The sequence below is a fragment of the Enterobacter sp. WCHEn090032 genome, from assembly GCF_003986875.1.
In the GTDB taxonomy this organism is placed as follows: Bacteria; Pseudomonadota; Gammaproteobacteria; order Enterobacterales; family Enterobacteriaceae; genus Enterobacter; species Enterobacter sichuanensis.
Map to the genome: position 1 here is coordinate 55679 of NZ_RXRN01000012.1, position 56520 is coordinate 112198.

The window sequence follows — 56520 nt, forward strand, 5'->3', positions numbered from 1 at the left end:
ACGGTGGAATGCTGGCGTCCATCAGACCGGACCACGGACTTGGGAAGAATGCGCGCGTGGCCTCGTCCTCGTCCGGCCAGACGTGACCGGTGGCGATCACCGCGAGATCGAAGCGTTCGGGAAACGCCTTATCGTTAACGCAAAGCGTGACGCCAGTCGTCGAGGGAATAACGTCGGTCACCTGGGAAGATTCATGGATATCCACCTGGAACCCCAGTTTTGTAGCCTCATTAACGATTGTTCGAAAGCTGTCGCGAAAGTACTCCCCCAGCAGGATCCGCGGCAGAAACTGCCGGTCATGCAACCGGGCTTTATCCACCTTAAAGCGCGCCAGATGGTCGTCGCGCTGCTCCTTAAGCCAGTCGAGGTAGGTCATAAACAGTGGGGGGATCTCAATGCTCGCGATGTTTGCCAGCATCAGACGCGAGTTATCGTCGTCGTTATAGGGCATCCCTACGCCCGCTTCATCAGCCTGTTCAAAGACCGAGACCGAAAGCGGCTGCGGGTTTTTAAGAAGTGCGTAAAAGGTATAAATCCCTGTAGGGCCGGAACCGATAATGGCGATTTTTTTCATCGACGGTTTTCCTCTTTTTTCCATAAGAAAAGCGTAGCAGGAGAACAGTGATGAAAATAAGGGATTAGGAAAATTCAGGGTATCAGAAGAGGATTTGCACCATTTCAGGACTGAAATGGTGCGTCCGAGTGGACTCGAACCACCGACCCCCACCATGTCAAGGTGGTGCTCTAACCAACTGAGCTACGGACGCAGAATGGTGCGTTCAATTGGACTCGAACCAACGACCCCCACCATGTCAAGGTGGTGCTCTAACCAACTGAGCTATGAACGCAACGTGTTGTCGGTGACAACGGGGACGAATATTAGCGGCACAGCACCAATGAGGCAAGAGGGAAAATGCATTTTTCTCTCTGATTTCACGCGATTGCTTCATTACCGCGCAAAGTGAAGAGAAAGTAGCCGCCAGCAGGCGGCTACTGCGTATTTAACGTGCAGCGCGTTGCAAAATGATGGTGGATGGCTGGCGCTGCAGGAAGCGCATCCGCATCATCATCATGACAGCCGCCGACGTCAGGCCGATGATAAAGCCCATCCAGAACCCTGCAGGCCCCATACGTTCCACAACCAGATCGGTCAGGGCCAGGATATATCCACATGGCAGACCTAACACCCAGTAGGCGATGAAGGTGATAAAGAAGATCGAACGCGTGTCTTTATACCCACGCAGCACGCCGCTGCCAATCACCTGGATGGAGTCAGAGATCTGGTATATCGCCGCCAGCAGCATCAGGTGTGATGCCAGAGCGACCACTTCCGGATTGTCGTTATAGAGCAGGGCAATCTGCTCCCGCAGTGCAACGGTGAAGAGCGCCGTACAGATCGCCATGCAGATACCGACACCAAGCCCGGTGCGCGCGGCCGTTTGCGCATCCAGCGTCGAGCCCTGACCCAGCCGGAAGCCCACGCGGATCGTCACGGCTGCCGCCAGCGACATCGGCAGAACGAACATCAGGGAACTGAAGTTCAGCGCAATCTGGTGCCCGGCCACGTTCACGATGCCCAGCGGGGAGACCAGCAGGGCGACCACGGCAAACAGGGTAACCTCAAAGAACAGTGCCAGGGCAATCGGTAACCCTAACTGCACCAGACGCGTCATGATGCCCCAGTCTGGGGTGCTAAACCGGTTCTCGTTACGAATATCGCGCATTGAGCGGGCGCGTTTTACAAAGGTGAGCATCGACAAGAACATCACCCAGTAAACGGCAGCTGTTGCCACGCCGCAGCCAACGCCGCCCAACTCCGGCATCCCGAAATGACCATAAATAAAGACATAGTTAACCGGAATATTGACCAGCAACCCAATAAAGCCCATCACCATGCCGGGTTTGGTTTTCGCCAGACCTTCACACTGGTTACGCGCTACCTGGAAAAAGAGGTAGCCTGGCGTGCCCCAGAGCAGGGCGCGCAGATAGCCTACGGCTTTATCAGCCAGTGCCGGGTCAATGTTATGCATCGCGCGGATGATATGGCCCGCGTTCCAGAGCACGACCATAATCAGCACCGAGACAAACCCTGCCAGCCAGAAGCCCTGGCGGACCTGATGTGCAATGCGTTCGCGACGGCCCGAGCCATTGAGCTGAGCGATAACCGGCGTGAGTGCGAGCAGCAGACCGTGGCCGAACAGGATGGCCGGGAGCCAGATTGACGTGCCGATGGCAACGGCCGCCATATCGGTGGCGCTGTAGCCACCTGCCATTACCGTATCCACAAATCCCATTGCGGTCTGGGCCACTTGCGCGATGATCACTGGTATAGCCAGTGCCAATAACTGGCGCGCTTCATTCATGTACTTCTGCACGTGAACACCTTTATTTTGTAGTTATTTGAGAGACTAAAAAAGCCGCCGAAACGGGCAGCAAGAAGAAAATGCAGGGGGGTGCCAGCTATTGTAGCGGGCTTTAGCTATTTATCTAGTGAAAAAATCGCCAGAAAATGCGCTCCGCTGGCAACCTGTTTTTCCAACTGTTATTGTGGTGGGATTAAAACGGTGTCACCACCGTCCGGAAAAAACAGGAGTTGTAAGCATGTTTACTGGTATTGTGCAGGGCATCGCCAAAGTGGTGTCCATTGATGAAAAACCGAATTTCCGTACTCATGTTGTTGAGCTGCCGGAATATATGCTTGAGGGCATCGAAACCGGCGCCTCGATTGCCCATAACGGCTGTTGTCTGACCGTTACCGAAATTAACGGCAACCAGATTAGCTTTGATTTAATGAAAGAGACGCTGCGCATCACCAACCTGGGCGAACTGGTGGTGGGAGATACCGTCAACGTTGAGCGGGCGGCGAAGTTCAGCGATGAGATTGGCGGCCATCTGATGTCGGGACACATCATGACCACCGCTGAAGTGGCGAAAATCGTGACCTCGGAAAATAACCGTCAAATCTGGTTTAAAATGCAGGATCCGTCATTAATGAAATACATCCTCTATAAAGGATTTATTGGCATTGATGGGATTAGTCTGACGGTGGGGGAAGTGACGCCAACGCGTTTTTGCGTGCATTTAATTCCTGAAACGCTGCAGCGCACCACGCTGGGGGCGAAAAAGCTGGGACAGCGCGTGAATATTGAAATCGATCCGCAAACCCAGGCGGTGGTCGATACGGTTGAGCGTGTACTGGCGGCAAAAGAAGCCGCAATAATAAAGGCGGCAGAAGAAGAATAAAAAATAACCCCGGCTGTCCGGGGTTATTTTTTTAGCGTGCGACACGTAATCCGTGTTCAATGCCACGGCTGAAAACAACCTGCCAGAGCTGAATATCCCGTGCGCGAAACGCGCCCGCGCAGGCATTCAGATAATAGCTAAACATCCGTTTGAATCGTTCAGAATAGTTGTCCGCAATCTCCGGCCACGCTTGCTGGAAACGTTCATGCCACGCCATCAACGTGGTGTCGTAATCCGCGCCAAAGTTGTGCCAGTCTTCCATCACGAAATGGGATTCACTGGCGTTGGCAATCTGGCGAACGGAGGGTAAACAGCCATTCGGAAAGATGTACTTGTTGATCCACGGGTCGACGTTATTGTCGGTCCGCTTAGAGCCGATGGTATGCAGCAGGAAGAGTCCGTCCGGTCGTAAATTACGGTCCACCACCTCAAAGTAGGTGTCGTAGTTTTTCGGTCCTACGTGCTCGAACATGCCCACGGAGACGATCCGGTCAAATTGTTCGTTCAGGTCACGGTAATCCTGCAGGCGGATATCCACATCGAGACCCTGACAGCGTTCCCGGGCCATTTTTTGCTGCTCGGCCGAAATCGTCACGCCCACCACGCTGACGCCATAGTGCTTCGCCATAAACCAGGCCAGCCCACCCCAGCCGCAGCCGATATCCAGTACACGCATACCGGGCTGTAACTGAAGCTTCTCGCTGATCAGACGCAGCTTGGCCTGCTGAGCCTCTTCAAGCGTCGTTGCCTCTTTCCAGTAGGCGCAGGAGTATTGCATGAAAGGGTCCAGCATACGGCTGAACAGATCGTTGCCCAGATCGTAATGCTCTTTGCCGACGATCCATGCGCGTTTTTTACTTTGCAGATTAAACAGTCGGGCAGAGGCAACACGCAGAGTGTCTTTGAGATTGCGGGGAAGTTGATTTTCCAGACCGGCGCGCAACACGCTGGCGAAAAAGATATCCAGCCGTTCACACTCCCACCAGCCGTCCATATAGCTTTCTCCCAGCCCTAACGATCCCTCGCGCAATACGCGTTTAAAAAAGTCGGGATGTTTGACCTGGGGATCGGATGGCGAAGATCCGTTAATAGTGATGCCTGCACGACCCAACAGTTCACTGACGATCCGGGACCAGTTGTCGTCCGGAACGCTGACTTCTTCTATACACGATGAACTCATAGCTTCTCCATCACCCTGATGTGATCAGAACCTTCAAACAGCGTAGACGCTTTTTTTGGTTTGTGAGAAATCTCACGGTAAATACCGCGAGGCTAGTATCCGACGTAGAACAGAGGAAGGGAGATAACCCTTGCCGAAATGCCTTCCATGGTAAAACGGGAGCACTCCGGCTCCCGTTAACGCATAATAATTATCGTATTTATCGAACCAAATTTAGTATAGGCCTCAAAATTTGGTGATTCAACAGAAAATTGTTAGCAACCTAATTACTGAAAATTAACATGATATCCGGCGCAATCAGGCATGTGAGGTTTCCACTCCAGCGCCGTTATCCTGCTCACGCTGGGCGGAGGCCTGCATGCGATAGCCCATCACCGCCAGCGCAACGGTTACCAGCATCACGCTGGTGGTCGTCAGCAGCGGCGTGGCAATCAGCGCAGAGACCACCAGGCTTGCCAGGAAGCACAGCCCCAGCTGCAGGGTGTTCTGCAGCGCGGCGGCGCGACCGGTCGCTTGTGGGAAGGGACGGAGCGCCTGCGCCACCACAATCGGGTAGATCGCCCCGTTTGCGACGGCCATGACACAGAAAGGAATCAAAATTTCTGCCAGGCCCGCACCCGGAATAAACCCAACGGCCCATGTGCCGATGACGCTCAACGCATACAGCACCAGCAGCCATGGCAGCATCTGCTGACCTTCCCATTTCTGCAGCGCTGCGCGGCAGCCGTACCCGCCCATCAGGAACGCGATGGTTTGCGGAACATAGCTCAGCCCGATAGCCGCCGGGCTGTAGCCCATATCGTGCAGAATAAACGGTGACCCGGTGAGCCACGCGAAGAAGCTGGCCGAGCAGGCGGCATAGATCAGGACATTACCGCGATACGCTTTGGCGCTCAGCAGGGTGGTGAAGGTGATCGGCTTTGCGTCAGTATGCACGTCTTTTTTGTGCGCAGGCTTGAGGGCGAACGCCGGCAACATCAGTACCAGCGTGATGGCAAACAGCGTGGCAAAAATGGCCTGCCAGTCAAAGTGCGCAAGGATCCAGCTGCCCAGCAGCGGCGCGAGGGCAGGTGAGAGACCCACCAGCGGCATAATAGTGGCGAAAATACGGTTTGTGCGGTTAGCCGGATAGTAGTCGGTGACCAGCGCCTGCCAGGTCACGGCCGCGGCACAGACGCCCACAGCCTGAATAAAGCGCAGCACCAGCAGCCAGGTGGCATCGCGGACCCAGATCATCCCCAGACAGCCCACGGCAAAAATCGCCAGGCCCAGCAGTAATACCGGTTTACGACCAAAGCGATCCGAGAGCGGTCCCCAGAGCAGCTGTGCGAAAGCAAAACCGGCGAGGAACAAACTCAGGCTGGCACTGATGGCCGCGGCAGGGGTTTGCAAATCTTCCTGCATCGCGGCGAAAGCCGGCAGGTACATATCGGTGGCCAAAAAGCCCAGCACGCTTAAGCCGCCAAGCCAGACTAAAAAACCTTTCCTGGGTTGCATTATTTTCTTCTCCTGAAGGAGGCAGGTGTACGTTGGCGCTGAGTGTATGTAGTGCAAAGCCGCTTGTGAAACGCTAATATTTGGCGGGTGCATTCAAATTTTTTGCAGGCAGAAAATGTGGTCAGATTATTCTCTTGAAGTTGTCGATGCTGTCGCGCGTAACGGCAGCTTTAGCAGTGCGGCGCAGGAGTTGCACCGCGTCCCGTCGGCTATCAGCTACACGGTGCGTCAGCTTGAGGAGTGGCTGGCGGTTCCACTGTTTGAACGGCGCCATCGCGATGTGGAATTAACGCCTGCAGGGGCGTGGTTTTTGAAGGAAGGGCGTTCTGTTATCAAAAAAATGCAGATCACCCGCGAACAGTGCCAGCAGATCGCAAACGGCTGGCGAGGTCATCTTTCCATTGCGGTGGACAATATCGTTAAGCCGGAACGCACCCGGCAAATGATCGTGGATTTCTATCGACATTTTTCCGATGTCGAACTGCGGGTCTCACAGGAGGTATTCAACGGCGTCTGGGATGCGCTGGCGGACGGCAGGGTGGAGATGGCGATTGGGGCCACACAGGCGATCCCGGTCGGGGGGCGTTATGCCTTCCGTGATATGGGGATGTTGAGCTGGAAATGCGTGGTGGCCAGCAATCACCCCCTGGCGGCGCTGGAAGGGCGGCTGAGCGACGATACGCTGCGCAACTGGCCATCGCTGGTGCTGGAGGATACCTCCCGTTCATTACCCAAGCGCATCACCTGGCTGCTGGATAACCAGCGGCGCGTGGTGGCACCTGACTGGGAATCGTCAGCAACGTGCCTCAGTGCCGGGCTGTGCGTCGCGATGGTGCCCGCTCATTTTGCGCGCCCCAGAATCGATACCGGAGAATGGGTAGAACTGACGCTGGAGAATCCCTTCCCGGATGCGGCCTGCTGCCTCACCTGGCAACAAAATGACGTCTCGCCCGCCATGGCCTGGCTGCTGGATTATCTGGGAGACAGCGAAACGCTAAACCGGGAATGGTTACGGGAGCCAGCATAGCTGGCCCCGTACAAAATTAACGACGGTAGTCGCGGAACGGACCATCCGCAACGGAACGGCGTTCGATAAGACGCGGATGAACTTCAATGGACTGCGACTCTTCGCGCTTGTTGACGATCCTGTCCAACAGCATATTGAAAGCCGTTTCACCCAGTGAATCTTTCGGCTGGTGAATGGTGGTCAGCGCAGGGGTAAAGAAGCGCGCGTTACGCACGTTGTCATACCCGATCACCGAAATATCCTGCGGTACGCGCAGACCCAGTTCATCGGCCGCGCAAAGCGCGCCCATCGCCATGATGTCACCCCCGCAGAAAACAGCGGTAGGGCGGTGCTGCTGGGAGACAATCTGCTGCATCGCGCGGTAGCCTGATTCCGGCTCAAAGTCTCCCTGTACGATCCAGTTTTCCGGTACGGTGATCAGCGCTTCTTCCATCGCTTTCATAAAACCGGCCAGACGGCCCGCGCCGGTATTGCGCTCCAGAGGGCCCGGGATCACGCCAATCTCACGGTGACCACGCTCGATCAGGTAACGACCGGCCATATAGCCGCCTTCAAAGGCGTTATCGATGACGGAATCGGTGAAATCCGCTCGCGCTTCACCCCAGTCCATCACCACCATGGGAATATGGCGATACTCTTCCAGCATCGACAGCACGGATTCCGGGTATTCGGAACACATTACCAGCAGGCCATCCACGCGCTTTTGCGCCATCATCGACAGGTAGGCGCGCTGTTTTTCAATGCTGTTCCATGCGTTGCCCAGAATCAGGGTATAGCCTTTCTGGAAGCAGTTTTTTTCTACCGCCTCGATGATCTCGGCAAAATAGGCCGCTTCACTGCTGGTGGCCAGCAAGCCAATGGACTTGGTGTGATTCACCTTGAGGCTACGCGCAACCGCACTTGGCGAGTAGTGCAGCTCTTTGATTGCCGCCCAGACGGCGTTACGCGTCTCTTCCGCCACAAAGCGGGTTTTGTTAATTACATGTGATACGGTTGTAGTGGAAACGTTTGCGCGTTTTGCTACGTCTTTAATTGTTGCCATTAAATGTCACTCCAGACCATATCCTAAGCTCCTGAAAAACTTGAAGGTAAACGTTTGCCTTCTCTCACCCTTATCACGCAATTTTGAATTGCGGCACGCCGGGAAAACGACACGGGACGTCAGGAGGGGGTCAATGGCCGGTACGCTAATAAATTTAGCGTGGAATTTTGTCCTATCTTGATGAAAAGGGGAAGAGGTAAAGTGGTTATCAGTTTAAATCCAGGAAGATTTTTGACGTAAACTGTGCAAAAATGAGCAGGCTCACTTTTCGTGGGGGGATTAAAAGGAGAAAAATTGATGAGTGCCGATCTGAAGTTTTCGCTGTTCACCACCCTTATTGTGCTGGCGCTGATTGTTGCCGCAGGCCTGACGGCGGCGCTGCACTGATTTACGCGCAGGGAGCGCACGCTCCCTGCGGCTGCGCCTGATTGTTACATCTACGGCAAAAATCTTTTGCCATTTTGTTAACTTCTCATTTTTTGTGATTGATGTCATGCTTTGCGCTTCTTTGTTCTGTGTCACCATATGACACGGCATCCGGAGTTGACGCATGAAAATCAATTTTCCCCTGCTGGCCCTGGCGATTGGCGCTTTTGGGATTGGCACCACTGAATTCTCCCCGATGGGGTTACTGCCTGTTATCGCCCGCGGCGTGGACGTCTCGATCCCTGCGGCAGGCATGTTAATCAGTGCCTACGCCATCGGCGTGATGGTAGGCGCCCCGCTGATGACGCTGCTGCTTTCACACCGCGCACGTCGCAATGCGCTGATTTTCCTGATGGCGATCTTTACCCTCGGTAACGTGCTTTCCGCCATTTCGCCGGACTACACCACCCTGATGCTGTCACGCATTCTGACCAGCCTTAACCACGGCGCCTTCTTTGGGCTGGGCTCAGTTGTAGCGGCAAGCGTGGTGCCAAAACATAAGCAGGCGAGCGCCGTAGCCACCATGTTTATGGGGCTAACGATTGCCAACATTGGCGGCGTTCCTGCGGCTACCTGGCTGGGTGAAGTGATTGGCTGGCGAATGTCGTTCCTGGCGACGGCCGGGCTGGGCGTGGTCGCGATGGTGGCGTTATTCTTCTCTCTGCCAAAAGGCAGTGCCGGTGAACGTCCTGACGTGCGCAGGGAGCTGTCGGTGCTGATGCGCCCGCAGGTGCTTTCCGCACTGTTGACCACCGTGCTGGGGGCAGGCGCGATGTTTACCCTCTACACCTATATTTCACCGGTGCTGCATGACATCACCCACGCGACGCCACTCTTTATTACCGCAATGCTGGTGCTGATTGGCGTGGGCTTCTCAATTGGCAACTATCTGGGTGGTAAATTTGCCGACCGTTCCGTGAGCGGGACGCTGAAGGGCTTCTTAACCCTGCTGATCGTCATCATGATTGCTATTCCGTGGCTGGCACGTAATGAGTTTGGGGCGGCCGTTGCGATGGTCGTCTGGGGCGCTGCCACCTTTGCCGTGGTACCACCGCTGCAGATGCGCGTGATGCGCGTCGCCCATGAAGCGCCGGGCCTTTCATCCTCAGTCAATATTGGTGCCTTCAACCTGGGCAATGCGCTGGGGGCGGCAGCAGGAGGGGCGGTGATTTCGGGTGGTCTGGGCTACAGCTTTGTGCCGGTGATGGGGGCGATTATTGCCGCGCTCGGCCTGCTGCTGGTGATGATGTCGGGTCGTAAACAGCCAGAAGCAGCCTGCGCTGCAGAGTAAATAAAAAACGCAGAAGGGGAGCCCCTTCTGCGTCTTGCTTACGCGGCGAAGTTCTTCGCCACAAACTCCCAGTTAACCAGTGCCCAGAAGTGCTCCAGGTAGTTCGGGCGCGCGTTACGGTAATCAATGTAGTAAGCGTGTTCCCAGACATCCACGGTCATCAGCGGTTTAGCGCTGGTGGTCAGCGGAGTACCCGCGTTAGAGGTGGAAACGATAGCCAGTTTGCCATCAGCCTCTTTGACCAGCCACGTCCAGCCAGAGCCGAAGTTCTTGATGGCGGCATCGGTGAACTTTGCTTTGAAATCTGCAAAGCTGCCGAAAGCGGCGTTAATGGCGGCAGCCAGTTCACCAGCCGGTTCGCCACCCGCATTCGGCGCCAGGCAATGCCAGTAGAAGGTGTGGTTCCACACCTGGGCCGCGTTGTTAAATACGCCGCCCTCTGAGCTGCGGACAATCTCTTCCAGCGTTTTGCCTTCGTAATCGGTGCCCTTGATCAGATTGTTCAGGTTGGTGACGTACGTCTGGTGATGTTTGCCGTAGTGATATTCCAGGGTTTCCGCAGAAATGTGCGGTGCCAGGGCGTCTTTTGCATACGGTAGTGCAGGTAATTCGAACGACATTGCTTCTCTCCTTATTGTATTTTGCGTTGTCAATAACCACACAGACAACAGGGACAGGATAGCAAATTGAAAGGCTATGCAAAAGAGGAACTTACCCTGCCACGGATGTGGCAGGGCAGGGGTTAGCGAATGGTTTTCGGCGTCATGACGCGACGGGCGCCGACGTAGTGGCGAACCCAGTAGTCTTCACTGAGCGAGGTGATCTGAATATCCTGGCCGCTACGCGGCGACTGGATGAATTTGCCGTTGCCAACATAAACGCCGACGTGGTCAGCGGTGCCGCGGCCCTGAGTGCGGAAGAACACCAGATCGCCGTTTTCCAGCTCACCACGGTTAACCGGGGAGGCATCGCGCAGGTGGTACATCTCATTGGCGGTACGGGGTATACGGAACTTGACCAGATCTTTATAGGCGTAATAGACGAGGCCGCTACAGTCAAAACCGGTACGGGGCGACGTGCCACCCCAGCGATAAGGTTTGCCAATTTGACCCATCAGTTTGTTCATTGCGGTTTTTTGCGCTTTCTGAACACGCACTTTATGCACTTCTGCTAATTTCGTGACCTTTGTACATTTCGCTTTGTGGCCTTTACGCGTGTTGCACTTTTCAGTAACGAGGTTAGCGGCGGTCTGTGAAGCTTTACTTTTGGCGGTGCGGGCAGTGCGGGAAGAGGTGGTTTTCGTCTTGCTGGAAGCGGTTTGTTTCGTGTTAGCCGGTGTTTTTTTCTTGTCGTTCTTAGCGGTGGTTTTTTTCTTACGTTCTGTGGTTTTCACCAGATGGTTTTTTTGTACAGCAGAATGCCGCGCCTGCTGAGAGGCGTTTGCCACTGGCGTGAAAGTGAGTGATGTAAACAGTAAAGCACAGAGCGTGATCGAGATTTTATTTATCCGCGCCACTGGGCAGTCCCCTGATATATGCAGGTCATCAATAATACCCGCGTGTGATTTACAAAGCCCGTCGATTCTAATCCATAAAAACAGAGAATGTTAATAGCATTTTTCACTCTCCAGGCCTGTTTCGTTAGCAAGTGCAAAAAAATTCATCGTTCTGTCGCACATTTGTCCGTCCCCTAAGCAAAACCCTGACGGCCGAAGGGGTAAACACCATTTGGAATGCAACTTTTCGTGACTCAGGGTACAATGTATAAACGTGACAAAAATGTTATTTTCCGATGCCAGTCTGACCCGCTACAATGTCAGACGAATGCCGTAACAGAAGTTTAAGGAAGCAAGACATGAGCACCACTATTGAAAAAATCCAGCGCCAGATCGCTGAAAACCCGATTCTGCTGTATATGAAAGGTTCTCCGAAGCTGCCAAGCTGCGGCTTCTCCGCGCAAGCGGTTCAGGCGCTGTCCGCCTGTGGTGAGCGTTTTGCTTACGTTGATATCCTGCAGAACCCGGACATCCGCGCTGAGCTGCCAAAATACGCTAACTGGCCGACTTTCCCGCAGCTGTGGGTAGACGGTGAACTGGTTGGCGGTTGCGATATCCTGATCGAAATGTATCAGCGCGGCGAACTGCAGCAGCTGATCAAAGAGACGGCGGCTAAGTACAAAACTGAAGAGCCTGACGCGGAGTAATTTTCTGCGTAAATAAAAAAGCGACCTTAAGAGGTCGCTTTTTTTATTCTTCGCTGTCGCCCATCGGCAGCGGCCAGCCGCCCAGACGCTTCCAGCGGTTGACGATCTCACAGAACAATTCTGCGGTGCGCTCCGTGTCATACAGAGCGGAATGGGCCTGCGTGCCGTCAAACTCAATACCTGCCGTGATACAGGCCTTTGATAACACCGTTTGTCCCAACGCCAGGCCGCTCAGTGCGGCGGTGTCGAAGGTCACAAAGGGATGGAAAGGGTTTCGTTTGAGCGAAGCACGCTCCGCGGCGGCCATGGTAAAGCTGTGATCGAAGGTGGCGTTGTGGGCCACCATGATGGCGCGGCTGCAGTTGCTCTCTTTCATGCCTTTACGCACCATTTTGAAAATCGCGTGCAGCGCATCATATTCACTGACGGCACCACGCAACGGGTTGTGCGGATCGATACCGTTAAACGCCAGTGCTTCCGGCTGTAAATTTGCCCCTTCGAAAGGCTCTACGTGGAAATGCAGCGTGGTGTCTGGTGTAAGCCAGCCCTGTTCATCCATCTTCAGCGTGATGGCGGCAATTTCGAGCAGCGCATCGGTTTTAGCGTTAAATCCGGCTGTTTCTACATCAATGACAACGGGATAAAAACCACGAAAACGGTCGCACAGACCGCTAAATTGAGCGTTATCGGACATCAGGGTCTCTTACATGGGGAAAAAGCAGTGCGCATTATGGCAAATTTTGGCGGGGGATGCAGTAAAACTACGGGCGCACGTTGCGCCCTGAGGGATCAGTTGCCCAGACCGCGGCCGGCGTCTTTGGCTTCAATCAGCTCGATTTTGTAACCGTCCGGATCTTCCACAAACGCAATCACGGTGGTGCCGCCTTTTACCGGGCCCGCTTCGCGCGTGACGTTACCGCCGTTGCTGCGAATGCGTTCACAGGCTTCGGCCGCGTTGTCCACTTCCAGTGCGATATGACCATAGGCCGTGCCCAGCTCATAGCTGTCTACGCCCCAGTTATAGGTCAGTTCGATAACCGCTTCATCCGTTTCCGGGCCGTAACCCACAAACGCCAGCGAGTATTTGTATTCCGGGTTTTCGCTGGTGCGCAGCAGTTTCATACCCAGTACGTTAGTGTAGAAATCAATAGAACGTTGCAGATCGCCAACGCGCAGCATGGTGTGAAGTAGGCGCATAATTTCCTCATTAACCTGTGGAATAGACTGTTATTTTTGAACAGAAACGATGTTTTAGTATAGCGGCGAAAGGTCGCCGCTATCAATCAACAATGGCGAGATTACAGGGAAGGGTAGTCGGTGTAGCCTTCCGCGCCGCCGCCGTAGAAGCTTTCCGGGCGCTGCGGGTTGAGTGCCGCTTTCTGCTGCAGACGGGCAACCAGATCCGGGTTGGCAATGTAATCGCGACCAAACGCGACGGCATCGATCAGCCCTTTATTGATCAGATCTTCGGCTTTCTCAGGCGTATAGGCTCCTGCACCGATGATCACACCGTGGAAGCGCTCGCGCACTTTCTGGCGGAAGGCTTCAGTGTAAGGTTTACCGCCGGCCCAATCCGGCTCGGACATGTGCAGGTAAGCAATACCGCGTTTCGCCAGCTCTTCAATCAGATAGAGCGCGTCGGCTTCTTCATTCGGGCCGTTATCGACGTTCTGGAAAGAACCGATTGGGGAGACACGGATCCCGATACGGTCCGGGCTCCACTCTTTGCATACCGCATCCACCACTTCCAGTACCAGACGGGCACGGTTTTCAACGCTGCCGCCGTACTGGTCGGTGCGGTGGTTAGAAGACGGTGACAGGAACTGGTGCAGCAGATAGCCATGGGCGGAGTGCAGCTCAATCAGGTCAAAACCCGCTTCACGCGCGTTGGCCACCGCCTGACGGAAGTCGTTCACGATGCCCGGGATCTCCTCCAGCTCAAGGGCGCGTGGCATCGAGGTATCCACACGGATAGCATTGCCGTTTTCATCACGCAGGGAGGTCCGGGTATTGGCGCTCAGGGCCGATGCGGAGACCGGCGCCTGACCGCCAGGCTGGATGCTGCTATGGGAGATACGGCCGGTATGCCACAACTGAACCGCAATGCGACCCTCTTCAGCGTGAACGCCCGCGGTGATTTTCTGCCATGCCGCGATCTGTTCCGGGCTATGAAGCCCCGGTGCACCGGCATAACCTTTGGCCTGAGCAGAAATCTGCGTGGCTTCGGTGATGATCAGGCCAGAGCTTGCGCGCTGACGATAGTATTCACCCATTAGTGGGGTGGGGATATCACCCGGCTCAATACTGCGCAGACGGGTAAGCGGAGCCATGAACACGCGGTTTGGCGCCGTGACAGCACCCACTTTTAAGGGGGTAAACAGTTTTTCAGCTGACATAGAGACTCCTGAGTAGACCAGTCGACTAGTAATAAGGTAAATAAAAAGCGCCTGTTATACGCCAGGCGCAGTAATGCTGCTTTTCACATGTGCCAGTGCGCTTTCCAGCGGCACGGCACTGCGCGAAATTTTTGCCTGCAGGTTAGCCCCTAACCAGAGCGCGTATAACACCTGCGCCTGGGTGAGAGGCTCGCCAGAAAAGGCCAGCGTTTTCTCATTACGGCCTTTTTCCAGCGCCTGGGCCAGCAGGGCGATCACGCCGCTGGCCCCTTTATCCATCGCCGCGCGCATATCTTCAGAGAGATCGCACACTTCGGCAGACAGTTTTACCGTCAGACATCCGCTGATAATGCCCTGCTGACAGAACTGGTTCAGCGTTTCCTGATAGTAGTTCAGAACACGATCGCGATAGTTACCTTCGCCCGAGGCAAAGTGGGTCGCCAGGCGCTGGTGGTAGCCCGCGTAATGACGCTCAAGCATCGCCACGCCAAAGGCCTCTTTGGACCGAAAGTAGTGATAAAACGACCCTTTCGGTACCTCAGCGGTTTTTAACAGCTCGCTCAACCCCATCCCGGTAAACCCGCGATGCATACAAAGTCGCTCGCCGGTGGCCAGTAAATGTTCGCGGGTATCGTGTTCAGTATGTCTGCTCATGAGCGCACTCTAATAGACCGTTCGGTCTAATGCAAGCGGGTTTACTGCCGACATGCGTTCAAAATATCCAGCTGCTGTTGATAAACCGTTGTTTTCACGTCCATCATACCCAGTACGGTTGAGAACAAATTGTCCTGGGAAACCGCATTTTTTGCTGCATGGTCACGTAAACACTGTTCGTTAATGCCAAAGTTCTTCGCATAGTCCGGGGAAAGCCAGAACATAAACGGAATGTGCGTTTGCTGCTCCGGTGCCAGCATATACGGTGTACCGTGCAGATAAATACCGCTTTCACCCAGGGATTCCCCGTGATCCGAGAGGTAGATCAGCGCGGTATTCATGCTCCCCTGGCGCGCTTTCAGCGCATCGATGGTTTTGCTGACCACGCTGTCGGTATACAGAATGGTGTTGTCATAGGTGTTCATCAGCGCCTGGTGATCGCAATCCTGAATTTCATTGGTGTCGCAGGTAGGGGTGAACTTACGGAAATTATCCGGGTAGCGGCGGTAGTACGCCGGGCCGTGGCTGCCCATCAGATGGATAACCAGCACCGTGTCCTGCTTCAGGCCGTCCAGCACGTTGTCCAGACGGTAGAAATTGACATCGTCGAGGCAGGATTTGTCTTTACAGAACTGATCCAGCTTCCATTGCGTCATGTCGGTATGGGGCACGCGATCGCAGGCACCTTTACAGCCGCCGTCGTTGTCGCGCCACAGCAGGTTAATACCCGCATGTTTAAGCACGTCGAGCAGCCCTTCCTGATGATGCGCGAGGTCGGCATCGTATTTGCTGCGCGTCATGCCCGAGAACATGCAGGGAACGGAAACGGCGGTTTCAGTGCCGCAGGAGGTGGCCTGCGGGAAGTTAATGATATCCTGCTTTTTCAGCTCCGGATTGGTTTCACGTCCGTAACCGTTCAGGGAGTAATTCGCCGCGCGAGAAGCCTCGCCGACGACCAGCACCAGAACCGTTTTCTTCTGTTGGCCTGCAATCAGTGGGCCCTTATGCGCATCTTCGCCAATCCGCACCAGCGTTTGATCGCCTGCAAACCAGCGCATTTTGCTGTACTTCACCATGGCGCTGACATAGTTCGCCGGGGTCACCATTTTGACGATGCTTTTGTTATTGCGAAACAGCGATGCGTAATCTTTATAAAACACCGCGGCAACCAGAATAATTACCAGCAGGGCGCCGAGCAGTGCGGCAACGCGTGTCAGCAGGGCATACCACCATTTCCCGGTATGAATGCGGGTCAACGCCAGCACCACGGAAGGAACGAGGCCGGCAATAACAATCCACAAAATCATTTGCGGCGTGATCAGCGCGGTGGCTTCCTGAGAGTTGGTTTCGAACACGTTCACAATCATGTTCTGATCGATCACCGCGCCGTAGGTGTACATGAAATAGGTCGCTGCCGCACAACCCATCGTTAACACGATCAGCAGCGGCTTACGGATAAACGGAATATTGAGCAGACTAAAGACAATCACCCAGCCGCAAAACAGCACCAGCGGTACGGACGCGGCAAAGAGAACGTCATGCAGATGAGCAGGGGCGATAATCGCCCAGCTGCGCTGGATAAACAGCCCATTAATCAGCGTAAAGAAGAGTGCACAGCCCAGAGTAAATTTTATGTCGTTACATTGTAACTTTTTCATTAACCACATCGAACGGGAAACCTGTCATTGTCATGATGGGGCGAGTATAGAGAGTGAAGATTAGTGAAACCTTAATGCCACAAATCTGTGGTAAAGCGCTTGCACGTGGCGTGTTTAACGTCTTCACTGTAGGTGAGAGCGGTATTACGGAGGTGAGAGTGGCAGAGCAACTGGAGTTTTTCCCTATCCAGAGCCCGTGCCGGGGGATTTGTCAGGTAGATGAACGCGGATATTGCCGCGGGTGCATGCGCACCCGTGATGAACGTTTTAACTGGCAAAACTTCAGCGACACGCAAAAGCAGGAGGTGCTGCGACTTTGTCGACAGCGTCTTCTGCGCAAAATACGCGCAAACAAAGCCGCTGAGACCGAAGAACCCCAGCAACCTTCACTTTTTTAACACGGTAATTGCGTATACTCATGACATTACATCCTTGAGGAAAATGTTATGGTTCAGCGAATTACCCTTGCCCCCCAGGGGCCAGAATTCTCCCGTTTTGTGATGGGCTACTGGCGTCTGATGGACTGGAATATGTCCCCCCTCCAGCTGGCGAGCTTTATTGAAGAGCATATCGATCTGGGCGTCACCACGGTCGATCATGCGGATATTTACGGTGGCTACCAGTGTGAAGCCGCGTTTGGCGAGGCGCTTAAGCTGGTACCTGCACTCCGGGATCGCATGGAGATCGTCACGAAGTGTGGGATTGCCACCACGGCGAAACCGGAACACGCCCTTGGGCATTACATCACCGACAGCGCGCACATTATCAAGAGCGCTGAGCAGTCGCTGGTCAACCTGGCAACCGATCGCATCGACCTGCTGCTCATTCACCGCCCGGACCCGCTTATGGATGCCGATGAGGTGGCAGAAGCCTTCCTGAACCTGCATCAGAGCGGCAAAGTGCGTCACTTCGGTGTCTCAAACTTTACCCCGGCGCAGTTTGCACTGCTTCAGTCTCGCCTGCCGTTTACCCTGGCCACCAACCAGGTTGAGATCTCCCCGGTACACCAGCCGCTGCTGCTGGACGGGACGCTCGATCAGCTCCAGCAGTTGCGCATTCGCCCGATGGCCTGGTCGTGCCTGGGGGGCGGGCGCCTGTTCAATGATGATGAATTCCAGCCGCTGCGCAACGAGCTGGAAACTGTCGCCCGCGAACTGAACGCCGGGAGCATCGAACAGGTGGTTTACGCGTGGATCCTGCGTCTGCCGTCAAAACCACTGCCAATCATTGGTTCCGGCAAAATCGAGCGCGTGCGTGCTGCGCTGGGGGCGGAAGCGCTGCAGATGACCCGTCAGCAGTGGTTCCGCATTCGCAAGGCCGCGCTGGGTTACGACGTGCCTTAAACCGTCAGAAGCTGACTTTCCGGTGATATCTTTGCCTCTGGTATACACTTAAGGGGCAAAAAATAACCAGCGGAGGTCATATGAAGCGTTTTGCTCTGGCACTGGTCACGCTGGTTGTTTGCGCAGGGGCGCAGGCAGCCAGCGACGAAGTGGAAATGAATCTCGTCACCTCTCAGGGTGTGGGTCAGTCCATCGGAACGGTGAAAATCACTGAAACCGATAAAGGACTGGAGTTCGCCCCGAACCTTAAAGCACTCCCTCCCGGCGAACATGGTTTCCATGTTCATGCCAAAGGCAGCTGTCAGCCCGCGTTAAAAGAGGGCAAACCGTCGGCGGCGGAAGCGGCAGGCGGCCACCTTGACCCGCAGCACTCCGGCAAGCATGAAGGCCCGGAAGGTATGGGACATCTGGGCGATTTGCCTGTGCTGGTGGTGAATAACGACGGTAAAGCCACAGATCCCGTTGTCGCCCCGCGTCTGAAAAAGCTGGATGAGGTGAAAGGCAAAGCGCTGATGATCCACGTCGGCGGCGACAATATGTCCGATCAGCCAAAACCGCTTGGCGGCGGTGGGGCACGCTATGCCTGCGGGGTGATCTGATCCCCAATTGTGCCCGGTGGCGGTGCCTGTTCCAGTTGTGACAGCGAGCAGTGCAGCCGCCAGATTATCGAGGCCAAATCACGGGCTGCGGGGAGGTGATGTCGCGCCAGGGTATCGCAGATCCGCTGCAGTTCATTCAGCGTGGCTTCCAGCGGCCGCTGCTGGACCCCGCGTTCACTCATGACATCGCGCAGCAGGGAGATGCACACATCACGAACCTGCGACAGAGGATCGGAACGCGTTTCCCATGCCCGAAGCTGCCAGACCACGTGTGAACAGTTCAATAGCACCACGCCCCAGCGCAACAGCCAGCGTCGGGAAAGCGCATCCTGGCTGTTATTCAGCTGGCTGACGTGGTGATAAACCAGCGATTCATACTCACTTTCACGCAGATGCGGTTTACGGCTGAGCTGGTCGACAAAGCCCCGGCGTAGCTCCCGGATGTGCCTGCGGCTCTTGCGCGCATCGGAGCCGGGACGCAACACGGCGAATGCCAGCCAGGCCAACCCCACGCCCAGGATCTTCGCCAGATTGTCATTAAGAAAGTCGGCGTAATCATACACCGGCGGATTCGTGACCGAGATAAACGATCCCATAAAGACAATCAGCTGTCCCCAGAGACCGGCCAGTTTTGGCATTTGCAGCTTCAGAAGCTGCATGGTCGTTAACAATGGGAACAGGAACAGCAGGAACTGCCACAGATCGCTTACCTGCACCATCAGGCCAAATTTCACCACAAAACTGAACAGGGACAGCAGCACCAGCGTGCGCAGCAGAAGCGTCAGGGAGTTGAATGGCGAGGCCGCGACGGAGTAGAGCACGCAGCTGATGGCGGCAAGCGTCAGGGCCGCCGTACCGGATTCCCACTGCGTGGTGATGCTCCACGCGCCGACCAGCATCAGCGCACAGAAGGTGCGAAAACCGCTCCACAGCGCTTCCAGATAGTCGGTATGCCTTGCGAGGGCCGGGCTGCCGGGGACGTTGAATTCTGTCAGTGGAGTCGCGGTCTCGACCGCCTTAATCCAGCGACTGCTGCGCAGGTAAAGCCGACAAAAGTAATTCAGACGCTGCCAGAAGGCGCGATGGCGGTAGTCGTACTCATCAACCGGGGCGAGCGGGGCGATGATCCGTGCGACCGTATAGATGTCTGCATCCGGTCGCGCAAGGGCCGCGAGTAGCGTTTCAATCACGGCCCGGGTGTTATCAGGTGGTGCTGGCCAGTTGAGCAGCATCCGGCGCAGGCTAGAGATCGCGCTGGTCATCCGTAACTGCTGGTGCAGTAAATAATTTAGCAGCGTGTTCTGACGGCGAAAGCGGTAGTGGCTCCAGAATGCCTGAATACGCAGCAGGTTCATCGTCAGGATCTGCCCGATAACCTTTTCATGGGCGAGACGAATATCATCGCTGGTTTCCGGTTGCCACAGCAGGCTCGCATGCTCCAGCAATCGGGTGTGCATGGTTTTCAGTGCGGTGATAAGCGCGGTGCCGTCGGAGGTGCTGGGCAGGATCATCATCATGAAGCCGCCGCTGAGGATCCCGACAATCACTTCGCAGACGCGTGCCTGAGCGATATCCCACAGCTCAGTGGTGTCGAGCACGTTTACCACCGGAAAGGCAATGATGGCAGCGGTATAGCCTGCCAGCTGAAACGCGTAGGCGACGTTGTTGGTAAAATGGGCGCAGGCCCAGGTGCAACATCCCAGCCACGCCGCCATGCTCAGTAAGAACAGCCAGGGATCGTTCAGCGTATGGCCGGCGATAATTAACGCCGCAGTGGCGCCCAGCAGGCTGCCTGCGATACGGCCAAGGCTTTTACTGATCACCCCGCCGACGGTGGGGAAACTGACCACCGCCGCAGAGGTCATTGCCCAGTAAGGTTCATCCAGATTCAGATAGTAGGCGACGGACAGCGCTAGACACATGGCAATGCCATTACGCAGCGCGTAGCGCCACTGGGAACGCGTCGCTTTCATCCACGGCGTGTTTTGCCAGGCGAAAACCGGCAGCTTCATCATCGGTTTCCGATAGAGACGGTGCAGGTCGTGCCGGATACCAGCGTGATGTCCTGCGGTAAACGGTCAAACTCCACGCGAACCGGTACGCGCTGGGCCAGGCGCACCCACGGCACGTTTGGCTTAATGTCTGGTACCAGCCCTGAATCCGTTTCCACGCTTTGATCGTAAATGGCCCGGCCAATGCTGGATACGTGACCCTGTAACTTCTGCGAGCTGCTATAAAGCGTTATCGTGGCAGGCGAACCCGCGCGGATATGGCGCAGTTTGGTCTCTTCAAAATAGCCCACAACGTAGAAGGAGTGGCTATCGACGAGGGCGAAAACGGGTTGTCCGGTGGTGGCATAATTGCCCACACGGGCGGAAAGATTGGTCACCCATCCATCAACGGGTGCGGTTATAACCGTTTGGGTCAGCGCCCACTGGGCCTGTTTAAGCGTGGCTTCGGCAACCCTGACGTTCGCCTGCATGGCCTTCACGTTGATATTCGCAGTGTCTAAGTCTTCCGCTGAGATGTAATTTTGCGATAAATGCCGGCGACGGGTAGCCTCGTTATTGGCTTTTGCCAGATCAGACTGGGCTTTTGCCAGCTGCGCTTCGGCATTCAGAATGGCAATGTGGTAAGGGGTATCGTCGATCCGGAATAACACCTCTCCCTTTTTCACGTACTGGTTATCCTTAACCCGCAGCGTCGTGATGCTCCCCGACACCTGAGGCGTGATGCTGACCTGCTCAGCGCGAATTTTTCCGTCTCGCGTCCAGGGCGACTGCATATAAAAATTCCACAACCACCAGCCCGCCACCAGCGCGAGGGCAAGAACAAACAGCGTGGAAAAGTATTTCAGCGTTTTCATAGGTATAGTCACCACACCAGCAAGACAGCAAGGCCCAGACATACGGAGAGGGCAAACAGGGAGAGATCCATCAACATGGGATGCCAGATTTCGCCGGAGTACATCCAGTCGCGAAGCAGACGATGTGCGATGAGCCAGAGCATAAAGCCCACCAGAACGGCTTTAAAGAGGGGAGGAAAGTAGACTGACGCACCGAAAATCAGGTCCTGAAGGGGTAAACCCTCCGAGCGATGAAAAAACGTCACGGGCAGAGATCCTTTGCAGTGAACAGAATGCCGCGTTGGCTTGTCTGAGTAAGAGGAAGCATCACAATTCAGTGTAAGTCATACTTTTAAGTTCGATGAATGCAGTATTGCATTTGTTTTGGCAATACAAATGCTGCACACTATTCTAAAATCAGTATAATAACTTAGCAAGCTAATTATAAGGAGATGAAATTGGAATCGCCATTAGGTTCTGATCTGGCAAGGTTGGTACGCGTCTGGCGTGCTCTGATTGACCATCGCCTGAAACCTCTGGAATTAACACAGACGCATTGGGTCACGCTGCACAATATTCATCAGCTGCCGCCCGATCAGTCACAAATTCAACTGGCAAAAGCGATCGGCATTGAGCAACCGTCGCTGGTGCGCACACTTGATCAGCTGGAAGAGAAGGGACTGATCTCCCGACAAACCTGCGCCAGCGATCGTCGCGCTAAGCGGATTAAACTCACAGAGAAAGCGGCGCCCATCATCACTGAGATGGAAGCCGTGATCACCAAAACCCGCGGTGAAATCCTCTCAGGCGTTTCACCGGCGGAGCTGGAAATGCTCATCAGCCTCATTGCACGCCTTGAGCAAAACATCCATGAACTGCAGTCACGCGACTGACATCCAACAAGGCCTTGCACGCGCAAGGCCTTTTTCTTACTTAAAAACCACCACCCGATTACGACCCGTCTCTTTCGCTTCATACATCGCTTTGTCGGCGCTTTCCACGCAGGTTTCTGCGGTTATCGCCGGTGACGTTGCCGTAAATACCCCCATACTGATGGTGATCGGTTCCGGTAGCTGACCGCCGCTGCTGGTTTTATCAAAGCTGCTGAGCTTTAACCGGATGCGTTCAGCCACCAGGTATGCCGCCTCTGATGAGGTGTTGGCCAGCATCAGAACAAACTCTTCCCCGCCGATACGAGCGGCAATGTCCTGTGGGCGCACGGAGTCCATCAGCAGGTTGGCGACGAACTGCAGAACTTTGTCGCCCTGAAGATGCCCGTAGGTGTCGTTGATACGCTTGAAGCGATCGAGATCGCTGACGATAACGGAAACAGGACGGCTGGCTTTGGCGATTTCCAGTGCCTGATTTAACGATTCGTAAAAATAACTGCGATTATAAAGACGGGTAAGCGGGTCGCGAATCGAGTTCTGATACGACTGTTGATACTTTACGTGCGAGTCACGATACAGCCTGAATACATCGTAAAGCAGAACAAAAATAATCAGCAGCGTGGCGACAGTTTCAAATAACCGGGCGCGATACCAGGAGATATCTTCGGCATGCCCACCCGCTAACAGCATTGCAAGCGTGACGATATAGCAGACACAAAGAAAATTACCTCCCACCCAGAATAAATTACGCACGCGGGTAACAAACATCAGTGTGGCTAATGTTACGACCCAAACGACAATTAATAAAATATTAATGCAGTGGCTCCAGAGCACCATAAACTGACGGGTTTCATTATCAACCAGGTCGATAGATAACAATGGTGAATGACTGGAATAGATCCATGCCAGCAGCACCATAACGGCGGTAAAGAGAAAGGCACCACTGACAATAGCGATATGCGCCATGCGTGAAAGGGGATGATTGCGCGTGGTATAGAGTATTGCCGCGACGATGATCAATACCGCCATTAAGAGATGACGGAACATGTAATAAATCATCGCATCGTTGTAGTTCACGACGTTGAACTGATAGAGATCCAGCCAGGCGGGAAAGCTGGTCAGCGTTCCGATCATCAACGATGCCGATCCGGCGAAAGCAAAAGCAATCGCGATCAGATATAAGCGTCGCCTGTCACACCAGTATTTCATCGCCATAAAACAGGCAATAAAAAGATGAAACACCAGCAAGAAAATGGTGAGGGTCGGGAACAACAGCGGTGAAAAGGAAGGCACCCATTCAACGAGTTTTGAAAATAGCGTTTGCAATATACCGGTGACAATAATGCAACCGAAACAGAACGAGATATAACGACCTTTTACAGAAAGACGATTCGCAACCATATAAGTTTTAACAAAATTATCATGAGTAAGGGAGAGGTAATTGCGAAGAGTCTAACTAATTAATGCGATAAATACTTTGCGCAGAAACAATTTACGTCAGATTAATTGATAGGGGGAATTAATGTAATTTGTAAATATATTCACGCAAATGATATATATTGTAAATAGATGTGGCCCAGGGCCACATCTATTTTTATTTAACGTGGGGAAACGGTCACCTGGCTACCGTTGCTGGCCAGTACAACACGCTGGCCTGCTGAGAAGCGGGTGTTGCCTTGTTTCTGCACAACCATGATCGTGCTGCCATCGTCTTTACGAATTTCCAGCTCTACGCCCTGAGATTTATTCATCGCACCCTGAACGCCCTGGCCTGCCACGCCACCTGCAACGGCGCCTGCGGCTGTCGCCAGAGAGCGGCCAGTACCGCCGCCGACGGTATTCCCCAGGAAACCACCCAGTACGGCACCACCGATTGCGCCCATCACGTTGTTTTCATCACCACCCTGAATCTGTACAGGACGTGCGTTAACAACGGTACCGTAAGTCACGTTCTGAACCTGTTTCGCTTCAGAAGCGCTGTAAACGTCGCCAGAAAGTGAACTGTCGTTCACACAGCCAGCCAGAGTTAAACCAATCAGCGAAACGCCCAGTACACGTAAAATCATTTGAATCTCCTGTTCACCAAAAACGCCCCATTCCGGGCATCCGTTATGGCTAAATTATATGGCATAAGGGGCCATCGTTCATATCTTTGCACTAACAATAGGAAAATTGTACTTGAATTTGACTTAACGAGACATAAACAGGATCCGCGCGTGTTAGTCGTCTGACATTGTTAAAAAATATTATCCCCGGATGGCAAAGCAACGCCGTTTATGGTTGAGTGGGTAACCTTAGCCCACGCAACGTAAGGAAAGCGCATGAAATCGGGTCGCTACATTGGTGTGATGTCTGGTACCAGTCTGGATGGGGTAGATGTCGTTCTGGCCGCCATTGATGAAAACATGGTGGCGCAGCAGGCGAGCCTGACCTGGCCAATCCCCCTTTCACTGAAAGAGGATATCCTGAGTATCTGTCAGGGCCAGCAACTGACCCTCTCCCAGCTTGGACAACTCGACGTCCGTCTGGGGGCGCTGTTTGCGGATGCGGTGCTGGCTTTGATGCAAAAAGAACATCTTCGTCCGCAGGATGTGGTAGCCATTGGGTGTCATGGACAAACGGTCTGGCACGAGCCGGGCGGAGACGCGCCGCACACCTTGCAAATCGGCGATAACAACCAGATTGTGGCGAAAACGGGTGTAACGGTGGTGGGGGATTTTCGCCGACGTGATATTGCGCTTGGCGGCCAGGGGGCTCCGCTGGTGCCCGCGTTCCACCAGGCGTTACTGGCCCATCCGTCAGAAAGACGTATGGTGCTCAACATTGGCGGGATTGCCAATCTCTCGATGCTGATCCCTGGGCAGCCTGTTCGCGGTTACGACACGGGTCCGGGCAACATGTTAATGGATGCCTGGATCTGGCGGCAGTGCGGACAACCGTATGATAAAAACGCAGAGTGGGCGAGCGAGGGGAAAGTGATTATCCCGCTGCTGCAATCCATGTTGAGCGATCCCTATTTTGCCTTACCGGCGCCGAAAAGCACCGGGCGAGAATACTTCAACTTCGGCTGGCTTGAGCGCCAGCTGGCCTCCTTCCCGGCGCTCGCACCACAGGATGTTCAGGCGACGCTCGCCGAGCTTACGGCCGTGTCGGTCTCCGAACAGGTGTTGCTCAGCGGCGGATGCGAACGCCTGCTGGTGTGCGGCGGTGGCAGCCGTAACCCGCTGGTGATGGCGCGTCTGGCCGGGCTGCTGCCGGGTACCGAAGTGACGACAACCGATGCGGCGGGCATCAGTGGCGATGATATGGAAGCGCTGGCCTTCGCCTGGCTTGCCTGGCGCACCGTTGCCGGACTGCCGGGTAATTTACCGTCGGTGACCGGGGCGCGCGAAGCCAGCGTGCTGGGGGCGATTTTCCCGGCGAATCCGCGTCATAATCAGAGTTAACTGAAATTCAGCGCCGCGTCCCGTCGTTACAATGGAATGAAACAGGAGGGCAGGCATGCCCTCCAGGACCAGGAAAGTCTTCGGAATACGCCCATGAAAAAACTTCTTCTTATTGCCGCGCCTTTATTGCTGTCAGGATGCAGCGTCTATAACCAGCTCCTTGAGCGCATGCAGACCGATACGCTGGAGTATCGCTGCGACGAAAAACCGCTGACCGTGAAGCTCAATAATCCCCGCCAGGAAGCCAGTTTTGTTTACGACAATAAATTGTTGACGCTGAAGCAGGGTATCTCGGCCTCCGGCGCGCGTTATACCGACGGTATCTATGTCTTCTGGTCGAAAGGTGACAGCGCCACGGTCTACAAACGCGACCGAATTGTGCTGAACAACTGCCAGCTCGAAAATCCGAAGCGTTGAGATTTTTACAGGGGCGGCGCACAATAGCGCCACCCAATCTCAATGTTAGCTAACGCCATGTCAGATAACGACGAACTGCAGCAAATTGCGCATCTGCGCCGTGAATACACCAAAGGCGGCCTGCGTCGCCAGGATCTTCCCGCTGAACCCCTTGTGCTTTTTGAACGCTGGCTGAAACAGGCCTGCGAAGCGAAACTTGCCGACCCAACGGCCATGGTTGTCGCGACGGTTGATGAAAACGGGCAACCGTATCAGCGCATCGTATTGCTCAAGCATTATGACGAGAAAGGGCTGGTGTTCTATACCAACCTGGGTAGCCGTAAAGCGCACCACTTAGAAAACAATCCGCGTATTAGTCTCCTGTTCCCCTGGCATATGCTGGAACGTCAGGTGATGGTGACCGGCAAAGCGGAACGCCTCTCCACGCTGGAAGTGGTGAAGTACTTCCACAGCCGTCCGCGTGACAGCCAGATTGGCGCCTGGGTATCAAAACAGTCCAGCCGCATCTCTGCCCGTGGGGTGCTGGAAAGCAAGTTCCTGGAGCTGAAACAGAAGTTCCAGCAGGGTGAAATCCCACTGCCCAGCTTCTGGGGCGGTTTCCGTATCCCCATTGAGCAGATTGAGTTCTGGCAAGGGGGCGAACATCGCCTTCACGACCGCTTTTTGTACCAGCGCGAAGAGGGCGGCTGGAAAATCGACAGACTGGCACCCTAATCCCCGAAATTTGTTGATTTAAGCGCTAGCGCACACCGCGCTTGCGCTTTATTCTATGTTCCTTTCGCATCAGGCGAAAAGTCGTGTACCGGCAAAGGTGCAGTCGTTTATACATGGAGAATTTGATGGCAAGCAGTAACTTGATTAAACAATTGCAAGAGCGGGGCCTCGTGGCCCAGGTGACGGACGAGGAAGCGTTAGCAGAGCGACTGGCGCAAGGCCCGATCGCGCTCTATTGCGGCTTTGATCCCACCGCTGACAGCTTGCATTTGGGGCATCTTGTTCCATTGTTATGCCTGAAACGCTTCCAGATGGCAGGCCATAAGCCTGTTGCCCTGGTGGGCGGCGCGACCGGTCTGATTGGCGACCCAAGCTTTAAAGCCGCTGAGCGTAAACTGAATACCGAAGATACCGTGCAGGAGTGGGTGGATAAGATCCGCAAACAGGTTGCACCGTTCCTCGACTTCGACTGTGGTGATAACGCCGCGATTGCCGCGAACAACTACGACTGGTTTGGCAGCATGAACGTGCTGACCTTCCTGCGTGACATCGGCAAACATTTCTCTGTTAACCAGATGATTAACAAAGAAGCCGTGAAGCAGCGTCTGAACCGTGACGACCAGGGTATCTCCTTTACTGAGTTTTCGTACAACCTGCTGCAGGGCTATGACTTTGCCTGCCTGAACAAACTGCACGGCGTTTCCCTGCAGATTGGCGGTTCTGACCAGTGGGGTAACATCACCTCCGGTATCGATCTGACCCGTCGCCTGCATCAGAACCAGGTCTTCGGGCTGACCGTTCCACTGATCACCAAAGCCGACGGTACCAAATTCGGTAAAACGGAAGGCGGCGCGGTATGGCTCGATCCGAAGAAAACCAGCCCGTACAAATTCTACCAGTTCTGGATCAACACAGCGGATGCCGATGTTTACCGCTTCCTCAAGTTCTTCACCTTCATGGACATTGCTGAGATCAATGCGCTGGAAGAAGAAGACAAGAACAGCGGTAAAGCGCCACGTGCCCAGTACGTGCTGGCGGATGAAGTGACCAAACTGGTGCACGGTGAAGAGGGTCTGGCCGCGGCAAAACGCATTACCGCCAGCCTGTTCAACGGTACCCTGAGCGATCTGAGCGAAGCGGACTTCGAACAGCTGGCCCAGGACGGCGTGCCAATGGTTGAGATGGAGAAAGGGGCTGACCTGATGCAGGCGCTGGTGGACTCTGAGCTGCAGCCTTCCCGCGGTCAGGCGCGTAAAACCATCGCCTCTAACGCGATCACCATCAACGGTGAGAAACAGGCCGACCCGGAATACACGTTCGTCGACGGTGACCGCCTGTATGGCCGCTACACGCTGCTGCGTCGCGGTAAGAAAAACTACTGTCTTGTCTGCTGGAAATAAGACACAGTCTCCAGGGGCGTGGGAAACCACGCCCCTTTTGTTTTTTCAGGGTTTGGTAAGCATAAAATGAAGAACATCCTCGCCATTCAGTCCCACGTTGTTTTTGGACATGCTGGCAACAGCGCTGCGGAATTCCCGATGCGCCGCCTCGGCGTCAACGTCTGGCCCCTCAATACCGTTCAGTTCTCTAACCACACGCAATACGGCAAATGGTCCGGCTGCGTGATGCCGCCTTCGCACCTCACCGACGTTGTGCAGGGCATTGCCGATATCGACCAGCTCAAGCGCTGTGACGCCGTACTGAGCGGTTATCTTGGTTCAGCGGAGCAGGGGGAACATATCCTCGGCATCGTGCGTCAGGTAAAAGCGGCAAACCCGGCGGCTAAATACTTCTGCGACCCGGTCATGGGGCATCCGGAGAAGGGCTGTATTGTGGCGCCAGGGGTGGCAGAGTTTCACGTCCGCCATGCGCTGCCCGCCAGCGATATCATTGCGCCAAACCTGATTGAACTGGAGATCCTCTGCGAGCATCCGGTGAATAGCGTAGTAGAGGCAGTCAGCGCGTCCCGCGAGCTGATAGCCCAGGGGCCTGAAGTTGTGCTGGTAAAACACCTGGCGCGTGCAGGGCTAAGCCAGGACCGTTTTGAGATGCTGCTGGTCACGAAAGATGACGCCTGGCACATCAGCCGTCCGCTGGTGGATTTTGGTCAGCGCCAGCCGGTAGGGGTTGGAGATGTCACCAGCGGTCTGTTGTTGGTGAAATTGCTGCAGGGAGCCGCGCTGCAGGATGCGCTGGAGCATGTTACGGCGGCAGTGTACGAAATTATGATGGCGACGAAAGCGATGCAGGAGTATGAACTGCAGGTAGTTGCCGCGCAGGATCGTATTGCGAAGCCGGAGCACTATTTCAGCGCGACGCGGCTCTGAACGATGCCGGGAGGCGCTGCGCTTGCACGGGTCTGAGAGGTATTGTGCAATTATTGGTAGGCCGGGTAAGCGCAGCGCCACCCGGCAAAACAGACCGCTCGGTTAACTCAAACCTTCCGCTTTCAGCGCCGCAGCCACCGCAGGACGCTCCGCCACGCGTTTCATATACGATGCGATATGGTCTAACCCTTCCAGATTCAGCTTAACCGCGCGCGCCCAGCGCAGTACGGTAAAGAGATACGCATCGGCAATGGTGAAACGCGACCCGCCAATCCACTGTTCGTCTTTCAGCGATTCGTTGACGTACTGCAGCTTTTTCTCAAGAAGGGCGCGCAGGGTTGGTTTAAACTCTTCCGGCGTATCCGGGCGGAACAGCGGCGTAAAGCCTTTGTGCAGCTCGGTGGCAATGTAGTTCAGCCATTCCAGCGTCTTGTAGCGCGAAATGGTGCTGACCGGGGCCAGCAGCTGGCGATCGGGCACGCTGTCGGCCAGGAACTGCATAATCGCTACGCCTTCGGTCAGCAGAGTACCGTCATCCAGCAAGAGTGCCGGAACTTGTCCCTTCGGGTTAATGGCCAGAAAGTCATCGCCGTTTTCCAGACGTTTTTTCATCAGATCCACACCATCCAGCGTGAAATCTTTGCCGCTCTCGCGCAGCGTGATATGCGAAGCAAGAGAGCACGCGCCCGGTTTGTAGAACAGTTTCATCGGTAACTCCTTTTTGCTGAGGTTTCAGCTATGTTAGTGCGCGAACAGATAAAAAAAAAGCCGCTAATAGATTAGCGGCTCATCGTTTCTCAATCACATTACGCGGTAGCGGTTTTGGTCGCTTCAGCGGTCTTATTGTCGTCCTGAGTCATACGATTCAGTTTCGGTGCGGTCAGCAGCATCAGCGCCGCAATCACCGCCGTCGCGATACCAATCTGCATGAATACGGTACCGTAGACGTTCAGAGAGACCAGTGGGTCCGTGACGTTATCCGGTACCGCCATCAGGTTCGCAATCTTACCTGCGATGATTGCCGCACCCGCGGTAGTCAGGAACCAGCTACCCATGATGAAGCCCATCAGGCGCTGTGGCACCAGTTGAGCAACCATTGCCAGACCCAGACCGGAGATCATCAGCTCACCGATAGACTGCAGCGCGTAGCTCAGGATCAGCCAGTTCACGGACACGATACCTGCGTCGGTGGCAAATTTGGTACCCAGTGGCAGCACCAGGAACGCGCCGGAGCACAGCACCATACCAATCGCAAACTTGTGCGGCATTGGCAGACGGTCACCCATCTTGTTATAGATAGCGGCCAGAATCGGGCTACCAATCATGATCCAGAACGGGTTCAGTGCCTGATACTGCTCCGGCTCAAACGCGATACCCAGAATAGAGTGCTCAACGTTACGAATCGCGAAGAAGTTCAGAGAAGTTGGCATCTGGCTGTACAGAACGAAGAAGATAATCGCTTCCAGCATCAGGATGAATGCCACGATCATCTTACGACGGGCAGCGCCCTGCATGGCAAACGCTTCTTTCGCAAAGATCACCACGATACCCAGTGCTACCACGCCCAGAACCGCACGCGCGATACCCTGGTTGTGCAGCAGCCAGGTGGCGATCGTGGCGAGGATCACCACGCCCACAATGGTCGCCAGCAGTTTGCCCATATGCACAGGTTCGAAGTCTGGTTTTGAACCGTAATCTTTAACCCAGCGCTGGCAGAAAGCAAAGTTCACCACGGTGATCAGCATACCGACCACGGAGAGGGAGAACGCCACGCTCCAGCCGAATTTAGCGGCCAGCCATGGGGTTGCCAGCATGGAGAAGAAGGAACCGATGTTAACGGACATGTAGTACATGGTAAATGCACCGTCCAGGCGCGGGTCATCTTTGCTGTAGCAGGTAGAGAGCAGGGAGGATGGGTTCGCTTTGAACAGACCATTACCGACGGCAATCGTCGCCATACCCATATACACCACAGCGGCATCGTGCCCGGACCATGCAACCAGTGCATAGCCAATCGCCAGGACGATGGCGCCCAGCATGATGACACGTTTAGTACCGAGAACTTTATCACCCAGCCAGCCGCCGATAGCGACCAGGCCGTACACCAGAGCACTGAAAGAAGAGAACAGCGTGATGGAATCGGCTTCGGACATACCCAGCTGTTTTACCAGGTAAACCGCCATGATCCCTTGCAGGCCGTAATAACCAAAACGCTCCCATAACTCGATAGAGAAGATGAGATAGAACGCTTTAGGTTGTTTAAAAGCGTTAAGACTCACGCTTTCATCTGTTGGTTTATTGTTTGCAGTCGACACATATACCTCTTTTTTTACATCCCATATTAACGGGGGTGTGCATAGCGTGATGGCCGTAGTCCATCCGCCTTATAGTTATATTGGGAGGAGAAACGGCGGGTAATGTTCACTATCCTGACCCGTCTGGCAATACGTTTGTAATAATCTGTTACATATATCTGGGGTGGTATAATCTTCGGTTCATACAAATGTTATTTAGCGTTAAATTTCATACAGTGAGGAAAGGTAGTTTTTTCGACTGGTAATTACCGGCTCTGAGGGGCTTTTGGCGATATCTTCTGCTATTTGCCGCTTGATGCAGTGATATAGCCCATATTCTGAAAAATAGCTGGTCTTATGTTCGGTTTAAGGCAAGAGATATCTTATGCCACAAAGGGTTTAGGCGGATTTTAACAACAAAAAATCAACATGAAGTTATCAGGGTGATCGTGATCACAGATGTATAGAAATTTTTGGCTATGAAAAAAGTATTAACCTGTTTGAGCGTTAAAGAACCGAATAAGTGACAGGTGAGGCAAAACAAAAGGCGGACAAAAAACGGCCAAAAGAAGAGCGTTTGATAGCCCTTCTTTTGCTAAGGGATTGAGTGCTCAGGGATAGACTTTTTCTTTGTATTCGCAGAGATCTTCAATAATGCAGGAGCCGCAGCGAGGCTTACGGGCAATACATGTGTAACGGCCGTGCAGGATCAGCCAGTGATGACAATCAACCTTAAATTCGGCAGGTACCACTTTTAACAGCTTCTCTTCGACCTGTTCGACGTTTTTACCCGGGGCAAAGTTGGTCCGGTTCGATACGCGGAAAATATGCGTATCCACGGCGATAGTAGGCCAGCCAAACGCGGTGTTCAGTACCACGTTCGCCGTTTTACGACCGACGCCCGGTAAGGCCTCCAGCGCGGCGCGGTCCTCCGGTACTTCACCACCGTGCTGTTCGAGCAGGATCCGGCAGGTCTTAATCACATTCTCGGCTTTGCTGTTAAACAGGCCGATGGTTTTGATATAGGATTTCACGCCTTCCACACCCAGCTCCAGCATGGCCTTCGGCGTATTGGCGACTGGATAGAGCAGGGCGGTGGCTTTATTGACGCTCACGTCGGTAGCCTGGGCAGAGAGCAGCACGGCGATCAGCAGCTCAAACGGGGAGGTAAAATTCAGCTCCGTCGTCGGGTGCGGGTTCTCGTCCCGCAGACGGGTCAGGATCGCAATGCGCTTTTCTTTATTCATGAGGCCTTCTCGGGTGTCCCTTCCAGAACGCTGCGCTCAGCCGCGCGGCGCTTACGTTTCTCATCAATCAGGTATTTTACCGCCAGCATCATGCCGAGGCCAATAAACGCGCCAGGCGGCAGCATCGCCAGCAGGAATGGCGTATCGGTGTGGAATACTTCAATGCGCAGCGCTTTGGCCCAGCCGCCCAGCAGCGCGTCCGCGCCGTCAAACAGCGTACCGTTGCCAAGGATCTCGCGCAGTGAGCCCAGCACGAACATGGCGCAGGTGGCGCCCATACCAATGGAAAAACCGTCCAGCGCCGACATGGCCGGGCTGTTTTTCACCGCGAAGGCTTCCGCACGCCCGACCACGATACAGTTGGTGACGATCAGGGGAATAAAGATCCCAAGCGACTGGTACAGACCGAACGCGTAAGCGTTAATCAGCATCTGGACGATACTGACCACCGACGCAATGATCATGACGTAGATCGGAATACGGATTTCCGACGGCGTCCAGCGGCGCAGGGCAGAGATGGAGAGGTTGGTCAGGGTCAGCACCAGCGTGGTCGCCAGACCCAGACCGAGCGCGTTGGTGGCAGTGGATGTCACCGCCAGCAGCGGACACATCCCCAGAAGCTGTACCAGCGCGGAGTTGTTCTTCCACAACCCCTGGACAATAACCTCTTTAACCTGGCTCATGATTACTCCTCACAGGCCGGAAGATTGTTGATTTGCGCGGGCAGCGTTTCAGCATACAGCCCGGCTCGTTTTACAGCGTTCACCACGGCACGCGGCGTGATGGTCGCGCCGGTGAACTGGTCGAACTCACCGCCATCTTTCTTCACCGCAAACGCGGTATCCTCTTCGCCATGGATCACTTTACCGGCAAAGTGCAAAATCCAGTCGCTCAGACGGGTTTCAATCTTATCGCCAAGACCCGGCGTTTCATGATGTTCCGTGACGCGGGTGCCCAGTATCGTACCGGAGAAATCGCTGCCCACAAGCAGCTGAATGGCACCGGAATAGCCGTCAGGCGCCGTCGCTTCCATCACCGCGCCTACCGGTTTATCCCCTTTGCGGGCAATAAAGAGGCGGTGCGGGCCTTTCCCCAGCTGCGGCGCGTCTACCACAAAGCAGCTTTTTTGCAGGTCATTATCGTAGAAATCTGACGGGATCACCTGATCGAACAACGCTTTTTGCTGCTTCGACGCCTGCTCTTCAATCGTGGTTTTGGTCAGAGCGTTGACCAGCGCTGTCAGCCCTGTCAGGACCGCGGCGAAGACAGCCAGCGTGACGCCGTGCTTTTGCATCGTTTTTAACATGGCGAAACCCTTAGCGATGGCCGTACACGCGTGGACGCGTGTAATAGTCAATAAGCGGAACGGTAATATTGGCGAGCAGGACAGCAAACGCCACGCCATCCGGGTAACCACCGAAGCTGCGAATGAGCCAGACCAGTAACCCCGCCAGCGCGCCGAAGATCAGACGCCCGCGGTTAGTCGTGGAGGCTGTCACCGGATCCGTCAGGATAAAGAAGGCACCGAGCATGGTCGCACCGGAGAGCAAGTGCATTTGCGGACTGGCCAGTGATTCAGGTGAGAAGACCCACCCCAGCGTGGCGCAGACCGCCAGCGTCACCAGGAAGCTGACCGGAATATGCCAGCGAATGGCTTTCTGCTGCAACAGGAACAGGCCGCCAAGCAGATACGCCAGGTTGACCCACTGCCAGCCGGCTCCCGCCAGCATGCCGCGATAGATGGCGGATTGCATAATCTGCTCAACGCTATGGCCGGCATGCAGGGAGGTTTTAAAGGTATCAAGCGGCGTTGCCTGGCTAATCCCGTCCACGCCCATACGCAGCGCGTTCATATCCGCTCCGAGCGCCGTATGGCCGGTAAAGATAACGTGCAGGGCATCCATGAAGCCCGGAACCGTGGCCGCAATGTCATGCGGCGGCAGCCAGCTGGTCATCTGCACCGGGAAGGAGATCAGCAGCACCACGTAGCCAATCATCGCCGGGTTAAACGGGTTATGGCCCAGTCCGCCATAGAGCTGTTTCGCAATGATCACGGCAAACACGGTGCCTAGCACCACCATCCACCACGGGGCAAACGGCGGGATACTGATGGCCAGCAGCAGGCCGGTCAGCAACGCGGAGTTGTCAGCGAGAATACGGGAGACCGCTGCCTTACGCAGCTTAAGCACCAGGGCTTCTGCCGCTAAGGCGCTGGCACAGCCGAGGAGTATCTGGAAGAGGGTTCCCCAGCCGAAAAACCAGCACTGAACGGCAATGCCCGGCAGGGCCGCCAGGCAAACCAGCATCATAATGCGCGATGTCTGACGCTGGTTATGGGTGTAGGGGGAACTTGCGATTCTGAAAACCATTTAATCCTCGTTAACTGCTTGTTGTGCGGCTTTCTTTGCCTGAACGCGCGCAATGGCGGCGGCGACGGCGGCTTTGCGCGGGTCATCGTTAGCGGCCTGCGGTTGCGTTTCCTGCTGCGCCGCCTTACGGGCTTTAGCACGCGCAATGGCCGCTTCGACGGCGGCTTTACGCGGGTCGACCGGAGTTTCCGCTTCTGCCGCAGGCGCCTGCTGCGCCGCTTTACGGGCTTTAGCACGCGCAATGGCCGCTTCGACGGCCGCTTTACGCGGATCGACCGGGTCCTGTTCTACCACCACCGGTTGCTCTCCGGCTTTGCGGGCCCTGGCGCGGGCGATTGCCGCTTCAACGGCCGCTTTCCGCGGATCGACCGCAGCATCCGCCGGGGGCGTTTGTGCTTTTTCTGCCTGACGGGCGCGAGCGGCGGCCTTGCGTGCTTCACGTGCGGCGATCGCTTCGCTGTTATCCGGCTTTTCACCCGCCGGGATCACCACAGGCTGCGCTGCATTGGCTTTTTTCTCGCGAACGCGGGCCAGTGCGGCGTTAATCGCATCCTGATCTTTCTCGCCAGGCTGAACGGCAGCCTGCTTGTGGCGCTCCTGACGGGCGAGTTTTTCGCGTTCCAGTCGCGCCTGGCGCGCTTCAAAGCGTGCTTTGGCTTCTGCGGCCCGTTTCTCTTCCATGGAGATGGCATAAATTTCAGCTTTCTCCTGACGGAAATACTGCACCAGCGGAATGTTGCTGGGGCAGACCCAGGCGCAGGCACCGCATTCGATGCAGTCGGCCAGGTTATGGGCTTTCGCTTTGTCATGCAGCTGACCTTTGCTGTACCAGTACAGCTGCTGCGGGAGCAGATCGGCAGGGCAGGCATCGGCACAGGCGCTGCAGCGGATACAGCCTTTCTCTTCCTGCTCCGCACCCATTTCGCTCGTTGAAGGCGCGAGCAGACAGTTGGTGATTTTCACTACCGGAACGTCCAGCCACGGCAGGGTAAAGCCCATCAGGGGGCCGCCCATGATCACCATCTGGTCGCTACCCGGGCAAAATTCAGCCTGTTCCAGCAGGTGACGCACCGGCGTACCCAGACGCGCCCAGACGTTGCCCGGGCGAGAGACCGACTCCCCGGTCAGCGTCACGACGCGCTCGGTCAGCGGCTCGCCGTCAATCACCGCACGCTTTACGGCGTAAGCGGTGCCGACGTTCTGCATCAGCACGCCGATATCTGAAGAGCGTCCGCCGTGCGGTACCTGCTTGCCGGTGAGAATTTGCGTCAGCTGTTTAGCACCGCCAGAGGGGTACTTGGTCGGGATCACGCGCAGGCTGATATCATGGCTACCCGCCAGCACGGCACGCAGCATGGAAATAGCCTGCGGTTTGTTATCTTCGATACCAATCAGCACTTCCCGCGGCTGCAGAATATGCGCAAGGATGCGGATGCCTTCCACTACCTGCGCGGCGCAGTCCTGCATCAGACGGTCGTCGGCGGTGATATAGGGTTCACATTCGGCGGCGTTGATAATCAGCGTCTGGATCTTATCGCCACCGCCGCGCAGTTTGACCCCGGTCGGGAAACCTGCGCCACCCAGACCGGCAACGCCGAACTGATGAATGCGTTCAATAAGCGCTTCACGGCTGCGGGCGCGGTAGTCGCTCCAGCCGTCACGTTCAATCCAGCGGTCTTCGCCATCGGCTTCAATAATGACGCTCAGCTCTGAGAGCGCTGAAGGATGCGCCACCGTATGGGGCGCAATGGCCACCACCTTACCGGAGGTGGGGGCGTGTACCGGCAGCATACGTCCGCGCCCAAAGGTCAGGGGCTGACCGCGAAGGACGATATCGCCCTCTTTTACACACAGCTCACCCTCAGCGCCTATGTGCTGCTTCAGCGGCATGACGAAACGGGTCGCCAGCGGAATTTGACGCAGCGGGGTACCGCTGGACTGGGTTTTCATCTCCGGTGGATGGATCCCACCGTCAAAGTCCCAAATCTTCTCTTTTCTGAAAGCAGAAAATAACTTAAGCATGTTGTTCCACAGGAATGATGCGAACCGGAATGGTTTGAAGATCCCATTTCCAGCTTTCGGTAGTCGGTTCAACCGGGCGCAACTCAATACATTGCGTCGGGCAGGGGGCCACGCAGAGGTTACAGCCAGTGCACAGATCCGCCACCACGGTGTGCATGGCGCGGGTTGCGCCAACAATGGCGTCCACCGGGCAGGCCTGTATACATTTGGTGCAGCCGATGCAGTTTGCTTCGTCAATCACGGCCAGCGCACGTACCGGCTCCTGGACGTCCGCATCGCCATCCACAGGCTGCGGGTCGACGTTCAGCAGGGCCGCAATTTTCAGCATCACCGCTTCGCCACCGGGCGCACAGCGGTTAATTTTTTCACCCTGAACCCCTACCGCTTCGGCATAGGGGCGGCAGCCAGGGTAGCCACATTGCCCGCACTGGCTTTGTGGCAAAAGCTCATCAATTTTCTCAACAACAGGATCGTCCTCTACCGCGAAACGGCGGGAGGCGTAGCCCAGGATAAGGCCAAACACCAGCCCCAGAACGCTGATAGAGGCGATGGCAATCCAGATAGCATTCATTACAACTTCACCAGACCACTAAAGCCCATAAAGGCCAGAGACATTAAACCGGCGGTCACCAGCGCGATCGCGTTACCGCGGAAGGGCGCAGGGATATCCGCTGCGGCCAGGCGCTCGCGAATGGAGGCGAACAGCACCATGACCAGAGAGAAACCGACTGCCGCAGAGAAACCATACAGCGCCGACTGCATAAAATTGTGGCCAAGGTTGATGTTCAGCAGCGCCACGCCGAGCACCGCGCAGTTGGTGGTGATCAGCGGCAGGAAGATACCCAGCAGGCGATAGAGCGCCGGGCTGGTTTTGCGCACCACCATTTCGGTAAACTGCACCACCACTGCGATAACCAGGATAAAGGCCAGCGTGCGAAGATAGGTTAACCCCAGCGGGATGAGGATCCACGTATCAATCCACCACGCGCAGATGGACGCCAGCGTCATCACGAAGGTCGTCGCCAGCCCCATCCCCATTGCCGTTTCCAGCTTTTTGGAAACGCCCATAAACGGGCACAGGCCAAGGAACTTCACCAGAACGAAGTTGTTAACCAGCACGGTGCCGACAAAGAGCAGTAAGTAATCGGTCATTATTTAGCCTGAAATAAAAAAGCCGCCTATTATCGGATAAACCCACGCAGGCGACAACAGGTTATCTGTAAGGTTATTACGGGTTCACAAAGGTGTTTTTCACCCGCGTTGAACGCTTGAAATAGGGCACCAGCAGCGCTGCGGCCAGTAGCGGGAAAAGCAGCTGACGGACGGCCAGGGCATCAGAAACGGGCGAAAACGCAAAGGCCTTCACCGCCAGCAGAACCGAAACCAGCAGCCAGATAATGTAGTGTTTAGGCACGCTTTTGCGGCGCTTAAAGAAGGCTATCGTCAGCCACAGCGTGTAGTACCACATCCCAATCGCGAAAACGAACGACACAAACCACATCGCAATATTAAGCACGCTTTGCGACATCAGGGTCTGAATGGCATGAGGGGTAATCAGTGCGGTGGTATAAAGCAACAGCGCAAGTGATGCGCTTAATAAGGCAACCAGCAGCCATGCCAGTGGGGCGATTAACCAGCCTCCAATGCGTTCTCCAGGCGTTGCGGTCATGAACTCTCCCATAATCTGCGCGAAATGTTGTACAGCCAGTTTGCAGGGCGGAGAGTATATAACATTTCGCGCGGATGGCTACTTTCTTATAGAACGTAACGCCAGACAGACTTCGGTACTTCACCCACGTTGAACAAACGGCCTCCGGACACCAGCTCCGCTCGACGATGATCGGCGGCGCGATACATATTGATGATCTCCTGATTATCCGACAGGGTGTAGTTCAGATGGTCAAACAGTTTTTCCAGGCTCTCAAGCGAATTGATCTTGCGAAATTTTAATAAATAGTCCTGAACTGTCATATTAATAAGTTTCCATATAAAAGATGTGTAATACCCGTTAAGGTAATTTGTTCGAATAATAAACGGATTAATAAAGACGTAAACAGCCCACTCAGGTAACGCGACGAAATTAGGAGTTTTCTTTGCTGAAATTCAGGCATCAGAAGATGCCTGGAAGAGAAGGTTAACCGTGTTCACCAGGGCTGGCAATACGTAACTGACATATTATGTCACTCTTTATTGCCGTAACCGGTTACTTAGGTTGGGCGACAGTGACAGGCTCCGGCGGCTGGTAGTTATCGATATGGCTGGCGACGCCAAGCAAAATGACCGATACCCCAAGAACAATCCATCCCGCTAATTCAATGATTCGATTAATAATTGACGTCATGATTCGTAATTGTACTTTATCCATAAAGACCGGGTGCAAATGTTACAGCGAGCTTTTCCTGACGGCAAGGGCTTTGGGAACGGTTCCCCTAAACAAAATCAGCAGGTTAATACTATGTAACAAAAACAACCGGTACAACCTGCTATTTTAAGTCATATGGCTCATTATTAATCTGTGGTAATGCCAGACTACCCAGTGTGAAATAAGAACGTCATAAAAGAGGATGGCACTATGAGTGATAATATCCGCGTCGGGCTTATTGGATACGGCTACGCGAGCAAAACGTTTCATGCGCCTCTGATAGCCGGAACGCCGGGGATGGCGTTGGCGGCAGTCTCCAGCAGCGATGCCGCTAAAGTTCATGCCGACTGGCCTTCCGTGCCGGTTGTCTCTGAGCCTAAACATCTTTTCAACGATCCGAACATTGATTTAATCGTCATCCCCACGCCGAACGATACCCACTTTCCGCTGGCAAAAGCCGCGCTGGAAGCCGGTAAACACGTGGTGGTGGATAAACCCTTCACCGTGACGTTGTCACAGGCTCGCGAGCTGGATGCGCTGGCGAAGAGTCTGGGCAGGTTGCTGTCGGTTTTCCATAACCGCCGCTGGGACAGCGATTTTCTGACGGTAAAAAGGCTTCTCGGTGAGGGTACGTTAGGGGAGATCCTCTTTTTTGAATCGCACTTTGACCGCTTCCGCCCACAGGTACGCAACCGCTGGCGCGAGCAGGCCGGTCCGGGCAGCGGCATCTGGTACGATTTAGCCCCGCATCTGCTGGATCAGGCCGTGAATCTTTTTGGCCTGCCGGTGAGCATGACGGTCGATCTGGCCCAGCTCAGGCCCGGGGCGCAGACCACGGATTACTTCCACGCCGTGTTAAGTTACCCGCAGCGACGGATAGTGCTGCACGGCACGATGGTCGCGGCCGCGGAATCCGCCCGTTATATTGTCCACGGCACGCGCGGGAGCTACGTGAAATTTGGTCTCGATCCCCAGGAGGACCGGCTGAAAAATGGCGAGCGTTTGCCGCAGGAAGACTGGGGCTACGATATGCGCGACGGCGTTGTCACGCGGGTCGAAGGTGAAGAGCTGGTCGAGGAAACCCTGCTGACGATCCCGGGTAACTATCCGGCGTATTACGCGGCCATTCGCGATGCGCTGAACGGCTCGGGGGAGAACCCGGTGCCGGCCAGCCAGGCGATTCAGATTATGGAGCTGATTGAACTGGGGATTGAATCTGCCAAACATCGCGCCACGCTCTGTCTGGCATAAGTTTTAACTCTTTTGTCGGCCGGGTAAGCGTCAGCGCCACCCGGCAACGGTGTTAACCGCGAGCCACTTTATCTTTCAACGCCTGCTTCTCTGCAGGCGTCAGGAAGGCCATTTCCAGTCCGTTGATCTGCGCCTGACGGATCTGTTCGCGGCTCAGGCCCGCCTGCGGTGCGGCGATGTTGTACTCATGGATAATATCCACGCCCTGTACCGCCGGATCGTCCGTGTTCAGCGAGGCCAGTACGCCGTGCTCCAGGAACGTTTTCAGCGGGTGCTGGGCAAGCGTCGCCACGGTGCTGGTCTGAATATTGGACGTCAGACAGGACTCAATCCCGATACGCTGCTCTGCCAGGAAATCCATCAGGGCGCGATCTTCCACGGCCTTCACGCCGTGACCGATACGCTCGGCACCCAGCTCACGGATGGCCTGCCAGATGCTTTCCGGGCCTGCGGCTTCCCCGGCGTGAACGGTAACATGCCAGCCGGCATCGCGCGCGCGGTTGAAATGGGAGAGGAACAGGCTGCCCGGGAAGCCCAGCTCATCACCGGCAAGATCGACGGCGGTGATGGCATCGCGATGGGCCAGCAGCGCCTCCAGCTCCTGCAGGCAGGCGGCTTCGCCGAACGTACGGCTCATAATGCCAATCAGGCGGGCCTGAACATCGAAGGCTTTACAGCCTTCACGCACGCCTTCAATGACGGCTTCCACCACGCCCGCAACGGGCAGGTTGTGGGTCATCGCCATATAGCCCGGCGAGAAGCGCAGTTCGACATAGTGCAGACCGTTGCGGGCCGCATCTTCAATGTTCTCGAACGCTACGCGACGGCAGGCATCCAGCGAGGCCAGCATCTTTACGCCCCAGTCGAGTTTGCTCAGGAAGCTGACCAGATCCGGTTCATTTGAGGTGACCTGTACGTGAGGGATCAGGGCATCAAGCGTTTGAGCGGGGAGCGTTAAATTGAACTGGCGGCCAAGATCGAGAATGGTTTGGGCACGAATGTTACCGTCAAGGTGACGATGAATATCAGTTAAAGGCAGGCGTGTATCAATCATGGTCGCACTCTTTTCTGGTTAAAGTGCGCCATATTATAAAAACAAAACGGGGTAAAAAGCTATTTGCGCAAGGGAATATTCCGTTGCGCAAACTGATTACCGCAGCGTGTTAATGCCCGCGATGAGGCGCTGAACCCCTTGCTCCAGCTTGTTGCGCGGGCAGCCCGCATTCAGACGTACGAAGCCGTTTCCCTCTTTTCCGTAGGTATATCCCGGCATGATGGCGACTTTTTGCTGCTCGATCAGCACCTTTTGCAGTGACCGATCGTCAATGTTCAGCGGGCGCAGGTCAATCCAGGCCAGATAGGTCGCCTCTGGCGGCTGCCAGTTCAGTTTCGGAAAAGCGCTGTTTAATTCGCGAGCGATATACAACAAATTGTCTTCGAGATATTGGCGTAAGGCATCCAGCCAGGGGGCCCCCTGCTGATAGGCCGCGATATGGGCCGTCAGCGCCAGCACGGAGGGGGAAGAGAGCCCGTCGCGGCCTTTCAGGGCGCTGAGATAGCCGTTGCGGCTCGCTTCATCGCCAATGAGGCCGTAAGCCCCGGTGAGCGCCGGAATATTAAAGCTTTTCGAGCCGGAGGTCAGAAGCGCCCATTTGCCACGCGCCACCGCGCTCCATGGTGTGTGACGATGCTCGCCCCACACCATATCCATATGGATTTCATCACTGATCACCGCCACGTCATAGCGCGCGCACAGTTCCGCCATGTGCGTCAGTTCGTCCCGCGTCCAGACCTTGCCGGTAGGGTTTTGCGGGCTGCACAGCAGCAAAATTTTGTTTTCGTGTTTCGCCAGGGCTGCTTCAAGGGCAGTCATATTTCCTTGCCAGCCTGTTGGCTGTTTTTGCATCTCAACGGTCACCACCTGACGCGCATTGCCCTCAATGGCTTTGTAAAACGCATCGTAGGCCGGGGTGTGAACCACCACGCCGTCGCCAGGGTTTGACCAGAGGCGTATCAGCTCGGAGACCATGTAGATAACGGAAGGGCCATAGACCACGCTTTCAGTATCAATCTGGCAGTTAAAGCGTTGCTCAAACCAGTGCGCGATGGCGGCGAGAAATTCATCATTTTTCCAGCGGCTGTAGCCGAACACGCCGTGATGAATACGCTCATGCAGCGCGTCGGTAATGCAGGGGGCGGTGGCGAAATCCATATCCGAGATGGTGAAGGGCAGTAAATCGGCCGCGCCAAAACGGTCGGCGACATAGTCCCACTGCGTACACCAGGTGCCGTGACGATCCACGACGGTTGAGAAATCAAACATGCTTTAATCCTTAACGTAAAACCCCCTCAAGGTGAGGGGGCTGAGGCATCAGGCTTCAACTGTTCGCATCAGGGTAGCCAGTTCATCTTTCACTGACTGCACCTGCGGGCCGATAACCACCTGCAAATTGTGCTGATTAAGTTGTACCACGCCGATGGCCCGGTTGGCTTTCAGGGCGTTGGTGTCCACTTTGGACATATCCGCCACCGACAGACGCAGGCGGGTAATACAGTTATCCAGAGAGGTAATGTTTTCCGCACCGCCCAGCGCCGCCAGAATGGCCGGAGTGTTATAGCCGGATTTCCCCACGGTTCCTGCAACCGCCTGTTCCACGCTGGTGGCCGTATCGGTATCGCGGCCCGGCGTTTTCAGGTTAAAGCGGGTGATGGCGAAGCGGAAGATGCCGTAGTACACCGCGAACCAGATCGCCGCCACAACCGGCACCAGGTACCACTTGGTGGACAGGCCGTGCAGGATGCCGAACACCACGAAGTCAATCACATTGCCGTCGGTATTGCCGATGGTGACGCCCAGCACCGCCATCACGGTAAAGCCCAGACCGGTCAGCACCGCGTGGATGAGGTACAGCACCGGCGCGACAAACAGGAACAGGAATTCGATGGGCTCAGTGGTACCGCCCACGACGCAGGCGATCACGCCGGAAATCAGCAGTCCTTTAATTTTATGGCGGTTTTCCGGGCGTGCACAGTGGTACATCGCCAGCGCGGCGCCAGGCAGACCGCCGAGGAAGGCCGGCATTTTACCCTGAGACAGGAAACGGGTTGCGCTTTCAGAGAACCCGTGGGTGGTCGGGCAGCTCAGCTGCGCCTGGAAGATGGTCAGCGCACCGCTCACATCGTGACCGCACACCTCCATAGTGCCGCCCGCTTCGGTAAAGCGGATCAGCGCCACCAGGATATGCTGCAGGCCAAACGGCAGCAGCAGACGTTCGCCAGTGCCGAAGATCATCGGACCAAAATCGCCCGCGCCGTTAATGATGCGGCCAATGCCGTTAATGCCCATCGCGAAGACCGGCCAGATCAGCGGAATGATCAAACCAAACAGGCCCATCACCACCAGGGTGATAATCGGCACAAAGCGGGTGCCGCCGAAGAAGGCCAGCGCATCCGGCAGACGGATATTGTGGAAACGCTCGTGCAGCATCCAGATAATCACCCCGGCGATCACCGCCCCGAGGATCCCGGTATCAATGGACTGGATACCAATCACGCTCTGAATATTGTTGGCTTTCAGTACCGCCGCGTCGGTGGTAGGCAGAATGCCTTTCGCGGTCAGCCAGAAGTTAACCGCGAGGTTCATTACGGCGTAACCCACAAATCCGGCGAACGCCGCGACGCCTTTGTTCTCGCGGGCCAGGCCCAGCGGAATAGCGATACAGAACATAACGGGGAGGAAGCTGAAGGCGAAGGAGCCGACTTTACTCATCCAGATAAAGATCGCCTGCAGCGCGGGCGCGCCGAGGAACGGGATCAGGGTGATGACGTCTTTACTGCTTAACGAGCTGCCGATGCCGAGCATGATCCCGCAGAACGAGAGGAGCGCCACGGGCAGCATAAAGGTTTTACCCAGTTGCTGGAAAAATTCCCACAGCGATATTTTTTGTGCTGCTTTCGCCGTCATAAAACGACTCCTTTATTGTTAAAATCAGTTTGCCTGCTTCAATGCTGCGAGAAGATAAAACGTTTTATCAAACTTTAGTGCGCGCTATATCACATTCTCAGGCTTTGACTGGTAGTATAAAGATAACGTATTGATAAAACGTTTTACCGATCTCATTTCAGGGAGTCACGCCGACACATGGCTGTAGCGAAAAAAATCACCATTAACGATGTCGCGCTGGCGGCGGGGGTGTCCGTCAGTACCGTTTCGCTGGTGCTGAGCGGAAAAGGACGTATTTCACCCGCAACCGGCCAGCGGGTTAACGAGGCGGTTGAGCAACTGGGCTTTGTGCGTAACCGCCAGGCATCGGCGCTGCGCGGCGGGCAGAGCGGGGTGATTGGCCTGATTGTCCGCGACCTGACGTCACCGTTCTATGCGGAGCTGACCGCAGGGCTAACGGAAGCCCTTGAAGCGCAGGGGCGAATGGTCTTTTTGCTGCATGGCGGACGCGAGGCCGATCAGTTGCTGTCCCGCCTCGATATGCTGCTGACCCAGGGGGTGGACGGGGTGATCGTCGCCGGCGCGTCGGGCGTGGGCAGCGAGCTGTGCGAGCGTGCCGCCGAAAAAGGCGTGCCGCTGGTGTTTGCCTCCCGCGCCAGCTATCTCGACGAGGCCGACACGCTGCGCCCGGATAACATGCAGGCCGCGCAAATGTTGACCGAGCATCTGATTCGCCGCGGGCATCAGCGCATTGCCTGGCTGGGCGGCAAAAGTTCATCCCTGACGCGGGCTGAGCGGGTAGGCGGCTACTGCGCAACGCTGATCAAGTATGGCCTGCCGTTCCACAGCGAATGGGTGGTGGAGTGTGAATCCAGCCAGAAGAAAGCGGCAGAAGCGATAGGTGCACTGCTGCGCAGCAGCCCGACGATCAGCGCCGTGATTTGCTATAACGACGTGATTGCCATGGGCGCCTGGTTTGGCCTGATCCGCGCCGGGCGTCAGAGCGGCGAGGGCGGAGTGGAAACGTTCTTCGGCCATCAGGTGGCGCTGGGGGCGTTCGCCGACGTCGGCGAAAACGCGCTCGACGATCTGCCGATCGTCTGGGCCACGACCCCTGCGCGGGAGATGGGCTACACCCTGGCGGACAGGATCATGCAGCGCATCGACAATACGGATGTCCAGGCCGGGCACCAGATTGTGGCGGCGCGGCTAGTGACGGTGAAATAGACACCTCGGCACATTGCCCGGCGGCGCTGCGCTTGCACGGGCCTACAACGGCCCGGAATCGTAGGCCGGGTAAGCGTCAGCGCCACCCGGCAATAAAAAACCCCTCGCATGAGGGGTTTTGACGTTTACTGCTGCGGCGCTGCTGGTTCGGCTGGCGCTGCGGGTTCAGCCGGTTCCGGCGCGCCCAGAGCAGGCATACCAAACATGCCGACAAAGTCATCCAGCGGCATTTTGTCGCCGTTGAGCGTCACCTGACCGTTGGCATACTGCAGGCTGGTGGAGATGGTGTTGTTGTCCACCTTCGTGATGCGGAACATCTGGCCCATTGCCGCCAGACCTTTCACCTGCTGATTCGCCAGCTTGCCAGCGTCTTCATCGCCGTAGCCTTCCAGCTTCGCAATCTTGGTCATAAACTCGGTGGCCATATCCATCGGGATAGTCAGCTTGCTGTCGAGGGACTTCACGCTGCGATCCACTTCCTGTGCCAGCGTCTGAGGTTCGCCCGTGGCGGTTGCCGGATCTTTCAGGAACAGAGACAGGTTGAAGCTGGTTTCGCCTTTGCTGTTTTTCCAGCTCAGCGGCGCAACGGTGACCACCGGCTCGCCTTTCAGCAGGATTGGCAGGTTGTTGAACAGTACCGCCATAGCCTGCTGCTGGTACACCTCCGGGTTCTGCTGCAGCGCGGCATCGGTCAGCAGCGCCTGGCTCTCTTTGCTGTATTTCTGGCTAAACTCGTGCCACGCCTGCCCGTCGATATTGCCGATTTTCAGCGAAAACTTGCCGGTGCCCAGATCCTGATTCTGGACTTTCAGGCTCTTCAGCGTGTAATCCAGCTGGGTGTTGATGTTTTTGCCGTCTTTAGACACGTCAGATTTGCCGTCGATGTTCATGCCTTCCAGCACGGCCATCTCTTTACCTTCAATGGCAATCGCAATCTTGTCGACAGACAGTTTCTGATCGCCGATGCGCTCTTTAAAGTCGGTCATTCGGCTGTTGCCGTCGGCTTTCAGATTGTTAAAGGTGAGCTGAACTTTTTGGTTATATTCATTTACGGCATCGACCAGGCCACTTTCCGCTTCACCCGTCAGAGATAACACGTTCCCGTCGCGGTCAGTATCAACCTGGAAATTGCCGCCGCTAAAGGCAACTTTCTCATTCTCTTTCTCGTAGTTCAGCGCTTTCAGCGCGATATCAGAACGGGTATCACCGGAGTAGCTAATGCGGGTGTTAATATCGAAAGGTGATTCATTCTTCGCCAGATTAAACAGCGGTTTGGTCAGGTCGTTGTTCACCAGAACAGTGTGAACGGACGCCATCGACGGGATCAGGTTAAACGACTTTAACTGCGCCAGCGGGAATGGACCGTGGCTCACCACTTCATTCAGCACCACGCTCTGACCCGGCTTCAGCCAGCCGTTTTCATTACCGGCAACCGGCTTCACCACCAGCTGCATATGGCTGCTGAACACACCGCGCTGATAATTCTGGTAGCTCAGCTCTACGCCCGCTTCCGGTGCGCTGCCCTTAATTTCGCTGTTAGCCTGTGCCACCATCTCAGCCAGACGGCTTTCCAGCTGTTTCCCGGTATACCAGGAGGCACCCGTCCAGACCACGCCTAACGCTACAATCACTCCTACCGCTACGACCGATTTTTTCATTGCGACTATCCCTAAAATGAAACCAGGCGGTTGAAACCGCCCGGAGATATAAAGCCTGCCACTAGCTTAGCAAGAGTTGTTAAAAAATTCAGTAAGTGCCTATAGCTTATTAAAAACACGCGCCAGACGACCGGTGCCACTTACGCTTACCGGAGACTCATTCGCCGCAACAAACGCCGATTCACCCGGATTCAGCACCAGACGCTCGCTATTTTTATGCAGAGTAGCTTCGCCCTCCACGCAGAACAGGATCGCCGCGCTCTCCTGCGCGATGGTCGTTTCTGTCTGGCTCAGGTCATGCAGCGAGAAAGCAAAATCCTCAACCGGGATCGGGAAGTCCAGCTCTGCACCCTTTTTCACTGGCTGAGTCAGCAGCTCTGCGGCAGGTTTCGCCACGAACTTCACGTTAGCAACCAGTTCAGGGATGTCGATGTATTTTGGCGTCAGGCCCGCGCGTAGCACGTTGTCGGAGTTGGCCATCACTTCCAGCGCCACGCCCTGCAGGTAGGCGTGCGGAGTTTCCGCGAACAGGAACATCGCTTCGCCCGGGTTCAGCTTCACCACGTTCAGCAGCAGAGGAGAGAACAGGCCGCTGTCGTCCGGGTAGAACTCGGAAATCAGGCGAATGGTGTCCCACGGTTCACCTTCCTGCGTGGTCAGGGCTGCTTTCAGCACCGCCAGCGCGTGGGATTTCTCGTCACCCTGCATGTTAAGCAGGCTGGCAAACAGCTGGCTCAGGCCTTCAGCATTGGGGTTTTCGAGGAAGTGGGCGATAGCGTTATTGGCACCAGCGACCGGTTGCAGCAGGGAGATAATCTCTGAAAACTCGCGGAAGGCGTTCATCGCCAGGAACGGGGTCAGCGCGAACACCAGTTCCGGCTTATGGTTTGGATCTTTGTAGTTACGCTCGGCAGCGTCTAACGGAATACCGGCCGCATTCTCTTTCGCAAAGCCGATTTCAGAGGCTTTCTTATTCGGGTGGACCTGGATGGAGAGCGGCTGGTCGGCGCACAGCACTTTAAACAGGAACGGCAGTTCGCCAAAGCGCTGAGCCACCTTGTCGCCCAGCAGCGCGGCTTTATCGGCATCAATGACGTCACGCAGGCTGTGCACCTGACCGCTGGCGTCTTCAATTTTTGAGCTGCTCTTCGGGTGCGCACCCATCCACAGTTCTGCCATCGGCAGGTTGTTTGGGTTCGCGATACCGTAGAGATCCGTTAACGCAGTTTTACTTCCCCAGGCGTAGTTTTGCACTGAGTTGATGAGTTTTTGCATTATCAAGCCCTGATTCAAATGTGGAATAAACTTCGGGTATTAAAGCAATAAACCACCGGGAAGTAACCTGTGGATGTAAAAAGTCGTACTAGTCTCAGTTTTTGTTAAAAAATTGTGTAGGATAAGCTGACTCGCTTTTAAGCGGGCAGCGGAACATCTGCCCAAATAATCAGACTGAAGCAGTAAGTGAGAGAACAATGTCGAACAAACCCTTCCATTATCAGGATCCTTTCCCGCTGAGTAAGGATCAGACCGAATACTATCTGTTAACCCGCGATCACGTCTCTGTCTCTGAGTTTGAAGGACAAGAGATCCTGAAGGTCGATCCGCAGGCGCTGACGCTGCTGGCGCAGCAGGCTTTTCACGACGCCTCGTTTATGCTCCGTCCTGCACACCAGCAGCAGGTGGCCGATATCCTGAGCGATCCGGAGGCCAGCGAAAACGATAAATACGTTGCCCTGCAGTTCCTGCGTAACTCCGATATCGCGGCGAAAGGCATTCTGCCAACCTGCCAGGACACCGGCACGGCAATCATCGTTGGGAAAAAAGGCCAGCGCGTCTGGACCGGCGGCGGCGATGAGGCGGCGCTGGCGCACGGCGTTTACAACACCTACACCGAAGACAACCTGCGCTATTCGCAGAACGCGCCGCTGGACATGTACAAAGAGGTCAACACCGGCACCAACCTGCCTGCACAGATTGACCTCTACAGCGTGGACGGCGACGAGTACAAATTCCTCTGTATCGCCAAAGGCGGCGGTTCAGCTAACAAGACCTATCTCTACCAGGAAACCAAAGCGCTGCTCACCCCGGGCAAGCTGAAGAACTATCTGGTGGAAAAAATGCGCACCCTCGGCACCGCGGCGTGCCCGCCGTACCATATCGCGTTTGTGATTGGCGGTACGTCGGCAGAAAGCACGCTGAAAACCGTGAAGCTGGCCTCGACCAAATACTATGACGGCCTGCCGACAGAAGGTAACGAGCACGGCCAGGCGTTCCGCGACGTTCAGCTTGAACAGGAGCTGCTGGAAGAGGCGCGCAATCTGGGCCTCGGTGCGCAGTTTGGCGGTAAATACTTCGCCCACGACGTGCGCGTGATCCGTCTGCCGCGTCACGGTGCATCCTGTCCGGTCGGGATGGGCGTCTCCTGCTCCGCGGATCGTAACATCAAGGCGAAGATCAACCGTGAAGGCGTGTGGATCGAAAAACTGGAAAACAACCCGGGTAAATACATCCCGGAAGAACTGCGTAAAGCGGGTGAGGGCGAAGCGGTTCGCGTTGATCTGAACCGTCCGATGAAAGAGATCCTGGCGCAGCTTTCACAGTATCCGGTCTCGACCCGTCTCTCCCTCAACGGCACCATTATCGTGGGCCGCGACATCGCACACGCGAAGCTGAAAGAGCGTCTGGACAACGGCGAAGGGCTGCCTCAGTACATTAAAGATCATCCGATCTACTACGCGGGCCCGGCGAAAACGCCTGAGGGCTATGCTTCTGGCTCGTTAGGTCCGACCACCGCAGGGCGTATGGACTCGTACGTTGACCAGCTGCAGGCTAACGGCGGCAGCATGATTATGCTGGCAAAAGGAAACCGTAGTCAGCAAGTGACGGACGCGTGCCACAAGCACGGCGGCTTCTATCTCGGCAGCATCGGCGGCCCGGCTGCGGTGCTGGCGCAGGGCAGCATCAAGAGTCTGGAGTGTGTGGAATACCCGGAACTGGGAATGGAAGCTATCTGGAAAATCGAAGTGGAAGACTTCCCGGCGTTTATCCTCGTGGATGACAAAGGCAACGACTTCTTCAAACAGATCCAGTCCTCTCAGTGTTCGGCCTGTGTGAAGTAATTCTGTAAATTGCCGGGTGGCGGCTGTGCCTTACCCGGCCTACGTGTCTGGTAGGTCGGGTAAGCGTCAGCGCCACCCGACACCAAAAAGAGCGCACAAAGCGCCATAACGTTTCTCAGAAGTCATCAATACTTATCCCTTAAGCATGTGAGCAATCCCTCTTTTGTTATCAAGGAGAAAGTAATGACAACGGTACGCCATGAGAAAGATTCTATGGGCGCCATCGAGGTTCCGGCCGACAAGCTCTGGGGCGCGCAAACCCAGCGTTCGCTCGAGCATTTCCGTATTTCGACCGAGAAAATGCCCGTCTCGCTGATTCAGGCGCTGGCCCTCACCAAACGGGCCGCCGCGAAAGTTAACCAGGATTTAGGCCTGCTGGCGGCCGACAAAGCCACCGCCATCATGAATGCCGCCGACGAAGTGCTGGCGGGCAAGCACCCCGACGAATTCCCCCTTGCCATCTGGCAGACCGGTTCCGGCACGCAAAGCAATATGAACATGAACGAAGTGCTGGCAAACCGGGCCAGTGAGCTGCTGGGCGGCGTGCGTGGCATGGAGCGTAAGGTTCATCCAAACGATGACGTCAACAAAAGCCAAAGTTCTAATGACGTTTTCCCCACGGCGATGCACGTGGCGGCGGTGATTGCTCTTCGCGAACAGCTTATCCCGCAGCTCAACGTCCTCAAATCCACGCTTAATGACAAGGCGCAGGCCTTCCGCGATATCGTTAAAATTGGCCGTACGCACCTGCAGGACGCCACGCCGCTGACGCTCGGCCAGGAGATTTCCGGCTGGGTGGCGATGCTGGAACACAATCTGAAGCATATTGAGAACAGCCTGCCGCATCTGTCGGAGCTGGCGCTTGGCGGCACGGCGGTGGGGACCGGGTTAAATACCCATCCGGAGTACGCGGTGCGCGTGGCGAAGGAGCTTGCTGCCATTACCGGTCAGCCGTTTGTCACGGCGCCCAATAAGTTCGAAGCGCTGGCGACCTGCGATGCGCTGGTTCACACCCACGGAGCCCTGAAAGGGCTGGCGGCCTCGCTGATGAAAATTGCCAACGACGTGCGCTGGCTGGCCTCAGGTCCGCGCTGCGGCATTGGTGAAATCAGCATTCCGGAAAACGAGCCGGGCAGTTCTATCATGCCGGGTAAAGTGAACCCGACCCAGTGCGAAGCCATGACCATGCTCTGCTGTCAGGTGATGGGCAACGACGTGGCCGTCAACATGGGCGGTGCATCCGGCAACTTCGAGCTGAACGTCTATCGCCCGATGGTGATCCACAACGTTCTGCAATCGATTCGTCTGCTGGCGGATGGGATGGAGAGCTTTAACGAGCACTGCGCGGTGGGCATTGAGCCAAACCGCGAGCGCATCAGCCAGCTATTGAATGAGTCTCTGATGCTGGTGACGGCACTTAATACCCATATCGGCTACGACAAGGCCGCCGAGATCGCCAAAAAAGCGCATAAGGAGGGGCTGACGCTGAAAGCCTCCGCCCTGGCGCTGGGCTATCTGACGGAGGCGGAATTTGACGCCTGGGTACGCCCGGAAGCGATGGTCGGCAGTCTGAAATAATCATTCCGCCACATACAGGTGCAACCGCGGAATAATCAGCTGAAGCGGTTGCGCCTGGGGTCTGTAACGGTGCTGGACATTTTCAGCATCGTAATTCAGCAGCTCACCAATGTCCGGCACGATGGCACCCTGATCGGCATCATGAAGCGCAATCAAAGGCGTCGGGCAGGCATACTGCACCTGTTTTTGCTGACCGGAATACCAGACGCGGGCGATAGGCTGAACTTTCACCGGGCGCTTGATCTTGAGGCGCGTCTTTGCCGGTAGCGACGCGATGCTGTGATATTCCTGCTCCAGGCGCTCAATCCACTGCTCGCGCGACCACGGTGCGACGGTGCGTGGCGTCTTCAGACTTTTTTCCAGCTGGGCCAGAATTTCATCCCGGGTGAAATTCTTAATGATGTGCTTATTCGCCCAGCCGAAACGCAGCGTGGCGGGGTGACGCAGTACCGTCAGGGTGCGGTAGGCATTAAGGGTTATCAGGCCCGGAAGCTGGCGGTGCACCCACTCAAACCGGGCGGCAGGGGCCAGGCCCGACTCTTCGGTGATGATTTTTTCAAAGGTCGCTTTCAGGGTGTTGATGTGGGCAATCTGGGTTTCCAGCGCTTCACGCGCTGGGGCATCGGTTTGCAGGCAGATCACACCCGGCAGACGCACGGCCGCCTTACTGCTGCGCTGTTCTGACTGCTGCTGGATAAAGAGATGGCGGTAGTGCTTCATCGCCAGCTCACAGGCGGCGTTACCGAGGTGCTGTTTCACCTCGATGGTATCCAGCGGATCGTGCTCGGCCCCTTTGGCCACATCGGGCAGGGTAAAGACGCGCGCGGCCAGCAGACGGCAGGCCTGCAAACGTTCTGTCAGGGTCAGTAGCTCGTGTTCTATTTCGCGAAAGGTGCTGTTCAGCCCTTCGATGAGATCGTAGGATGCCATAAACACTCTCTTTAGTTACAACATACTTATCATATAGCACAACACGCCGGGTCAGGCCAGCGTGCGGTTTAGGTCAGGCAGGAACGGGAAGGGCGATGTTATGGTACACGGGCCAGCTAAAGCAGAAGCGCGCGCCGCCAAGTTCGCTCTCCTCACAATGCACGGTGCCGCCCATGGCCTGGGCGATAGAGTAAACAATCGCCAGCCCCAGACCACATCCACCGGTGGCGCGATCGCGGCTGGGGTCTAAACGTACAAACGGTTCAAACACGGTTTCGCGTGCTTCCGGGGCAATTCCCGGGCCGTCATCCTCAACCGTCAGGCTGGCCAGATTGCCCTGCACATCCAGGCCAATCTGGAGCGTACTTTCGCTGTAGCGCAGGGCGTTGTTGATCAGATTGTCCAGCACGCGTTCCATCAGGCGCATATCGAGCGCGCCGTAATCACCCGGCGTGACGCGCGTGCGCAGCGTGCGCTGCGGGTTCACGCTCTGGACATCATCAATGTGGGTTTGCAGCCAGTCAGGCAGGTCCGGCGTGCTGAGGTTGAGTTCGTTCTGCGGGCGGTCGAGGCGCGCGTAAGTAAGCAGCTCCTCAATCAGCGCTTCAAGCTGACCAATATCGCGGTTAAGCGCCTGAGACTCTGATTCCGTCAGATTCTCGCTCATCTCCAGACGGTAGCGCAGGCGAACCAGCGGCGTACGCAGCTCGTGCGCAATCCCGTCAATCAGTTGCTTCTTGCTGGCGATAAGGGCATTGATATTATCGGCCATCTGGTTGAAGGCCACGCCCAGTCGTTCAAAGCTGGAACCGCTGTCGAAGTGGATACGCTCGGTAAAATGCCCCTCGCCAAAACGCTGCGCGGCGGATTCGAGTTTCAGCATGTCCTGCCAGTGTGGGCGCATCCAGATAAAGACCGGAAACGCCAGTGAAATGGCAATAAAGGCCATCAACGCCATGTCCAGCAGACGCATCTGGTGCAGATAATAGAGATAGGGCACCGGCCCGACGGCCAGCACGTAGTGGCTGCGAGGAATACGCTGGATAAAGGTATATTTCTCATCCAGCGCGACGATATCGCCCTCGCGCAGACGCTGCATGGCGGGCGGATCGAGTTCGAAATCTTTCAACGGCTCGATGCGTAAATCGAACGACAGATTCAGATCCAGCTCTTTCAGGGTTTTCGCCCAGTCGTGTGGCGGGATCTCTCTCAGCTCGCTGCGCATCAGATAGAGCGAGCTTTTCATCAGGTCATCCAGCGACTGTCTGCCCGCACGTTCGGCGGTAAACTTATAAACCAGTCCGACCAGCATGGTCATCACGAGGAAGCAGACAAACAGTAAAAGATAAAACTGCACAAACAGCTTTTTCATTAAATATCACCGGAAAATCAAGTAATTAACTACTTTGTTTTTACCTTCAGGGGCACTATAGGGGCATTTATATATCCGCCAAAGCGCTGATTCAAAAATGATACCTGATCGCTATCGAGAGCATTTATCCACGCAGAGTATACATGGAAGACCATCTCTGCATTCTCATGACCCATCTGATTCGCTATAAAAGCAGGATTAGCACCTGCCGACAACATCCAGCACGCGTATGTATGACGCAGCTGATAGGGGCGTCTGCGGCGAATGCCCGATCGTCTTACCGTAATATCCCATAGTGACACAATTGAGCTGACCGAATAGTACGCAGCTTGCTTGCCTTTCTGAGGTCGAGGCATAAACACAAAGTGCAGTTTCTGCGTTTCCGTTTTACCGAACTCCCGGTGGTGAAAAGTGATTGGTACCTTAGGGGCACTCCCGGTAAGTTCCTTTTGAGCTCGCAAAGCTTCCAGAGCCGGCTCCAGTAACTTTATCGTCCGGTATCCAGCTTCGGTTTTGGGTGGTCCAAACAAGCCTTCCTGAGTTAGATTGCGCGCAATGTTAGCTTCGCCGGAATTAAGATCGATATCCTCCCAGGCAAGAGCGCAAAGCTCCCCGGGCCGAACGCCGGTATAAGCGAAAAATTGCCACATGTTTTTCTGCTGAGCCGGAGCAGTCTCTTTCAACTGCTGAAACTCATGTCTCAAAAGAGGATCTGGTTTTGTTTGCCCTTTGCGAAGCCTTTTTATCCCGACATATGGTTGATATGAAATGACTTTATTTTTAACCGCATAGTCGAGGATTTGTCGCAGGATGGCCAGATAATAATCTACCGTTCTAACGGCGCGGCCGGTTTTATTTCTCCTCTTTTCGGGTGCATAGTTAGTCTCGCCAGTCAGTAATTCTTTTCTCCAGCCCAGAATGTCGCTGTTGGTGATGGATGCAACCAGCGTTTCAGGGCCAATTAGTTTTGTTAACGTTCTTACGGCTATCCCATAGCTTCTTGTGGCATTGGGTGAGAGATCGATTTTATGGTTTTCATACCAGGTTGATGCAAGTTCGGCGAACGTCGTAATGTTTTTAGATGTATAAAACTTTGCTGCTACCTTTGACTCCGGAAACACGCCCCGGTAGTCAAAAGTGCCCAGCTGAATCTCGCTTACAATTTTGGCCCTTAGATTCCCTGCTTTTTTGAGATTCGAAGCATTTACGATCCATCCTTTCAATGTTTCTCGACATCTAACGCCCTGAAACTTGAAACTTATTCGTATCTTATTGTTGTGGATCTCAACACCCGTTGGCATTGCAGCCATTATGCCTCCTTCACAAACCTGTTAATGTTGGGGATGTTGTACCAGACAAGTCCTCGTTCTTCGGAGCTGCTTCCATCCAATGGGATTCTCTTAAAATGAACACCTTCTACCCAGGAGGTTTGGCGATAACTTTTAATCTGACGATCTGTGAGGCCTGTCTTCTCTTTTAGTTTTGAAGCAACGCCCCATTCTGAATCGTAAATTACCTGCGACATGGTTCACCTCAGGTAACCGGCATGAGTATAGATATGCCGGTCTTTAGTCGTTGATATTTCAGTTTCAGTTTGCCTGGCCGGGCAGGGAACGCAGTCGGCGCATGCCGGTCATTGCTGTGGCCACGTAGCTTGCCTTGCAGTTGACCACTTCAACCCAGACCTTCACGCCTTCCACTTTCACCGTATAGGTCTCTTTCATCTTGCTGCGCCCATAGTCACCATATCTTTGCTGGTGGGCTGCGAGTGCGATTTCACATGCCTGGCGAGCTAAAGGGGATTGCTTACTGCCTCGATTAATCAGTCGCATTTCTTCTCCTTGAGGGAGGGTTTCCCCTCCCGATCTCGTTAGTCCACGTATTCTGGTTTCATATCCGCCAGGGTGATGCTGAATTGATCGTGCAGCTCGTCGCCTAGGTGACGCTTTGA

Annotated in this window: 58 protein-coding genes and 2 tRNA genes (2 of these 60 only partly in view); 18 read left to right on the forward strand and 42 right to left on the reverse strand. The window is 55.3% G+C overall.

Annotation, left to right across the window (positions count from 1 at the left end; genetic code table 11):
- The 4 genes from EKN83_RS12195 to mdtK form a co-directional block, all read right to left on the reverse strand.
- A protein-coding gene (locus EKN83_RS12195; RefSeq protein WP_126801008.1) for an FAD-NAD(P)-binding protein crosses the window boundary here: on the reverse strand, nucleotides 1–574 show its 5' end (the start). Its footprint begins 1022 nt before the window's first position; 574 of the gene's 1596 nt are visible here — the first part of the coding sequence; its start codon is at nucleotides 572–574; the stop codon falls past the left edge of the window.
- Between the two features lie 116 nt (nucleotides 575–690).
- A tRNA-Val gene (locus tag EKN83_RS12200) sits at nucleotides 691–767 on the reverse strand.
- 4 nt (nucleotides 768–771) lie between these two features.
- Nucleotides 772–848, reverse strand: a tRNA-Val gene (locus EKN83_RS12205).
- 153 nt (nucleotides 849–1001) lie between these two features.
- Nucleotides 1002–2375, reverse strand: coding sequence for an MdtK family multidrug efflux MATE transporter (gene mdtK, locus EKN83_RS12210; RefSeq protein ID WP_095449768.1), 1374 nt, complete (start codon nucleotides 2373–2375; stop codon nucleotides 1002–1004).
- 226 nt (nucleotides 2376–2601) lie between these two features.
- Here mdtK and EKN83_RS12215 point away from each other — a divergent pair, with 226 nt between their 5' ends.
- Nucleotides 2602–3243 carry a riboflavin synthase gene (locus EKN83_RS12215; protein WP_025758324.1) on the forward strand — a complete coding sequence of 214 codons (642 nt, stop codon included), beginning with the start codon at nucleotides 2602–2604 and terminating at the stop codon, nucleotides 3241–3243.
- A 31-nt stretch (nucleotides 3244–3274) separates the two neighbouring features.
- On the opposite strand, the gene cfa is transcribed toward EKN83_RS12215, so the two are convergent.
- Together cfa and punC are read right to left on the reverse strand one after the other, a co-directional pair.
- On the reverse strand, nucleotides 3275–4423 hold the full coding sequence (gene cfa, locus EKN83_RS12220; protein WP_047958380.1) for a cyclopropane fatty acyl phospholipid synthase: 1149 nt from the start codon (nucleotides 4421–4423) through the stop codon (nucleotides 3275–3277).
- A 297-nt stretch (nucleotides 4424–4720) separates the two neighbouring features.
- The gene (gene punC, locus EKN83_RS12225; protein WP_126801009.1) at nucleotides 4721–5920 is read right to left on the reverse strand and encodes a purine nucleoside transporter PunC; all 1200 of its coding nucleotides are present in this window, start codon (nucleotides 5918–5920) and stop codon (nucleotides 4721–4723) included.
- Between the two features lie 115 nt (nucleotides 5921–6035).
- Between punC and punR the strand changes: the two genes are divergently transcribed.
- Nucleotides 6036–6947 carry a DNA-binding transcriptional activator PunR gene (gene punR / locus EKN83_RS12230; RefSeq protein WP_126801010.1) on the forward strand — a complete coding sequence of 304 codons (912 nt, stop codon included), beginning with the start codon at nucleotides 6036–6038 and terminating at the stop codon, nucleotides 6945–6947.
- A gap of 16 nt (nucleotides 6948–6963) precedes the next feature.
- Here the strand turns inward: punR and purR are convergent, their stop codons facing one another.
- On the reverse strand, nucleotides 6964–7989 hold the full coding sequence (gene purR / locus EKN83_RS12235; protein WP_014883552.1) for an HTH-type transcriptional repressor PurR: 1026 nt from the start codon (nucleotides 7987–7989) through the stop codon (nucleotides 6964–6966).
- 297 nt (nucleotides 7990–8286) lie between these two features.
- Between purR and EKN83_RS12240 the strand changes: the two genes are divergently transcribed.
- Both EKN83_RS12240 and EKN83_RS12245 read left to right on the forward strand, forming a co-directional pair.
- Complete coding sequence (locus tag EKN83_RS12240; RefSeq protein ID WP_032672537.1) at nucleotides 8287–8376, forward strand: YnhF family membrane protein; 90 nt, start codon at nucleotides 8287–8289, stop codon at nucleotides 8374–8376.
- 163 nt (nucleotides 8377–8539) lie between these two features.
- Nucleotides 8540–9706 carry an MFS transporter gene (locus tag EKN83_RS12245; protein WP_025758329.1) on the forward strand — a complete coding sequence of 389 codons (1167 nt, stop codon included), beginning with the start codon at nucleotides 8540–8542 and terminating at the stop codon, nucleotides 9704–9706.
- A gap of 38 nt (nucleotides 9707–9744) precedes the next feature.
- Here EKN83_RS12245 and sodB read toward each other — a convergent pair whose 3' ends face one another.
- Nucleotides 9745–10326, reverse strand: coding sequence for a superoxide dismutase [Fe] (sodB, locus tag EKN83_RS12250; protein WP_095440796.1), 582 nt, complete (start codon nucleotides 10324–10326; stop codon nucleotides 9745–9747).
- Nucleotides 10327–10448: 122 nt separating this feature from the next.
- Nucleotides 10449–11222: a C40 family peptidase gene (locus EKN83_RS12255; protein ID WP_126801011.1), complete on the reverse strand. Its 774-nt coding sequence runs from the start codon at nucleotides 11220–11222 to the stop codon at nucleotides 10449–10451.
- A 338-nt stretch (nucleotides 11223–11560) separates the two neighbouring features.
- Here EKN83_RS12255 and grxD point away from each other — a divergent pair, with 338 nt between their 5' ends.
- A complete protein-coding gene (gene grxD, locus EKN83_RS12260) occupies nucleotides 11561–11908 on the forward strand; it encodes a monothiol glutaredoxin 4 (protein ID WP_003832760.1) in 348 nt (115 codons plus the stop codon).
- A 43-nt stretch (nucleotides 11909–11951) separates the two neighbouring features.
- Here the strand turns inward: grxD and rnt are convergent, their stop codons facing one another.
- The 5 genes from rnt to eptA all read right to left on the reverse strand — a co-directional run bounded on the left by rnt (nucleotide 11952) and on the right by eptA (nucleotide 16625).
- Complete coding sequence (gene rnt, locus EKN83_RS12265; protein WP_025758334.1) at nucleotides 11952–12602, reverse strand: ribonuclease T; 651 nt, start codon at nucleotides 12600–12602, stop codon at nucleotides 11952–11954.
- A 95-nt stretch (nucleotides 12603–12697) separates the two neighbouring features.
- Complete coding sequence (gene gloA / locus EKN83_RS12270) at nucleotides 12698–13105, reverse strand: lactoylglutathione lyase (RefSeq protein WP_013096923.1); 408 nt, start codon at nucleotides 13103–13105, stop codon at nucleotides 12698–12700.
- A gap of 101 nt (nucleotides 13106–13206) precedes the next feature.
- Nucleotides 13207–14304, reverse strand: coding sequence for an alkene reductase (locus EKN83_RS12275; RefSeq protein WP_047958385.1), 1098 nt, complete (start codon nucleotides 14302–14304; stop codon nucleotides 13207–13209).
- A 54-nt stretch (nucleotides 14305–14358) separates the two neighbouring features.
- Nucleotides 14359–14958, reverse strand: a complete 600-nt coding sequence (locus EKN83_RS12280) for a TetR/AcrR family transcriptional regulator (protein ID WP_025758336.1) — start codon at nucleotides 14956–14958, stop codon at nucleotides 14359–14361.
- A gap of 41 nt (nucleotides 14959–14999) precedes the next feature.
- Nucleotides 15000–16625: a phosphoethanolamine transferase EptA gene (eptA, locus tag EKN83_RS12285; protein ID WP_126801012.1), complete on the reverse strand. Its 1626-nt coding sequence runs from the start codon at nucleotides 16623–16625 to the stop codon at nucleotides 15000–15002.
- Nucleotides 16626–16774: 149 nt separating this feature from the next.
- Between eptA and EKN83_RS12290 the strand changes: the two genes are divergently transcribed.
- The 3 genes from EKN83_RS12290 to sodC all read left to right on the forward strand — a co-directional run bounded on the left by EKN83_RS12290 (nucleotide 16775) and on the right by sodC (nucleotide 18558).
- Nucleotides 16775–17014: a DUF1289 domain-containing protein gene (locus EKN83_RS12290; RefSeq protein WP_014883562.1), complete on the forward strand. Its 240-nt coding sequence runs from the start codon at nucleotides 16775–16777 to the stop codon at nucleotides 17012–17014.
- Between the two features lie 48 nt (nucleotides 17015–17062).
- Nucleotides 17063–17959 (forward strand): aldo/keto reductase family oxidoreductase, encoded by an 897-nt coding sequence (locus EKN83_RS12295; protein WP_045284923.1) that lies wholly within the window; start codon nucleotides 17063–17065, stop codon nucleotides 17957–17959.
- A gap of 80 nt (nucleotides 17960–18039) precedes the next feature.
- Entirely contained in the window at nucleotides 18040–18558 is a 519-nt protein-coding gene (sodC, locus tag EKN83_RS12300; RefSeq protein ID WP_010430333.1) for a superoxide dismutase [Cu-Zn] SodC, read from the forward strand.
- Here sodC and EKN83_RS12305 read toward each other — a convergent pair.
- From EKN83_RS12305 to EKN83_RS12315, 3 genes are read right to left on the reverse strand one after another with little or no spacing between them, the layout of a single operon-like run.
- On the reverse strand, nucleotides 18537–20570 hold the full coding sequence (locus EKN83_RS12305) for an FUSC family protein (RefSeq protein ID WP_126801066.1): 2034 nt from the start codon (nucleotides 20568–20570) through the stop codon (nucleotides 18537–18539). The genes sodC and EKN83_RS12305 overlap by 22 nt on opposite strands.
- On the reverse strand, nucleotides 20570–21430 hold the full coding sequence (locus tag EKN83_RS12310; RefSeq protein ID WP_025758343.1) for an HlyD family secretion protein: 861 nt from the start codon (nucleotides 21428–21430) through the stop codon (nucleotides 20570–20572). The genes EKN83_RS12305 and EKN83_RS12310 overlap by 1 nt, the downstream gene beginning before the upstream one ends.
- Before the next feature lie 2 nt (nucleotides 21431–21432).
- Entirely contained in the window at nucleotides 21433–21669 is a 237-nt protein-coding gene (locus EKN83_RS12315) for a DUF1656 domain-containing protein (protein ID WP_025758344.1), read from the reverse strand.
- A gap of 186 nt (nucleotides 21670–21855) precedes the next feature.
- Here EKN83_RS12315 and slyA point away from each other — a divergent pair, with 186 nt between their 5' ends.
- Nucleotides 21856–22296 carry a transcriptional regulator SlyA gene (gene slyA / locus EKN83_RS12320; RefSeq protein WP_021241135.1) on the forward strand — a complete coding sequence of 147 codons (441 nt, stop codon included), beginning with the start codon at nucleotides 21856–21858 and terminating at the stop codon, nucleotides 22294–22296.
- A 36-nt stretch (nucleotides 22297–22332) separates the two neighbouring features.
- On the opposite strand, the gene EKN83_RS12325 is transcribed toward slyA, so the two are convergent.
- A complete protein-coding gene (locus EKN83_RS12325; RefSeq protein ID WP_126801013.1) occupies nucleotides 22333–23694 on the reverse strand; it encodes a GGDEF domain-containing protein in 1362 nt (453 codons plus the stop codon).
- Between the two features lie 197 nt (nucleotides 23695–23891).
- Nucleotides 23892–24359, reverse strand: a complete 468-nt coding sequence (slyB, locus tag EKN83_RS12330) for an outer membrane lipoprotein SlyB (RefSeq protein WP_025758346.1) — start codon at nucleotides 24357–24359, stop codon at nucleotides 23892–23894.
- A 255-nt stretch (nucleotides 24360–24614) separates the two neighbouring features.
- Here slyB and anmK point away from each other — a divergent pair, with 255 nt between their 5' ends.
- From anmK to pdxY, 5 genes are all read left to right on the forward strand, one after another.
- Entirely contained in the window at nucleotides 24615–25739 is a 1125-nt protein-coding gene (anmK, locus tag EKN83_RS12335) for an anhydro-N-acetylmuramic acid kinase (protein ID WP_025758347.1), read from the forward strand.
- A gap of 93 nt (nucleotides 25740–25832) precedes the next feature.
- Nucleotides 25833–26156, forward strand: coding sequence for a C-type lysozyme inhibitor (gene mliC / locus EKN83_RS12340; protein ID WP_025758348.1), 324 nt, complete (start codon nucleotides 25833–25835; stop codon nucleotides 26154–26156).
- 57 nt (nucleotides 26157–26213) lie between these two features.
- Complete coding sequence (gene pdxH / locus EKN83_RS12345; RefSeq protein ID WP_025758349.1) at nucleotides 26214–26870, forward strand: pyridoxamine 5'-phosphate oxidase; 657 nt, start codon at nucleotides 26214–26216, stop codon at nucleotides 26868–26870.
- Between the two features lie 125 nt (nucleotides 26871–26995).
- Nucleotides 26996–28270: a tyrosine--tRNA ligase gene (tyrS, locus tag EKN83_RS12350; protein WP_025758350.1), complete on the forward strand. Its 1275-nt coding sequence runs from the start codon at nucleotides 26996–26998 to the stop codon at nucleotides 28268–28270.
- Between the two features lie 66 nt (nucleotides 28271–28336).
- The gene (gene pdxY, locus EKN83_RS12355; protein WP_126801014.1) at nucleotides 28337–29197 is read left to right on the forward strand and encodes a pyridoxal kinase PdxY; all 861 of its coding nucleotides are present in this window, start codon (nucleotides 28337–28339) and stop codon (nucleotides 29195–29197) included.
- A gap of 102 nt (nucleotides 29198–29299) precedes the next feature.
- Here pdxY and gstA read toward each other — a convergent pair whose 3' ends face one another.
- From gstA to blr, 12 genes are all read right to left on the reverse strand, one after another.
- A complete protein-coding gene (gene gstA / locus EKN83_RS12360; protein ID WP_025758353.1) occupies nucleotides 29300–29905 on the reverse strand; it encodes a glutathione transferase GstA in 606 nt (201 codons plus the stop codon).
- Between the two features lie 98 nt (nucleotides 29906–30003).
- The gene (gene dtpA, locus EKN83_RS12365; protein WP_025758355.1) at nucleotides 30004–31512 is read right to left on the reverse strand and encodes a dipeptide/tripeptide permease DtpA; all 1509 of its coding nucleotides are present in this window, start codon (nucleotides 31510–31512) and stop codon (nucleotides 30004–30006) included.
- A gap of 590 nt (nucleotides 31513–32102) precedes the next feature.
- Entirely contained in the window at nucleotides 32103–32738 is a 636-nt protein-coding gene (gene nth / locus EKN83_RS12370; protein ID WP_008500570.1) for an endonuclease III, read from the reverse strand.
- Nucleotides 32735–33421, reverse strand: coding sequence for an electron transport complex subunit E (locus tag EKN83_RS12375; protein WP_025758357.1), 687 nt, complete (start codon nucleotides 33419–33421; stop codon nucleotides 32735–32737). Before EKN83_RS12375 ends, nth begins: the two co-directional genes overlap by 4 nt.
- 2 nt (nucleotides 33422–33423) lie before the next feature.
- Nucleotides 33424–34044: an electron transport complex subunit RsxG gene (gene rsxG, locus EKN83_RS12380; protein WP_047958396.1), complete on the reverse strand. Its 621-nt coding sequence runs from the start codon at nucleotides 34042–34044 to the stop codon at nucleotides 33424–33426.
- Between the two features lie 10 nt (nucleotides 34045–34054).
- Entirely contained in the window at nucleotides 34055–35107 is a 1053-nt protein-coding gene (gene rsxD, locus EKN83_RS12385; RefSeq protein WP_045284918.1) for an electron transport complex subunit RsxD, read from the reverse strand.
- Nucleotides 35108–37129, reverse strand: coding sequence for an electron transport complex subunit RsxC (gene rsxC / locus EKN83_RS12390; RefSeq protein ID WP_126801015.1), 2022 nt, complete (start codon nucleotides 37127–37129; stop codon nucleotides 35108–35110).
- Nucleotides 37122–37700, reverse strand: coding sequence for an electron transport complex subunit RsxB (rsxB, locus tag EKN83_RS12395; protein ID WP_025758363.1), 579 nt, complete (start codon nucleotides 37698–37700; stop codon nucleotides 37122–37124). Before rsxB ends, rsxC begins: the two co-directional genes overlap by 8 nt.
- On the reverse strand, nucleotides 37700–38281 hold the full coding sequence (gene rsxA, locus EKN83_RS12400) for an electron transport complex subunit RsxA (protein ID WP_008500564.1): 582 nt from the start codon (nucleotides 38279–38281) through the stop codon (nucleotides 37700–37702). The genes rsxB and rsxA overlap by 1 nt, the downstream gene beginning before the upstream one ends.
- Nucleotides 38282–38357: 76 nt before the next feature.
- Nucleotides 38358–38798, reverse strand: coding sequence for a DUF2569 domain-containing protein (locus EKN83_RS12405; protein ID WP_025758365.1), 441 nt, complete (start codon nucleotides 38796–38798; stop codon nucleotides 38358–38360).
- Nucleotides 38799–38884: 86 nt separating this feature from the next.
- The gene (gene ydgT, locus EKN83_RS12410) at nucleotides 38885–39100 is read right to left on the reverse strand and encodes a transcription modulator YdgT (RefSeq protein ID WP_006174966.1); all 216 of its coding nucleotides are present in this window, start codon (nucleotides 39098–39100) and stop codon (nucleotides 38885–38887) included.
- A 232-nt stretch (nucleotides 39101–39332) separates the two neighbouring features.
- Nucleotides 39333–39458 (reverse strand): division septum protein Blr, encoded by a 126-nt coding sequence (gene blr / locus EKN83_RS12415; RefSeq protein WP_168112406.1) that lies wholly within the window; start codon nucleotides 39456–39458, stop codon nucleotides 39333–39335.
- A gap of 243 nt (nucleotides 39459–39701) precedes the next feature.
- Between blr and EKN83_RS12420 the strand changes: the two genes are divergently transcribed.
- Nucleotides 39702–40742 (forward strand): oxidoreductase, encoded by a 1041-nt coding sequence (locus tag EKN83_RS12420; RefSeq protein ID WP_025758366.1) that lies wholly within the window; start codon nucleotides 39702–39704, stop codon nucleotides 40740–40742.
- A 52-nt stretch (nucleotides 40743–40794) separates the two neighbouring features.
- On the opposite strand, the gene add is transcribed toward EKN83_RS12420, so the two are convergent.
- The 3 genes from add to malX all read right to left on the reverse strand — a co-directional run bounded on the left by add (nucleotide 40795) and on the right by malX (nucleotide 44706).
- Nucleotides 40795–41796, reverse strand: coding sequence for an adenosine deaminase (gene add / locus EKN83_RS12425; protein ID WP_025758367.1), 1002 nt, complete (start codon nucleotides 41794–41796; stop codon nucleotides 40795–40797).
- 96 nt (nucleotides 41797–41892) lie between these two features.
- Complete coding sequence (locus tag EKN83_RS12430) at nucleotides 41893–43065, reverse strand: MalY/PatB family protein (protein WP_126801016.1); 1173 nt, start codon at nucleotides 43063–43065, stop codon at nucleotides 41893–41895.
- A 48-nt stretch (nucleotides 43066–43113) separates the two neighbouring features.
- A complete protein-coding gene (gene malX / locus EKN83_RS12435) occupies nucleotides 43114–44706 on the reverse strand; it encodes a maltose/glucose-specific PTS transporter subunit IIBC (protein WP_025758369.1) in 1593 nt (530 codons plus the stop codon).
- A gap of 177 nt (nucleotides 44707–44883) precedes the next feature.
- On the opposite strand from malX, the gene EKN83_RS12440 reads away from it, so the two are divergent.
- Nucleotides 44884–45912, forward strand: coding sequence for a Mal regulon transcriptional regulator MalI (locus tag EKN83_RS12440; RefSeq protein WP_025758370.1), 1029 nt, complete (start codon nucleotides 44884–44886; stop codon nucleotides 45910–45912).
- 125 nt (nucleotides 45913–46037) lie between these two features.
- Here the strand turns inward: EKN83_RS12440 and EKN83_RS12445 are convergent, their stop codons facing one another.
- Both EKN83_RS12445 and manA read right to left on the reverse strand, forming a co-directional pair.
- Nucleotides 46038–47570 carry a YdgA family protein gene (locus EKN83_RS12445; protein WP_126801017.1) on the reverse strand — a complete coding sequence of 511 codons (1533 nt, stop codon included), beginning with the start codon at nucleotides 47568–47570 and terminating at the stop codon, nucleotides 46038–46040.
- Nucleotides 47571–47669: 99 nt separating this feature from the next.
- Nucleotides 47670–48845, reverse strand: coding sequence for a mannose-6-phosphate isomerase (manA, locus tag EKN83_RS12450; protein ID WP_126801018.1), 1176 nt, complete (start codon nucleotides 48843–48845; stop codon nucleotides 47670–47672).
- 197 nt (nucleotides 48846–49042) lie between these two features.
- On the opposite strand from manA, the gene fumA reads away from it, so the two are divergent.
- Nucleotides 49043–50689, forward strand: coding sequence for a class I fumarate hydratase FumA (gene fumA / locus EKN83_RS12455; protein ID WP_025758374.1), 1647 nt, complete (start codon nucleotides 49043–49045; stop codon nucleotides 50687–50689).
- 183 nt (nucleotides 50690–50872) lie between these two features.
- Nucleotides 50873–52267, forward strand: a complete 1395-nt coding sequence (gene fumC / locus EKN83_RS12460; protein ID WP_059385257.1) for a class II fumarate hydratase — start codon at nucleotides 50873–50875, stop codon at nucleotides 52265–52267.
- On the opposite strand, the gene tus is transcribed toward fumC, so the two are convergent.
- From tus to EKN83_RS12490, 6 genes are all read right to left on the reverse strand, one after another.
- Entirely contained in the window at nucleotides 52268–53197 is a 930-nt protein-coding gene (tus, locus tag EKN83_RS12465) for a DNA replication terminus site-binding protein (protein ID WP_126801019.1), read from the reverse strand. It abuts the gene before it with no gap.
- A 73-nt stretch (nucleotides 53198–53270) separates the two neighbouring features.
- Entirely contained in the window at nucleotides 53271–54569 is a 1299-nt protein-coding gene (rstB, locus tag EKN83_RS12470) for a two-component system sensor histidine kinase RstB (protein WP_025758378.1), read from the reverse strand.
- Between the two features lie 29 nt (nucleotides 54570–54598).
- A complete protein-coding gene (locus EKN83_RS12475; RefSeq protein ID WP_126801020.1) occupies nucleotides 54599–55879 on the reverse strand; it encodes a site-specific integrase in 1281 nt (426 codons plus the stop codon).
- Nucleotides 55879–56094 (reverse strand): excisionase family protein, encoded by a 216-nt coding sequence (gene xisR / locus EKN83_RS12480; protein WP_047647992.1) that lies wholly within the window; start codon nucleotides 56092–56094, stop codon nucleotides 55879–55881. The genes EKN83_RS12475 and xisR overlap by 1 nt, the downstream gene beginning before the upstream one ends.
- 64 nt (nucleotides 56095–56158) lie before the next feature.
- The gene (locus tag EKN83_RS12485) at nucleotides 56159–56401 is read right to left on the reverse strand and encodes a DUF4060 family protein (RefSeq protein ID WP_048979543.1); all 243 of its coding nucleotides are present in this window, start codon (nucleotides 56399–56401) and stop codon (nucleotides 56159–56161) included.
- A gap of 38 nt (nucleotides 56402–56439) precedes the next feature.
- Nucleotides 56440–56520, reverse strand: the end of a protein-coding gene (locus tag EKN83_RS12490) for a RecT family recombinase (RefSeq protein WP_126801021.1). The gene runs 1005 nt beyond the window's last position; only the last 81 of its 1086 coding nucleotides appear in the window; the start codon falls outside the window, past its right edge; the stop codon is at nucleotides 56440–56442.

Excerpts from the sequence above, each read along its gene's own strand:
- EKN83_RS12215 (WP_025758324.1), top strand. The coding sequence starts at position 2,602 with ATGTTTACTGGTATTGTGCAGGGCATCGCCAAAGTGGTGTCCATTGAT.
- cfa (WP_047958380.1), bottom strand. The coding sequence starts at position 4,423 with ATGAGTTCATCGTGTATAGAAGAAGTCAGCGTTCCGGACGACAACTGG.
- punC (WP_126801009.1), bottom strand. The coding sequence starts at position 5,920 with ATGCAACCCAGGAAAGGTTTTTTAGTCTGGCTTGGCGGCTTAAGCGTG.
- punR (WP_126801010.1), top strand. The coding sequence starts at position 6,036 with ATGTGGTCAGATTATTCTCTTGAAGTTGTCGATGCTGTCGCGCGTAAC.
- purR (WP_014883552.1), bottom strand. The coding sequence starts at position 7,989 with ATGGCAACAATTAAAGACGTAGCAAAACGCGCAAACGTTTCCACTACA.
- EKN83_RS12240 (WP_032672537.1), top strand. The coding sequence starts at position 8,287 with ATGAGTGCCGATCTGAAGTTTTCGCTGTTCACCACCCTTATTGTGCTG.
- EKN83_RS12245 (WP_025758329.1), top strand. The coding sequence starts at position 8,540 with ATGAAAATCAATTTTCCCCTGCTGGCCCTGGCGATTGGCGCTTTTGGG.
- sodB (WP_095440796.1), bottom strand. The coding sequence starts at position 10,326 with ATGTCGTTCGAATTACCTGCACTACCGTATGCAAAAGACGCCCTGGCA.
- grxD (WP_003832760.1), top strand. The coding sequence starts at position 11,561 with ATGAGCACCACTATTGAAAAAATCCAGCGCCAGATCGCTGAAAACCCG.
- rnt (WP_025758334.1), bottom strand. The coding sequence starts at position 12,602 with ATGTCCGATAACGCTCAATTTAGCGGTCTGTGCGACCGTTTTCGTGGT.
- gloA (WP_013096923.1), bottom strand. The coding sequence starts at position 13,105 with ATGCGCCTACTTCACACCATGCTGCGCGTTGGCGATCTGCAACGTTCT.
- EKN83_RS12275 (WP_047958385.1), bottom strand. The coding sequence starts at position 14,304 with ATGTCAGCTGAAAAACTGTTTACCCCCTTAAAAGTGGGTGCTGTCACG.
- EKN83_RS12280 (WP_025758336.1), bottom strand. The coding sequence starts at position 14,958 with ATGAGCAGACATACTGAACACGATACCCGCGAACATTTACTGGCCACC.
- eptA (WP_126801012.1), bottom strand. The coding sequence starts at position 16,625 with ATGTGGTTAATGAAAAAGTTACAATGTAACGACATAAAATTTACTCTG.
- EKN83_RS12295 (WP_045284923.1), top strand. The coding sequence starts at position 17,063 with ATGGTTCAGCGAATTACCCTTGCCCCCCAGGGGCCAGAATTCTCCCGT.
- sodC (WP_010430333.1), top strand. The coding sequence starts at position 18,040 with ATGAAGCGTTTTGCTCTGGCACTGGTCACGCTGGTTGTTTGCGCAGGG.
- EKN83_RS12305 (WP_126801066.1), bottom strand. The coding sequence starts at position 20,570 with ATGAAGCTGCCGGTTTTCGCCTGGCAAAACACGCCGTGGATGAAAGCG.
- slyA (WP_021241135.1), top strand. The coding sequence starts at position 21,856 with ATGAAATTGGAATCGCCATTAGGTTCTGATCTGGCAAGGTTGGTACGC.
- EKN83_RS12325 (WP_126801013.1), bottom strand. The coding sequence starts at position 23,694 with ATGGTTGCGAATCGTCTTTCTGTAAAAGGTCGTTATATCTCGTTCTGT.
- slyB (WP_025758346.1), bottom strand. The coding sequence starts at position 24,359 with ATGATTTTACGTGTACTGGGCGTTTCGCTGATTGGTTTAACTCTGGCT.
- anmK (WP_025758347.1), top strand. The coding sequence starts at position 24,615 with ATGAAATCGGGTCGCTACATTGGTGTGATGTCTGGTACCAGTCTGGAT.
- mliC (WP_025758348.1), top strand. The coding sequence starts at position 25,833 with ATGAAAAAACTTCTTCTTATTGCCGCGCCTTTATTGCTGTCAGGATGC.
- pdxH (WP_025758349.1), top strand. The coding sequence starts at position 26,214 with ATGTCAGATAACGACGAACTGCAGCAAATTGCGCATCTGCGCCGTGAA.
- tyrS (WP_025758350.1), top strand. The coding sequence starts at position 26,996 with ATGGCAAGCAGTAACTTGATTAAACAATTGCAAGAGCGGGGCCTCGTG.
- pdxY (WP_126801014.1), top strand. The coding sequence starts at position 28,337 with ATGAAGAACATCCTCGCCATTCAGTCCCACGTTGTTTTTGGACATGCT.
- gstA (WP_025758353.1), bottom strand. The coding sequence starts at position 29,905 with ATGAAACTGTTCTACAAACCGGGCGCGTGCTCTCTTGCTTCGCATATC.
- nth (WP_008500570.1), bottom strand. The coding sequence starts at position 32,738 with ATGAATAAAGAAAAGCGCATTGCGATCCTGACCCGTCTGCGGGACGAG.
- EKN83_RS12375 (WP_025758357.1), bottom strand. The coding sequence starts at position 33,421 with ATGAGCCAGGTTAAAGAGGTTATTGTCCAGGGGTTGTGGAAGAACAAC.
- rsxG (WP_047958396.1), bottom strand. The coding sequence starts at position 34,044 with ATGTTAAAAACGATGCAAAAGCACGGCGTCACGCTGGCTGTCTTCGCC.
- rsxD (WP_045284918.1), bottom strand. The coding sequence starts at position 35,107 with ATGGTTTTCAGAATCGCAAGTTCCCCCTACACCCATAACCAGCGTCAG.
- rsxC (WP_126801015.1), bottom strand. The coding sequence starts at position 37,129 with ATGCTTAAGTTATTTTCTGCTTTCAGAAAAGAGAAGATTTGGGACTTT.
- rsxB (WP_025758363.1), bottom strand. The coding sequence starts at position 37,700 with ATGAATGCTATCTGGATTGCCATCGCCTCTATCAGCGTTCTGGGGCTG.
- rsxA (WP_008500564.1), bottom strand. The coding sequence starts at position 38,281 with ATGACCGATTACTTACTGCTCTTTGTCGGCACCGTGCTGGTTAACAAC.
- EKN83_RS12405 (WP_025758365.1), bottom strand. The coding sequence starts at position 38,798 with ATGACCGCAACGCCTGGAGAACGCATTGGAGGCTGGTTAATCGCCCCA.
- ydgT (WP_006174966.1), bottom strand. The coding sequence starts at position 39,100 with ATGACAGTTCAGGACTATTTATTAAAATTTCGCAAGATCAATTCGCTT.
- EKN83_RS12420 (WP_025758366.1), top strand. The coding sequence starts at position 39,702 with ATGAGTGATAATATCCGCGTCGGGCTTATTGGATACGGCTACGCGAGC.
- add (WP_025758367.1), bottom strand. The coding sequence starts at position 41,796 with ATGATTGATACACGCCTGCCTTTAACTGATATTCATCGTCACCTTGAC.
- EKN83_RS12430 (WP_126801016.1), bottom strand. The coding sequence starts at position 43,065 with ATGTTTGATTTCTCAACCGTCGTGGATCGTCACGGCACCTGGTGTACG.
- malX (WP_025758369.1), bottom strand. The coding sequence starts at position 44,706 with ATGACGGCGAAAGCAGCACAAAAAATATCGCTGTGGGAATTTTTCCAG.
- EKN83_RS12440 (WP_025758370.1), top strand. The coding sequence starts at position 44,884 with ATGGCTGTAGCGAAAAAAATCACCATTAACGATGTCGCGCTGGCGGCG.
- EKN83_RS12445 (WP_126801017.1), bottom strand. The coding sequence starts at position 47,570 with ATGAAAAAATCGGTCGTAGCGGTAGGAGTGATTGTAGCGTTAGGCGTG.
- manA (WP_126801018.1), bottom strand. The coding sequence starts at position 48,845 with ATGCAAAAACTCATCAACTCAGTGCAAAACTACGCCTGGGGAAGTAAA.
- fumA (WP_025758374.1), top strand. The coding sequence starts at position 49,043 with ATGTCGAACAAACCCTTCCATTATCAGGATCCTTTCCCGCTGAGTAAG.
- fumC (WP_059385257.1), top strand. The coding sequence starts at position 50,873 with ATGACAACGGTACGCCATGAGAAAGATTCTATGGGCGCCATCGAGGTT.
- tus (WP_126801019.1), bottom strand. The coding sequence starts at position 53,197 with ATGGCATCCTACGATCTCATCGAAGGGCTGAACAGCACCTTTCGCGAA.
- rstB (WP_025758378.1), bottom strand. The coding sequence starts at position 54,569 with ATGAAAAAGCTGTTTGTGCAGTTTTATCTTTTACTGTTTGTCTGCTTC.
- EKN83_RS12475 (WP_126801020.1), bottom strand. The coding sequence starts at position 55,879 with ATGGCTGCAATGCCAACGGGTGTTGAGATCCACAACAATAAGATACGA.
- xisR (WP_047647992.1), bottom strand. The coding sequence starts at position 56,094 with ATGTCGCAGGTAATTTACGATTCAGAATGGGGCGTTGCTTCAAAACTA.
- EKN83_RS12485 (WP_048979543.1), bottom strand. The coding sequence starts at position 56,401 with ATGCGACTGATTAATCGAGGCAGTAAGCAATCCCCTTTAGCTCGCCAG.